General features: G+C 72.3%; 46 protein-coding genes and 2 tRNA genes (1 of these 48 running past the window's edge). 30 read left to right on the forward strand and 18 right to left on the reverse strand.

What is annotated here, in order from left to right; all coding sequences use genetic code 11:
* Window positions 1-2539 (forward strand): ABC transporter permease (locus ACYVHU_RS06655; RefSeq protein WP_498947853.1); only part of this gene is annotated, 2539 nt, incomplete at its 5' end.
* A 111-nt stretch (window positions 2540-2650) separates the two neighbouring features.
* Here ACYVHU_RS06655 and ACYVHU_RS06660 read toward each other — a convergent pair.
* Window positions 2651-3811, reverse strand: coding sequence for an anhydro-N-acetylmuramic acid kinase (locus ACYVHU_RS06660; RefSeq protein ID WP_498947855.1), 1161 nt, complete (start codon window positions 3809-3811; stop codon window positions 2651-2653).
* 720 nt (window positions 3812-4531) lie between these two features.
* On the opposite strand from ACYVHU_RS06660, the gene ACYVHU_RS06665 reads away from it, so the two are divergent.
* Complete coding sequence (locus tag ACYVHU_RS06665; RefSeq protein ID WP_078763477.1) at window positions 4532-6610, forward strand: SpoIIE family protein phosphatase; 2079 nt, start codon at window positions 4532-4534, stop codon at window positions 6608-6610.
* A gap of 72 nt (window positions 6611-6682) precedes the next feature.
* On the opposite strand, the gene ACYVHU_RS06670 is transcribed toward ACYVHU_RS06665, so the two are convergent.
* Window positions 6683-8401, reverse strand: a complete 1719-nt coding sequence (locus tag ACYVHU_RS06670) for a hypothetical protein (RefSeq protein ID WP_498947856.1) — start codon at window positions 8399-8401, stop codon at window positions 6683-6685.
* 206 nt (window positions 8402-8607) lie between these two features.
* Between ACYVHU_RS06670 and ACYVHU_RS06675 the strand changes: the two genes are divergently transcribed.
* A complete protein-coding gene (locus tag ACYVHU_RS06675; RefSeq protein ID WP_327309113.1) occupies window positions 8608-9675 on the forward strand; it encodes a DUF2293 domain-containing protein in 1068 nt (355 codons plus the stop codon).
* Between the two features lie 37 nt (window positions 9676-9712).
* Here the strand turns inward: ACYVHU_RS06675 and ACYVHU_RS06680 are convergent, their stop codons facing one another.
* On the reverse strand, window positions 9713-11116 hold the full coding sequence (locus tag ACYVHU_RS06680) for an APC family permease (RefSeq protein ID WP_235001133.1): 1404 nt from the start codon (window positions 11114-11116) through the stop codon (window positions 9713-9715).
* Window positions 11117-11304: 188 nt separating this feature from the next.
* A complete protein-coding gene (bla, locus tag ACYVHU_RS06685) occupies window positions 11305-12237 on the reverse strand; it encodes a class A beta-lactamase (protein ID WP_078763475.1) in 933 nt (310 codons plus the stop codon).
* 206 nt (window positions 12238-12443) lie between these two features.
* On the opposite strand from bla, the gene ACYVHU_RS06690 reads away from it, so the two are divergent.
* Window positions 12444-13352 carry a LysR family transcriptional regulator gene (locus tag ACYVHU_RS06690; protein WP_078763474.1) on the forward strand — a complete coding sequence of 303 codons (909 nt, stop codon included), beginning with the start codon at window positions 12444-12446 and terminating at the stop codon, window positions 13350-13352.
* Window positions 13349-14251: a serine hydrolase gene (locus tag ACYVHU_RS06695; protein ID WP_078763473.1), complete on the forward strand. Its 903-nt coding sequence runs from the start codon at window positions 13349-13351 to the stop codon at window positions 14249-14251. The genes ACYVHU_RS06690 and ACYVHU_RS06695 overlap by 4 nt, the downstream gene beginning before the upstream one ends.
* 642 nt (window positions 14252-14893) lie before the next feature.
* Here the strand turns inward: ACYVHU_RS06695 and ACYVHU_RS06700 are convergent.
* Window positions 14894-14966: transfer RNA gene (locus ACYVHU_RS06700), tRNA-Arg, on the reverse strand.
* A gap of 502 nt (window positions 14967-15468) precedes the next feature.
* On the opposite strand from ACYVHU_RS06700, the gene ACYVHU_RS06705 reads away from it, so the two are divergent.
* A complete protein-coding gene (locus tag ACYVHU_RS06705; RefSeq protein ID WP_394330076.1) occupies window positions 15469-16488 on the forward strand; it encodes a D-alanyl-D-alanine carboxypeptidase family protein in 1020 nt (339 codons plus the stop codon).
* A gap of 63 nt (window positions 16489-16551) precedes the next feature.
* On the opposite strand, the gene mscL is transcribed toward ACYVHU_RS06705, so the two are convergent.
* From mscL to ACYVHU_RS06725, 4 genes are all read right to left on the reverse strand, one after another.
* Window positions 16552-16956 (reverse strand): large conductance mechanosensitive channel protein MscL, encoded by a 405-nt coding sequence (gene mscL / locus ACYVHU_RS06710; RefSeq protein ID WP_078763509.1) that lies wholly within the window; start codon window positions 16954-16956, stop codon window positions 16552-16554.
* Between the two features lie 130 nt (window positions 16957-17086).
* Complete coding sequence (gene cpaB / locus ACYVHU_RS06715) at window positions 17087-17749, reverse strand: Flp pilus assembly protein CpaB (RefSeq protein ID WP_078763471.1); 663 nt, start codon at window positions 17747-17749, stop codon at window positions 17087-17089.
* 251 nt (window positions 17750-18000) lie between these two features.
* Entirely contained in the window at window positions 18001-18318 is a 318-nt protein-coding gene (locus ACYVHU_RS06720; protein ID WP_078763470.1) for an FmdB family zinc ribbon protein, read from the reverse strand.
* Between the two features lie 160 nt (window positions 18319-18478).
* Window positions 18479-19084 (reverse strand): 5-formyltetrahydrofolate cyclo-ligase, encoded by a 606-nt coding sequence (locus ACYVHU_RS06725; RefSeq protein ID WP_078763469.1) that lies wholly within the window; start codon window positions 19082-19084, stop codon window positions 18479-18481.
* A gap of 182 nt (window positions 19085-19266) precedes the next feature.
* Here ACYVHU_RS06725 and galU point away from each other — a divergent pair, with 182 nt between their 5' ends.
* The 9 genes from galU (at window position 19267) to ACYVHU_RS06770 (ending at window position 27308) form a co-directional block, all read left to right on the forward strand.
* A complete protein-coding gene (gene galU, locus ACYVHU_RS06730) occupies window positions 19267-20196 on the forward strand; it encodes a UTP--glucose-1-phosphate uridylyltransferase GalU (RefSeq protein WP_078763468.1) in 930 nt (309 codons plus the stop codon).
* 38 nt (window positions 20197-20234) lie between these two features.
* Complete coding sequence (glp, locus tag ACYVHU_RS06735) at window positions 20235-21452, forward strand: molybdopterin molybdotransferase MoeA (RefSeq protein WP_498947857.1); 1218 nt, start codon at window positions 20235-20237, stop codon at window positions 21450-21452.
* A gap of 106 nt (window positions 21453-21558) precedes the next feature.
* Complete coding sequence (gene moaC / locus ACYVHU_RS06740) at window positions 21559-22068, forward strand: cyclic pyranopterin monophosphate synthase MoaC (protein ID WP_498947859.1); 510 nt, start codon at window positions 21559-21561, stop codon at window positions 22066-22068.
* Window positions 22065-22577: a MogA/MoaB family molybdenum cofactor biosynthesis protein gene (locus ACYVHU_RS06745; RefSeq protein WP_498947860.1), complete on the forward strand. Its 513-nt coding sequence runs from the start codon at window positions 22065-22067 to the stop codon at window positions 22575-22577. The genes moaC and ACYVHU_RS06745 overlap by 4 nt, the downstream gene beginning before the upstream one ends.
* A 220-nt stretch (window positions 22578-22797) precedes the next feature.
* Window positions 22798-23457: a GNAT family N-acetyltransferase gene (locus tag ACYVHU_RS06750; RefSeq protein WP_498947862.1), complete on the forward strand. Its 660-nt coding sequence runs from the start codon at window positions 22798-22800 to the stop codon at window positions 23455-23457.
* A gap of 473 nt (window positions 23458-23930) precedes the next feature.
* On the forward strand, window positions 23931-24587 hold the full coding sequence (gene sepX / locus ACYVHU_RS06755) for a divisome protein SepX/GlpR (protein WP_498947864.1): 657 nt from the start codon (window positions 23931-23933) through the stop codon (window positions 24585-24587).
* A 60-nt stretch (window positions 24588-24647) separates the two neighbouring features.
* Window positions 24648-24721: transfer RNA gene (locus ACYVHU_RS06760), tRNA-Ala, on the forward strand.
* Between the two features lie 857 nt (window positions 24722-25578).
* On the forward strand, window positions 25579-25767 hold the full coding sequence (locus ACYVHU_RS06765; RefSeq protein ID WP_078763462.1) for a hypothetical protein: 189 nt from the start codon (window positions 25579-25581) through the stop codon (window positions 25765-25767).
* Window positions 25768-26000: 233 nt separating this feature from the next.
* Entirely contained in the window at window positions 26001-27308 is a 1308-nt protein-coding gene (locus tag ACYVHU_RS06770; protein ID WP_235001131.1) for an MFS transporter, read from the forward strand.
* 57 nt (window positions 27309-27365) lie between these two features.
* Here ACYVHU_RS06770 and ACYVHU_RS06775 read toward each other — a convergent pair whose 3' ends face one another.
* Window positions 27366-28622 carry an ROK family transcriptional regulator gene (locus ACYVHU_RS06775; protein ID WP_078763460.1) on the reverse strand — a complete coding sequence of 419 codons (1257 nt, stop codon included), beginning with the start codon at window positions 28620-28622 and terminating at the stop codon, window positions 27366-27368.
* Window positions 28623-28785: 163 nt separating this feature from the next.
* Between ACYVHU_RS06775 and xylB the strand changes: the two genes are divergently transcribed.
* The 5 genes from xylB to ACYVHU_RS06800 all read left to right on the forward strand — a co-directional run bounded on the left by xylB (window position 28786) and on the right by ACYVHU_RS06800 (window position 35815).
* Window positions 28786-30246, forward strand: a complete 1461-nt coding sequence (gene xylB / locus ACYVHU_RS06780; RefSeq protein WP_432938435.1) for a xylulokinase — start codon at window positions 28786-28788, stop codon at window positions 30244-30246.
* Window positions 30243-31400, forward strand: a complete 1158-nt coding sequence (xylA, locus tag ACYVHU_RS06785) for a xylose isomerase (RefSeq protein WP_078763458.1) — start codon at window positions 30243-30245, stop codon at window positions 31398-31400. The genes xylB and xylA overlap by 4 nt, the downstream gene beginning before the upstream one ends.
* Window positions 31401-31668: 268 nt before the next feature.
* Entirely contained in the window at window positions 31669-33204 is a 1536-nt protein-coding gene (locus tag ACYVHU_RS06790; protein WP_078763508.1) for an alkaline phosphatase D family protein, read from the forward strand.
* A gap of 115 nt (window positions 33205-33319) precedes the next feature.
* Complete coding sequence (locus ACYVHU_RS06795) at window positions 33320-35209, forward strand: DUF8508 domain-containing protein (RefSeq protein ID WP_144390231.1); 1890 nt, start codon at window positions 33320-33322, stop codon at window positions 35207-35209.
* A 159-nt stretch (window positions 35210-35368) separates the two neighbouring features.
* Window positions 35369-35815 carry a hypothetical protein gene (locus ACYVHU_RS06800; RefSeq protein ID WP_078763456.1) on the forward strand — a complete coding sequence of 149 codons (447 nt, stop codon included), beginning with the start codon at window positions 35369-35371 and terminating at the stop codon, window positions 35813-35815.
* A 47-nt stretch (window positions 35816-35862) separates the two neighbouring features.
* Here ACYVHU_RS06800 and ACYVHU_RS06805 read toward each other — a convergent pair whose 3' ends face one another.
* Window positions 35863-36180 carry a sec-independent translocase gene (locus ACYVHU_RS06805; RefSeq protein ID WP_078763455.1) on the reverse strand — a complete coding sequence of 106 codons (318 nt, stop codon included), beginning with the start codon at window positions 36178-36180 and terminating at the stop codon, window positions 35863-35865.
* A gap of 211 nt (window positions 36181-36391) precedes the next feature.
* On the opposite strand from ACYVHU_RS06805, the gene ACYVHU_RS06810 reads away from it, so the two are divergent.
* Window positions 36392-37261 carry an ion transporter gene (locus ACYVHU_RS06810; RefSeq protein ID WP_498947867.1) on the forward strand — a complete coding sequence of 290 codons (870 nt, stop codon included), beginning with the start codon at window positions 36392-36394 and terminating at the stop codon, window positions 37259-37261.
* Between the two features lie 179 nt (window positions 37262-37440).
* Here ACYVHU_RS06810 and ACYVHU_RS06815 read toward each other — a convergent pair whose 3' ends face one another.
* Window positions 37441-37644 (reverse strand): cold-shock protein, encoded by a 204-nt coding sequence (locus ACYVHU_RS06815; protein WP_067975405.1) that lies wholly within the window; start codon window positions 37642-37644, stop codon window positions 37441-37443.
* A gap of 292 nt (window positions 37645-37936) precedes the next feature.
* On the reverse strand, window positions 37937-39556 hold the full coding sequence (locus tag ACYVHU_RS06820; protein WP_078763454.1) for a dolichyl-phosphate-mannose--protein mannosyltransferase: 1620 nt from the start codon (window positions 39554-39556) through the stop codon (window positions 37937-37939).
* A 406-nt stretch (window positions 39557-39962) separates the two neighbouring features.
* Between ACYVHU_RS06820 and rsmI the strand changes: the two genes are divergently transcribed.
* A complete protein-coding gene (gene rsmI / locus ACYVHU_RS06825) occupies window positions 39963-40832 on the forward strand; it encodes a 16S rRNA (cytidine(1402)-2'-O)-methyltransferase (protein WP_078763453.1) in 870 nt (289 codons plus the stop codon).
* A 103-nt stretch (window positions 40833-40935) separates the two neighbouring features.
* Here the strand turns inward: rsmI and secD are convergent, their stop codons facing one another.
* Window positions 40936-43521: a protein translocase subunit SecD gene (secD, locus tag ACYVHU_RS06830; protein ID WP_078763452.1), complete on the reverse strand. Its 2586-nt coding sequence runs from the start codon at window positions 43519-43521 to the stop codon at window positions 40936-40938.
* Between the two features lie 12 nt (window positions 43522-43533).
* Complete coding sequence (locus tag ACYVHU_RS06835) at window positions 43534-43986, reverse strand: hypothetical protein (RefSeq protein WP_144390229.1); 453 nt, start codon at window positions 43984-43986, stop codon at window positions 43534-43536.
* Between the two features lie 169 nt (window positions 43987-44155).
* On the opposite strand from ACYVHU_RS06835, the gene metG reads away from it, so the two are divergent.
* Both metG and ACYVHU_RS06845 read left to right on the forward strand, forming a co-directional pair.
* A complete protein-coding gene (gene metG / locus ACYVHU_RS06840; protein ID WP_498947869.1) occupies window positions 44156-45973 on the forward strand; it encodes a methionine--tRNA ligase in 1818 nt (605 codons plus the stop codon).
* Between the two features lie 138 nt (window positions 45974-46111).
* Window positions 46112-47041 carry a TatD family hydrolase gene (locus tag ACYVHU_RS06845; RefSeq protein WP_235001129.1) on the forward strand — a complete coding sequence of 310 codons (930 nt, stop codon included), beginning with the start codon at window positions 46112-46114 and terminating at the stop codon, window positions 47039-47041.
* A gap of 39 nt (window positions 47042-47080) precedes the next feature.
* Here the strand turns inward: ACYVHU_RS06845 and ACYVHU_RS06850 are convergent, their stop codons facing one another.
* Window positions 47081-48181: a CaiB/BaiF CoA transferase family protein gene (locus ACYVHU_RS06850; RefSeq protein ID WP_078763448.1), complete on the reverse strand. Its 1101-nt coding sequence runs from the start codon at window positions 48179-48181 to the stop codon at window positions 47081-47083.
* Between the two features lie 460 nt (window positions 48182-48641).
* Here ACYVHU_RS06850 and ACYVHU_RS06855 point away from each other — a divergent pair, with 460 nt between their 5' ends.
* The gene (locus ACYVHU_RS06855; protein WP_498947871.1) at window positions 48642-49673 is read left to right on the forward strand and encodes a resuscitation-promoting factor; all 1032 of its coding nucleotides are present in this window, start codon (window positions 48642-48644) and stop codon (window positions 49671-49673) included.
* 83 nt (window positions 49674-49756) lie between these two features.
* Window positions 49757-50626: a ribosomal RNA small subunit methyltransferase A gene (gene rsmA, locus ACYVHU_RS06860; RefSeq protein WP_498947873.1), complete on the forward strand. Its 870-nt coding sequence runs from the start codon at window positions 49757-49759 to the stop codon at window positions 50624-50626.
* 14 nt (window positions 50627-50640) lie between these two features.
* On the opposite strand, the gene ACYVHU_RS06865 is transcribed toward rsmA, so the two are convergent.
* The gene (locus tag ACYVHU_RS06865; protein ID WP_078763505.1) at window positions 50641-52536 is read right to left on the reverse strand and encodes a protein kinase domain-containing protein; all 1896 of its coding nucleotides are present in this window, start codon (window positions 52534-52536) and stop codon (window positions 50641-50643) included.
* A 250-nt stretch (window positions 52537-52786) separates the two neighbouring features.
* On the opposite strand from ACYVHU_RS06865, the gene ACYVHU_RS06870 reads away from it, so the two are divergent.
* Window positions 52787-53707, forward strand: coding sequence for a 4-(cytidine 5'-diphospho)-2-C-methyl-D-erythritol kinase (locus ACYVHU_RS06870; protein ID WP_200813731.1), 921 nt, complete (start codon window positions 52787-52789; stop codon window positions 53705-53707).
* 36 nt (window positions 53708-53743) lie between these two features.
* Here ACYVHU_RS06870 and soxR read toward each other — a convergent pair whose 3' ends face one another.
* Entirely contained in the window at window positions 53744-54205 is a 462-nt protein-coding gene (soxR, locus tag ACYVHU_RS06875) for a redox-sensitive transcriptional activator SoxR (protein WP_078763445.1), read from the reverse strand.
* 65 nt (window positions 54206-54270) lie between these two features.
* On the opposite strand from soxR, the gene ACYVHU_RS06880 reads away from it, so the two are divergent.
* The 3 genes from ACYVHU_RS06880 to ACYVHU_RS06890 all read left to right on the forward strand — a co-directional run.
* On the forward strand, window positions 54271-54963 hold the full coding sequence (locus ACYVHU_RS06880; RefSeq protein ID WP_078763444.1) for a thiamine pyrophosphate-binding protein: 693 nt from the start codon (window positions 54271-54273) through the stop codon (window positions 54961-54963).
* Between the two features lie 45 nt (window positions 54964-55008).
* Window positions 55009-55908 carry a transketolase family protein gene (locus ACYVHU_RS06885; RefSeq protein WP_078763504.1) on the forward strand — a complete coding sequence of 300 codons (900 nt, stop codon included), beginning with the start codon at window positions 55009-55011 and terminating at the stop codon, window positions 55906-55908.
* 118 nt (window positions 55909-56026) lie between these two features.
* Window positions 56027-57671 carry the 5' portion of an ABC-F family ATP-binding cassette domain-containing protein gene (locus ACYVHU_RS06890; RefSeq protein WP_498947876.1) on the forward strand. Its footprint extends 140 nt past the window's final position, so the window shows 1645 of its 1785 coding nt (coding positions 1-1645); its start codon is at window positions 56027-56029; the stop codon falls past the right edge of the window.

Genomic DNA, 57671 nt, shown 5'->3' on the forward strand with positions numbered 1-57671 from the left:
CGTGCTACGCACCACCCTGGCCGGCCTGCGCCTGCACAAGGGCCGCCTGTTCACCACCGCCCTGGCCATCGTGCTGGGCGTCATGTTCGTCACCGGCACCCTCGTCTTCACCGACACCCTCCGCCACGGCTACCGCACCCAGGCGCTCGGCGGGGTGGACCGCCTCGACGCCCTGGCCTACGTCGAAGAGCCCGGAGGAGAGAAACCCAGCGGACTGGGACCGGACACCCTCCGGGCGGTCCGCGACCTGCCCGAGGTGGCCGACGCGGCCGGCCTCGTCCACGGCACGGCCGCGCTGCTCGACGAGCGGGGCCGGGCCGCCGGCCAGGTCCCGACGCTGGGGCTGTCCCTGCCCGAGGACGAGGCGCTGCACCGCTACCCCATCGTCACCGGCCGCGCTCCCGGGGCCGCCGACGAGGCGGCCCTCCTCACCTCCACCGCGCGCCAGACCGGCCAGGGGATCGGCGACGAGGTCGAGGTGGCCGGAGCCGATGGGGAAACCCACGTGTTCACCGTCGTCGGCCTCGTCGACGGCGGCGTCGACCCCGAGCTCAACCACCGGGGGGCGCTGTTCTACACCCCCGCGACCGCGGCGGAGCTGACCGGCCGCGCGGACTACGCCGAGATCGACGTCATCGGGGCCGAGGGCGTGCCGCAGGAGCGGGTCGCCGAGGCCGTGCGCGCCGCCGTCGTCGCGGAGGACGCCGGCGCCGTCACCGTCGCGACCGGACAGGACTACGCCGAGGAGCTCTCCGCCGCGGCCGGCCTCCAGGCGCGCACGATCGGCAGCGCCCTGCTGCTGTTCGCGGCGGTCGCGGTGTTCGTCGGCGCCCTCGTCATCTACAACACCTTCGCCATCCTCATCGCCCAACGGCGCCGCGAGACGGCCCTGCTCCGCTGCGCCGGCGCCACCCGCGCCCAGGTCTTCCGCGGCGTCCTCACCGAAGCCCTCGTCACCGGCCTGCTCTCCTCCGCGCTCGGCGTCGCCGCCGGCGTCGGACTGGGCGTCGCCGGGTTCGCGGTGCTCACCGCATCCCAGGCCGAAACGGTGCCGGTCTCCCCGGTCGTGGGACCGGTGAGCATCGTGGCCGGACTGGCCGTCGGCACGGTCGTGACGCTGGCGTCGGCGCTGGTGCCGGCCGCGCGCGCGACCCGGGTCCCACCGTTGGCCGCGCTGCGCGAGGGCATGGTCGCCGACGTGCCCGAGGGACGCCGGGCCGGCGTGGTGCGCGTGGTGGGCGCCCTGCCGTTCCTCACGGGCTCCGCCCTCCTGTGCGCCGTCGCGCTGCGCGGGGAACCCGGGGAGACCGCGATGGGGCTCGCCGCGGCGGCCGGCCTGCTCGCCTTCATTGGCGTGGTGGCGTTGGGACCGTTGCTGGTCCGGCTGCTGGCCCCCGTGTTCGGCGTGGTGCTGCGCCGCGCCGGTGTGGCCGGCACGCTGGCCGCGGACAACGTCCGGCGCAGCCCCCGCCGCGCCGCCACCGCCATGATCGCCCTGACCGTCGGGGTCACCCTTGTCAGCGGCTACTCGGTCATCGCGGCGTCGATCGAGCAGAGCGTGGAGGACAAGCTCGACCGGCAGTTCCCCATCGACTACGCGCTCTCCCGCTACTACGACGACGAGAACGCCGGAATCCCGGGGGAGATCGCCGAAGGGCTGCGCGACGACGGCATCTTCACCGAGGTCTACACGACCCGGGTCGTCGACGCCGAGGTCGACGGTGTCACGGTCCCGGTGGGCACGGTCACCGGGATCTCCATCGCCGAGGGCGGCCGTGGCGGCGACGTCGAGGGCGACCTCGACGCCGCGGTCGAGGGGACCGCCGTGCTGAAGGAGCGGGTGGCGCGGGAGCTGGACGTGACGGTCGGCGACACGCTGTCCCTGGCGACCCACGACGGCGAACGCGCCACACAGATCGTGGCGGTCGTCGGCGACGACACGATCCTGCCGGGGGTGACGCTGCCCGAGCGGGACTTCGCCACCGGATTCGACCGGGACGCCGACGAGATGGTCTACGTCGTGCTGGCCGACGGTGTTTCCGGCGAGCGGGCGCGCGCCGTCCTGGAGGAGGCGATCGCCGACGAGCCGACGGTCGCGCTGAACAGCGTCGGCGTGATCAAGGAGCAGTACACCGCCATCTTGGACCAGGTCTTCCTGGTGGTCGCCGCCCTGCTGGGACTGGCGATTCTCATCGCGGTGTTCGGGATCGCCAACACCATGGCCCTGTCGGTGCTGGAACGCGCCCGCGAGTCCGCGCTGCTGCGCGCCCTGGGGCTGTCGACGGCGCGGCTGCGCGTCATGGTCGGTGCCGAGGCCGTGGTGGTCTCCGTCATCGGAGGGGTGGTCGGGGTGGCCCTCGGCGTGCTCTTCGGCTCTGTCACCGGCCGGGTGGTGATGGAGGGCGCGGCGGTCGCCGTCCCCGTGGGGGAGATCGCGCTGTTCGTCGGAACCGCGGCGGTGGCCGGCCTGCTCTCGGCGCTGCTGCCCTCCCGCGTGGCCGCGCGGGCCTCGATCACGGCGTCCCTGGCCGCCGAGTGACGGGACCGGCCGGAACCGGCCGCGCCCGCCCCGGGCCGTCCGGGGCGGGCGCGGCCCCGGCGCGGATCACGGGGCCAGGACCCGGCGCGGTACCGCCCGAACGGGGACGGCCTAGCGCCCCGCCCCACCGGTGGAGGACACGACGCGCAGGCTCCGGGGAAACGGGAGCGTGGCCGAGGCGGGGGAGACGCGCCCGACCGGCGTGGGCACGCGCGCGCCGGTGCAGGAAGGGACCGTCGCCGCGGCGCCCCGCCAGGTAAGGAAGCCGAGCAGGGCGAACAGGTAGGCCTCCTTGGCGTCGGAGGGGATCCCGTGGTCCTCCGCCGCGCGCAACGGTACCGGTGCCAGCGTCCTCCGCAGCGCGGCCACCAGCGCCGGGTTGCGCACCCCCCCACCCGAGGCGACGACCTCGGTGACCCCGTGGCCGCGGCAGGCGTCGGCCACGGTCGAGGCGGTCAGCTCGGCCAACGTCGCGAACACGTCGTCCTCGGCCACCTCCAGCCCGCGCAGCGCCGCCGCGAGATGGCCGGCGTGAAACAGCTCCCGGCTGGTGGTCTTGGGAAAGGGGCGGGCGTAGTAGGGCTCGGCGCGCAGCCGCGCCAACAGTTCCGCGTGCACCCGCCCGCGCAGGGCCCGCCGCCCGTCCCGGTCCATCGCCTCGCCCAGGCGCGCCGCGGCGGCGTCCAGCAGCGCGTTGCCCGGGCCGGTGTCGAAGGCAACGGCTGTGCCATCGGGCGCGACGACGGTGAGGTTCGCGATCCCGCCCAGGTTGAGCGCCGCCACCGGGGCGTCGCGGCCCGCCAGCCACAGCGTGTCCAGGGTGCTGGCCAGCGGAGCGCCCTGACCGCCGGCCGCGATGTCGCGGGACCGCGGGTCGGAGACGACCGGCAGGCCGGTCTCCTCGACGATCCACGCCGGTTGCCCGAGTTGCAGGGTGCCCTGGACGGCGCCCTCCTCGACCCAGTGGAAGACGGTCTGCCCGTGCGAGGCGACGAGGTCGGCCCGGCCGGCCGGGCACAGGTGGTCCAGGGCGTGCCGGGCCGCGGCGGCGAAGGCGCGTCCGACACGGGTGTCCAACCGGCAGACGGCACCGATCGTGGTGGTGGCGGGCGGCAGTACGGCCAGGATGTCCGCGCGCAGGTCCGCGGGGTAGGCGAACGTGTCGTGGGCGATCGGGGCGAGCGTGACCTCCCCGCCCTCCAGGGCGAGGTCGGCCACCGCCACGTCGATGCCGTCCACCGAGGTCCCCGATGACAGGCCGATCACGATCACGCGCGTCTCCCCTCCCGGCCTGTTCCGGCCACGGGACCCGCGTGGTGGGCCGCCGTCCACGGGCCGGCGCGGAGGCGGGTGGCGTCGTGCCCTACCTGCCCGTCCCGCCCCGCGCGGCAAACCCGGAACCGGGCCGTCGGGCCACGTGGTGGTGCGGGCTGGGCGAGGGGCCGCCCGACGGCGGTGGCGCGGGGTCCCGCGAGAGCGCGCTGTGGTGCCGGCGCGGTGCCCACCGTCCCCTCGGGCTCCCCGATGGGGGGCCCGGCCGGGAGCCCGACCTGGCCGGGCGGGGACGGTCCGCTTCCTCGACGCGGCGGTGCGGCTTCTCAGCCCGGCGGGCACGGGCGGCAGCCGATCCGGCCCGGACCGGCGTTCGCGGGTTGACCAGGGATTTCCCCAAGTCGGGAATTCCCTTTGCGGGGAGGGCGGGCGATCTCCGTCCCCGCCCCGGAGGTCCCCTCATACCGTGGGACGAAGGCGGGGTGTCCTCTCCGGCGGGTGCGCGTATCGTCGGGATTATGGGTGGTGAGGGACGACCGTCTCCCCGAGGCCGAGAGGGGCCGGCCGACACACGCGGGAACGGTCACACCAAAGGCGGTGCGGGGCGTCAAGAGCGCGACCCCCGCGCGCCGGAAGGCGGGGACCGTGGTGGGTGACCAGCCGAGACTTCGCGTGGAACCCGTTGGCGCAATTCCCGGCAGGCAGGAACTGGCGGGTCGGATGGCCGACATGCTCGGTGACGTCGGAGCGCATGTGGGAGCGCTCTATCTCCTGGTCCCCGACGAGCACTCCCTCGGCATCACGGTGATGGTGGGGCTGCCGACGGAGTTCGCCCACCCCTGGCTGCGCATCGGCCTGGACGTCCCCCTGCCGCTGGCCGACGTCGTGCGGCGGCGCAGCCCGGTATGGGTCAGCGGGGCCCAGGAGATGGTCCGCAGGTATCCGCGCGCGGCCATCGCCCTGCCCTACGACTTCCCCCTGGCCGCGCTGCCCATCATCGCCGACGGCACGGTCCACGGCGCGGTGTTCGTGCTGTGGCCGGGAGGGCGGGCCGAGGCGCCACCGGACGAGACGGTCTGGGAGCGGATGCGCGCGGGCGTCGCCGACATCGCCGGCCTCCTGGACGAGGCGGAACGGGCCGGCGCCCCGATCCGCCCGACATCCGACACGCTGGAATTCCTTCCCCACGACCAGGGGACGTCAACCCCCGACGTGCTCGCATCGATGGCCGACCGGTTACCGGAGGGGATGTGCTCCCTGGACCTGCGGGGCCGCCTCACCGCCGTCACCCCCACCGCGGCCCGGCTCCTCGGCGAACCCGCCGAGCGGCTGGTGGGCGTCCGCCTGTGGGGAGGTCTGTCCTGGCTGCGCGACCCGGTGTATGAGGACCGCTACCGGGCCGCGCTGATCACCCAGCGCTCCACCTCCTTCGTCGCGGTGCGCCCACCGGACCGGTGGCTCTCCTTCGAGCTGTACCCCGACCGTTCGGGGGTGACGGCGCGCGTCCGCCCGGTCAACGCGGACGGCCGGGCCGAACCGCCCTCTCCGAGCGCGTCCCCGCCGGGGCCGGCCACCCCCACCCGGGTGGGGGCGTTCTACCACCTGCTCGAACTCGCCAGCGCGCTGACCGAGGCGCGGGGAGTGCGCGACGTCGTGGACACGGTGGCCGACCAGATCATGCCGGCGTTCGGCGGGCAGGCGCTGGCCCTGCTGACGGTCGAGGCCGGGCGGCTGCGCGTCATCGGCTACCGCGGTTACGAGCCCAGCACCGCCGAACTGTTCGACCACACCCCGATCACCTCGTTCACGCCCGGGGCCCACGCGCTGGTCACCGGCGCGCCCACGTTCTTCGAGACGCGCGAGGATCTGGAACGCGTCTACCCGGCGCGTTCGGGCACCCAGCAGGGGATGGGGGCGTGGGCGTTCCTGCCGTTGATCGCCTCGGGCCGACCCATCGGCACCTGCGTGCTCGCCTTCACCCGCTCCCACCAGTTCAGCGTCGAGGAGCGGGCGGTGCTGAACTCGTTGGGGGGCCTCATCGCCCAGGCCCTCGAACGGGCCCGCCTCTACGACGTCGAGCACGAGCTCGCCCGCGGCCTCCAGTCGGGGCTGCTGCCCCATGAGCTGCCCGCGCTGCCGGGACTGGAGAGCGCGGCCCGCTACCTCCCCGGCACCGAGGGCATGGACATCGGCGGCGACTTCTACGACCTGATCCGGCTCGGCGAGGACGAGATCGCGGCGGTGGTCGGCGACGTCCAGGGACACAACGTCACGGCCGCCGCGCTCATGGGGCAGGTCCGCACCGCGGTGCGCGCCTACGCGGCCACCTCCAACGGCGATCCGGAACGGGTCCTGGCCCGGACCAACCGGCTGCTCACCGACCTCGATCCGGGGCTGTTCGTCAGCTGCGTCTACCTGCACCTGAACCTGCGCCGCAACGAGGCGTGCCTGGCCCGGGCCGGCCATCCCCAGCCGCTTCTGCGCCACCCCTCGGGGCGGACCGAGGTCGTGGACGTGCCGGGCGGCCTGCTCCTCGGGATCGACCCGACGGCGGAGTACCCGGAGGTCCGGCTGCCGATGCCGCCGGGGGCAATCCTCGCCCTCTACACCGACGGCCTGGTCGAGGAGCCCGGTGTGGACCTCGACGACGCGGTGTCGGACCTGGCCGACCGGCTGGGCCGTGAGGGCGACCGACCGCTCGGGCACCTCGCCAACCGGCTCACCAGCCATGCGCATCTGGCCGAGCACCGCACCGACGACGTCGTGCTGCTCTTGTTGCGCACCGTCGGCGAGGGCTGAACCGCGCCGTCCTGGCGCGCCTGGGCCGTCCAACGGTACGGCCCGGGGGCACGCCGACCGGCGGCTCCCAGGTCAGGCCCCCTCCTCCTGGCGGCGATCCCATTCCGCCAGGCCGGCCAGCGCCGCTCGGGCCCGGTCGCGCACCGCGACGATCGCGTCGATGTCGTGGGCGTCGCGGTTGTCCCGCTTCAGCTCCTCGTAGCCGCGCAGGTGCTCCTCGAACACCGAGGCCGGGTCCACGACCGGGGAGGCGGCCCCGGCCAGCCCCTCGCCGAGGTCGGTGATGAGCCGGTCGTTCTCCGCCCTGATCGCCTCCACCCGTTCGGCCTCCTCCGCGCGAAGCCGCGCCATGATCTCGGCGTCGTCGGCCTCCTCCCGACGCCGGCGCGCCGCCGCGCGGGAGTTGACGAGAACGAGCACCGTGCTCAGGACCAGGAGCGGGGACAGCAGTCCGCCGGCGATCACGGCCAGGACCGGCCAGCCGGGACCCTCCCCGCCACCGGCCGGCGGCGCCGGCTCCTGCTCGCCGAGCAGACCGACCAGCTCGGTGAGGGAGGCGTCGAGGCTGTCGGGGGTGTAACCGACCTCGACCGCCGTGGACAGGGAGAAGATCCCGTCCTCGCCGACGCCCCCGGGCGGCTCACCGTGGGTGAGCCGGTCCCAGACCCGCCCCCGGCCGTCCACGGTGAGCAGCACCACCGGGTCGTCTCCCTCCCCGGCCACCCGCCGGGCGAGACCGTCGTCGACGCTCCCCTCCTCCCGCCGCACCTCGAACTCCACCGCCCGGGCGGGGAGAACGGCGATCCGCACCGGTGAGGCCAGGCCGGCGAGCTCGGAGTCCAGGCGCCGGCGCTCCTCCTCGGCGAGGTCGTCGACGAGCAGCGGGTGGACGTAGAGGTGCCCCTCCCGCAGCCCGGCCCGCGCCGCCGCCACGACGTCGCCCTCGACCATCGGGGCGAACTCGGTCAACGTCGCCGCCAGCTCATCGGGGCCGGTCCCGGCGGAGAAGAGGGCCGACGCGAGGTCGGCGGGGTCGGTCGCCTCGGGGCCCGCGGCCGGTACCAGGGTGAACCGACCGTGCTCCCAGAAGGCCAGCAGGGCGACGCCGTCGTCCCCCAAGGGGGCCAGCAGGGCCTCGGCCAGCTCCTCCTCCTCGCGGACGGAGGTGGGCAGCACGGCGATCCGGACGCCGGGGACGTCCGCGTACAACCCGGTGACCGCGTCCGCGTCGAAGCCGGGCAGCCCGGCGCGGACGGCAGGATGGACGTAGACGGTCTGCGTCCGAGCGGCGTCGCCCACCTCGCCGAGCAGGTCGTCGCCCAGCAGCTCGGGCAGGGACATGAGCTGCCCCTCGATGCCGCCGGGACCGTAGGAGAGGTGCTCCTCCAGCGTGCCGTCGTCCACGCCGGTGTCCACGTTCTCCCAGGAGACGTGCAGGGTCGTGTCGCCGGTGATCCCGCGCTCCTCGGTCAGGGCGACATAGACCCCGGGCTCCCCGATCTCCTCGGCGAGCGCCCGGACCGTCTCGGAGGGGTCCCCCGAGGCAGTCAGCGCCACCCGTACCGGGCCGTGCGCCCCGGCCAGCCGGGCGTCGATCATCTCCCGGCTCTGGGGGTCCAGCCCCTCGGCGCCGTCCTCGACCCACAGGCCGCCGCCATCACGCAGGGCGCGCGCCGCCCGGTCCAGCGTGTCGTCGGCGTGGGCCGCCGACGCCCCGAACGCGACCACCGCCGCGGTCAAGACGGCGGACAGGCGGCGCACGGATCGGGCGGGGCCGCGGGAACGGGACATGGGGGCTCCTCACCCGCACCGGCGCGGCGGTGCCCGGGGACGGGCCGAGGGGGTCCTCGGGCCGGCGCGCACCAGGCCGGGGCGACGGACGACGACACCAGGATCCTAAGCACCGCCAGGTCACGCGACGGTGACGGAAGGGGGAAGTCCGCCGCAACGGATAACCTGCACGCCGTCGGACAGGCCCATGCCCCACGGTTGGATCGGTGAACAGCGTGCAACACGACGACCTCGACACGAGACTCGGCCGCAGGATCGTGGCCGCCGCGGACAGGAGACTGACCAAGAGCGGCGTGGTCGCACCGGTGGACGTGCTGACCGATCTCGGCTGGTTGACCGCGAAACCGGCCGACGCCTGGCGGCAGGGACGCCTCGGCCACCTCGGGGAGGCGGTCGCGGTGCCCGAGGACAGGCTCGTGGCGGCCGTCCGGCTGGTGCGGCGCTGGGCCGAACGCAACGGCCTGACGCCCGAGGAGGCCGTCTACGTGACCGCCACGCGCGACCGGCGTCCGCTGCGCTTCACCGCCACGGGAGACGAGAGCGTGGAACAGGCCTACCGCCGCCACTGGGTCTCGCCCGACCTGTCACCGGCCCGGCGTCGGCGCCTGGCCGAACGGCACGAGAAGGCCCCCGACCTCGTCGTCGTCGAGACCGGCCCCGGGTGGGCCTGCGCCGAGTGCGCGGACAACGCCCCGTTCTCGATCGCCGACGAGGACCAGCAGATCTGTCTGACCTGCGCGGACATGGACCACCTGGTCTTCCTCCCCGCGGGCAGCGCGGTACTGACCCGCCGGGCCAAGAAGGAGAGCGCGCTCTCAGCGGTGGTGACACGGTGGAACCGGCGCCGCAAACGCTATGACCGGACGGGCCTGCTGGTGGAGGAGGGGGCGCTGGAACGCGCGGAGGAGCAGGTCCTCGCCGACGAGGACGCGCGGGCACGGCGCAGGGAGCGCGACCGCGTCCGCAGGCAGGAGTGGGACGTCGACTTCCAGGCGCGCATGGCCGAGGAGATCGTCCGCATGTTCCCCGGATGCCCGCCGGAACGGGCCGAGCGGATCGCCCGGCACGCCGGGGCGCGGGGCAGCGGCCGGGTCGGCCGTTCGGCGGCGGGCCGGGAACTCGAACCCCGGGCCGTGCGGGCCGCCGTCATCGCCTCGGTGCGCCACGAGGACACCGACTACGACGCGCTGCTGATGGCCGGGGTGCCCCGGCAGGCGGCCCGGGAGCGCATCGCGGCCGGTATCGACCGGGTCCTCGCGCGCTGGTCCGGCTGACCCCGGCGGCCTCCCGCCGGGCTCCCCGCCCGCGCGGTCACTTCCTGAGGGCGGCCGGGTCGAAGTCGGTCCCGCGGTGGAGGAGATGGTTGAGCAGCCAGAAGAGCACGCCGACGGCCAGCAGCGCGCCCGCGATCACGTACTCCTGCAACGGCCGGCCGGTGATGGGCAGGGCGAAGAACACGCAGGTGAGGACGCCGAGCACGGGGACCCACGTGGGCGCGGTGAAGTGGGGATGGGCGACCTTGTCCTTACGGAGCACCAGGACCGCGACGTTGACCACCGCGAACACCATCAACAGCAGCAGCGAGGTGGTGCCGCCGAGCTCGGCGATGGACACCGAACTGACCAGGATGACGGCGATGGCGCTGGTGAACAGGATGGACACCCACGGGGTCCGCCGCAGCGCCAGCACCCTGCCGAAGGCGCGCGGGATGATGCGCTCGTTGGCCATGCCGTAGAGCAGCCGGCTCGCCATCAGCATGTTGATCAGCGCGGTGTTGGTCAGCGCGAACATCGCGATGAGCGAGAACAGGACCGGCGGGAACCACGGCGCGGCGGCCTGCACGACCAGGAGCAGCGGGCCGTCGGAGTCCGCCAGCAGGCCCGTCGGCACCAGGGACGAGGTGATCACGGCGATGAGCAGGTAGATCGCCGCGGTGATGCACAACCCCAGCAGCACCACCCGCGGGAAGGTCCGCACGGGGTCCTTGGTCTCCTCGGCCATGTTCACCGAATCCTCGAAACCGACCATGGCGAAGAAGGCGAGCGCGGTGGCCGAGGTGACCGCCAGGAAGGGACCGTTGTCGGGGTTGAACTCCAGCAGCCGTCCGGGATCCGGGTCGACATCGCCGGACATCGGCCCACCGAACAGCGCGATGGCGCCGAAGAGGATGACGATGAGCAGGCCGGCGACCTCGATCGTGGTGAGGACCGCGTTGACACGGACCGACTCGCTGACGCCGCGCAGGTTGATGCCGGCGAGCAGGAGGAGGAAACCGATGGCCACGATCCACGACGGGACGTCCGGTCCGACGATCGCCTTCAGGTAGTCGCCGCTGAACCCCTGCGCCGCCGACGACGCCGAGGTGATGCCCGAGCACATGACGGCGAAGGCCACCATGAACGTCAGGAAGTGCACCCCGAACGCCTTGTGCACGTACAACGCCGCGCCCGCCGCGCGCGGATACTTGCCGACCAGCTCCAGGTAGCTGAACGCGGTCAGGAACGCCACCGCGAAGGCGACCAGGAACGGTACCCACAGCGCGCCGCCGACCCGTCCCGCGACCTGGCCGGTCAGCGAGTAGACCGTGGTGCCGAGGATGTCGCCGACGACGAAGAACAACAGGAGTCGCGGACCGATGACCCGCTTCAAGGGGGTGTTTCCGCCACGGGGCTCTTCCACCGGTGCTCCGGGGACCGGCTTCGTCTCGTTGTCCACGTCGATCCCGCCCCTTCTCTCGCCTGGTGTTCTTTTCGCGTTGTGGAAGGCATCTACCCGTTCACGGCTTATGGAACTGAGAACTGCTAATTCGGCCACATCGGGACCAACCGCGGGGCCAACACCCCTGGAGAACGCCGAAGGCGCGGCGCGGGGACCGATCCCCGCGCCGCGCCTGTCGAACGGGCCTACCCCAGCGCCTCGACGACCACCTGCGCGGCCTCGGCGATGAGCGCGTCGTCGTACTCGGCGTCGGGGGTGTCCTTGTCGGACATGACCGCGACGACGATCGGGTCCTCGTCCGGGGGCCACAGGATCGCGATGTCGTTGCGGGTGCCGTAGTCGGCCGCGCCGGTCTTGTCGCCGACCTCCCAGTCGTCGGGGACGCCGGCGCGGATCAGCGCGTCCCCGGTCGTGTTGCCCTTGAGCATGTCGGTGAGGACCGCGCGCTCGTCGGCGGGCAGGACGTCGCCCAGCGCGTAGGCGCGCAGGCTGTCCGCCATGGCCCGCGGGGTGCTGGTGTCGCGGGTGTCGCCGGGAGCGGTCGCGTTGAGCTCGGGTTCGATCCGCACCACCTCGGCGACGTCGTCGCCGATCCCCTCCAGCGCGGCGTCGAGGGCGGCGGGACCGCCCAGCTCCTCGAACAACAGGTTGGCCGCGGTGTTGTCGCTGTAGCGGACGGCGGCGTCGCTCACCTCGCGCAGCGTCATCCCGGTGTCGACGTGCTGTTCGGTGATGGGGGAGTAGGTGACCAGGTCCTCCTCGTCGTAGGTGACGACCTCCTCCATCTCCTCGAGCGTGTTCTGCTGGAGGACGGCACCCACCTGGAGCGCCTTGATGGTGGAGGCGTAGGCGAACCGCTCGTCGGCGCGATGGGTGACGGTCTCGCCGCTGCCGGTGTCGATCGCGTAGACGCCGAGGCGGGCGTCGAACTCGCCTTCGAGCCGTTCGAAGTCCCCCGCGTGGGCGTCCGACCGGTCCGAGGCCGACCCGGCCGCGATGGGCGACTCCGCGGCGGCGGGGGACACGGGCTCGTCGGCCGTCGAACAGCCGGCGAGCGGAGCGAGCGCGAGCGCGGCCAGGGCCGCGACCCCGCCGCGCGGCATGCGGATGTTGTTCATCGTCCTTCTTCCGTCCTGGTGTCCCCGCGGGGCCTCCGCGGGGGTCCCGTCCCGGCGCGCAACGAGGCCACCGCGGACGTCTCCGACCGGGCCGTCGCCCCGGGGCGACGCCGTGGAACGGGACTCAGGGAAGTCTCACCCCGTCCTTCGATACCGTCTAAGACGAAAACAAGGGTTTCGATGTTGAATTGGCATACTCTCTGGGAGTGGATCTCGTCGGCGCCTGCAAGGCATTCGTCAGCGTGAGCGAGCGGGGCAGCTTCACCCTCGGCGCCGCAGCCGCGCGCATCCCCCAACCCGTCGCCAGCCGCCGCATCGCGGCCCTGGAACGGCACCTGGGAGGCCGGCTCTTCGACCGCTCGACGCGGCGCGCCACGCTCACCCCGTTCGGACGCGAGATGCTGGCCTCGGCCAAGCGCCTGGTCGAGCTGGCCGAGGCCATGGAACACGACGCGGAGCGCGCCCGGCTCACCCCCATCCGGTTCGCGGTGCCCGACACCTGTCCCACCCGCGACCTCGCGTTCCTCGACGCCGAGGCCCGACGGCAGGGGCTCCACCTCGACTTCGTTCCCGCGGCGCCGGCGCGCCGCGCCGAACTGCTCGCCTTCGGGCAGGTGCGCGCGGCCCTCGTCGCGGTGCCCGCCGACGACGGGTACTGGCGGGTCCCCCTCGGGCTGGCGTCCGCGGCCCCGCCCCGGGTGGAGACCGTCCACCTGGAGACCCTGCGCGCCGGCCGGGCCGACCCCGTCGTGCGGCGGCGCGTCTGGCTGCAACCCGAGGACGACGTTCCCCACATCCGCGACCGGCTCTTTCGGATCCGCGACGCCGTGGGACTCCAGCCGGCGCAGGTCGCGGTCGCTCCCGCCCTCACCTCCGCGGTCGCCGACGTCCTCGGTTCGGCCGACCTGCTGTTGTGCTCGCCGGCCCAGGCGGAAGAACTGGGACTGCACTGGCGCCCCATCGGCGGGGTCCGCCTCGTTCGGGGGTTCGACGTGTCGGCGGGGACCGGGGAGGACGCCGAGCGCGTCCGCCTGCCGTTGACCGAGGAGATCGCCCGATGCCTCGGCGTCCCCGCCGACAGCGCGACGCCGGCCGACCAGGGGGAGGCGCAGTGAGCGCCGCGGCCCTGCTCAGGGAACTACGGCGGGTCCTCGACGACGCGGGACTGCGCGGTTCCTTCCTCGTCCGCGACCTGCGCTCCGGAGAGGAGATCGGCATCGAGCCGGACCTGGAGTACCCCACCGCCTCCCTCGTCAAGGTCCCGCTCGCCGTCGCCACGCTGGAACGCGCCCGGAAGGGGGAGATCGACCTGGCCGAGCCCGTCCTGGTGCACCTCTCGGACACGCTGGCGCCCGGACCCAGCGGGTTGAGCAAGTTCCGCCACCCGGCCCGGATCGCGATCGAGGACCTGATCTACCTCAGCCTGTGCGTCAGCGACAACACGGCCTCCGACGTGCTCTTCGCCTTCACCCCGCCCGCCCGGGTCGCCGCGCTGATGCGGGAGTACGGCCTTCGGGGGATCACCATCCGGCACACCATCCGGCTGCTCAACGAGACCCCGGCCGACCGCCTCGGTCCGGACGACGCGCACCTCGCCCACTTCCTGGCGATCGAGGCCGGCACGGAGGGGCGGGGCCACCGGGTCCCCCAGCTCGACGTCACCCGCGCCAGCTCGGGGTCGGCCCGGGCGTTCGTCGACCTGCTCCAGGCCCTGTGGAGGCCGTCGGCGATCGATCCCGGGGTGGCCGCGCGGGTGCGTGAGCTCATGGCCGACAATCTCCTGCGCCAGCGCCTCACCCCCGACTTCGTCTCCGACGCCTCGACCTGGTCCTCCAAGACCGGGACCCTGCTCAACCTCCGCCATGAGGTCGGCGTCGTCGAACACGACGACGGTCAGCTCTTCGCCGTCGCCGCGCTCACCGAGTCGCGTGTGCCGGCCATCCACCAGCCGGGGGCCGAGGCGGTCATGGGCCGGGTCGCGCGCGCCCTGCGCGACCACCTGAGGGGGATGTAGGGCGTGCCCGTCCGGCCCCGTGTCCCCTGATTCCGGGAGCGGCCGGCCTCTTTCCCGGACTATCGCGGTGGTCGCGGTCATGGGGCTCTTCGGCCTTGGCGGCCACGGTCATGCGGGAGGGGGATCGAAACGGCCGGAGCGACCGTGGAGAGGCTGCGAACCGTGCGGGGCGGTCCTGGAGACGGGTGTCTCCTCCGTCAGGTCGCGCGAGGCCGGACTGGTGGTCAAGGGCGGGCGGGAGCCCGCGGCCCTCCCCCGGCGGTCGCAGAGGCCGTCCCATCGGCGCCTCGTCTTCGGTTCCGGGTGGAAGTCGCTGAGGCGACACGGGGGCGTCTCTCCCCCGATGCGGCCGGGAAGTCGGACGACCTCGGCGGTTCCACGAGAAGCGCGTGGGCCCGGGTGACGGAGCCGACGCCGGCGGACAGGCATCCCGGATGTGACGTACTTCCCTCTCCGGGCCGAAGGCGCGGCCGTCCCCGCAGGACGCGCGCCGTTCCGGGCCCCGGGAAACGAGGGGTTCGTGGAGCGAGCCGACAGCGCGCGGATCGACGGAGCGGATGCGGCCCGCGGGCGACCCTCAGGAGGGACGCGAGAGGAGGTGAGGGCCGGGGCTCCTCGGCGGGAGGTCCCGGCCCGAATCTGTGGCCCCAGCAGGATTCGAACCTGCGACACCCGCTTTAGGAGAGCGGTGCTCTGTCCCCTGAGCTATGAGGCCGATGCGGATCCAAGCCTAACGGACGAACGCGATCCGTGGTGCGAGAGGAGCCGCATGGGACGCGCCGAAGCCGAAGGGGGGCGGGTTCAGTACGCTTCGGAGAGTAGGGTTGTCATCGACCCCGGGTGATACTCGCCACACGGTGGCGGCGTCCGGCGGGGGACCGGTATGGCCGGAGCCTCCCGCGCGACGTGATCTCCGGGGGGATTAACGGCCCTTGAACAGGCGTTTCATTATGCGTCCGCGCGTTCGACGGCCGGATTCCGGTATCGGACGCACTATTACGCGACGTTCGGTCGATTTCGTTAGCGCGTCCGATTGCGGACGTGTAGTACGTTGCGATTCGGCTACGCGAATTACCGAAAAGGCAGCCCGGAGGATCCACGTGCCGTTCGTTCTCGATTCGAAGCGGCGAAGAGACCGCGGACCGAGAAGCGGGGCCTCGCCCGATGCACCCCTCCGGCCGCGGTCGAGGTCCCTACTCGGCGTCGCCTGCACCCTCGTGCTGACGCTCTTCCTGGCCCCCACCGGCCAGGTGATCACGGCGTCCGCGCTGTCGCAGGCCGCCGCCGACGAGGACCTCGACTCCCTGAAGGAACAGGCCGATCAGGCCAGGGAGGAACTGGAACAGGCCACCGAGGACTACACCCAGCGGGAAGAGGCCCTGGAGGCCGCCCAGGAGGAACTGGTCCAGACGCTGCACGAGCTCCAGCAGACGGAGGTGCGTCTGTCGGAGATGCGCGAACCCCTCGCCCAGCTCGCCAGCACCCTGTACCAGCAGCCCGACGTCGGCGTCCTCGGGTTGATGACCTCGGGGTCGATCGACAGCGACCTCCAGGCCGAGGCGCACGTCCTCAAGCTCTCGGAGAACCAGGAGGCGGTCCTCTCCGAGGCCAACGACCTGCGGGACAGGCAGATCGAGTTGACCAGCGCCGCCCAGGAACTCCAGTCCGAGACACAGCTGGAGCGGGTCGAACTGGCCGACGACCTGGACGCGCTGCGCGCCCAGTCCGAGGAGAGCACCGACCGGCTCATGCAGGAGCTGGAGAACCGCGGCCTGTCCGTGGACGCCTACATGGCGGGGATCGAGTGCGACGCCTCGGCGGGCACCGCGGCCGCCGGCTACCCCAACGGGCTGCTGCCCCAGGGCTCGCTGTGCGAGCTGCACCAGTCGGGTCACTTCCTGCGGGCCGACGCCGCGGTCGACCTGCTCAGGCTGAACGAGGCGTTCACCGAGCACTTCGGCAAGGAACTGTGCATCACCAGCTCCTACCGGGACCTGGCCAACCAGCAACGGGTCTACGCCGAGCAGCCCCCCGGCTACGCGGCGGTGCCCGGCACCAGCAACCACGGTCTGGGACTCGCCGTGGACCTGTGCGGCGGGGTGCAGACCCAGGGGTCGCCCGAGTTCAACTGGTTGGAGGCCAACTCGCGCGAGTACAACTGGTTCCATCCGCAGTGGGCCTACTCCAGTCCCTTCGAACCGTGGCACTGGGAGCACACCGCCTCCGGCGGCAGCTGAGCCCGGTCCGCCGACGGACGGTTTGGGACGGGGAGACCCGTCCCAAGCCGCCCGTCGCCGTTCTCAGACCTTCTCGGGGACGACCTCGGAGGTGCAGTGGGCGCAGCGCGTGGCCCGCATGTCGATCTCGCTCAGGCACTGGGGGCAGGGGCGGGTGGTGGCCTCCTCGGCCTTGACGAACCGCTCCAGCAGGCGCGTCATGGGCAGCACGATGAGGAAGTACAGGACCGTCGCGGTGATCAGGAAGGCGATGAGGGCGTCGATGAACGCACCGTAGAGGAACCTGCTCCCGTTGATGGTGAAGTAGAGGTCGCCGAACTTCGGCACGCCCCCGAAAATGCCGAGCAGCGGGGTGATGAACCCTTCGGTGAAGGCCGTGATCAGATTCGAGAACACGGCGCCGATGACGACCGCCACCGCGAGCTGGACCAGGTTGCCCTGGAGCAGGAACTTCTTGAAACCGTTCATCATGTGCCGTTCCCCAAGAAACGTCAGGTGTCTCCACACGGGCACCGGGAGATCAGGGAGGTGGGTCGGCGGGTGCCGCCGCCGGTGGCGCGGCGAGAGGAGGCTCGCGCCCACCACGCCAGGTTAACGTTCAGCCCCGGATGGTGACGGACAGTCGATCCGTAGCGGATCGGGCGGCGAGGAGCGCGGCCTCGCCGGGGGTGACGGCGACGAGGAGGAGCGCGCCGGGCTCGTCGACGGACCCCTCCGAGGGGATGGCGAGGACCGGACGGTCGGTCACGACGGATTCGGCCGGGGGCCCGGGCCCGCCCGGACCGGTGCCGAGCGGATCGCCCCGCGCGGCCAGCACGTCGACACGGCTGCCGGGGCGCAGCAGCGAGACGTAGCCGGAATCGGCGATCCGGACGGGGGCGGCGACCAGCCCGTCGCCGTACCCGCGCGCCGGCGGGTCGGCGACGCGGGCCGACGTGATGATCTCGCCGCGGTTCAACGGTCCGCGAAGCGCGGTGCCGTCAAGGCGGGTGTCGGCGTCCAACGCGCCGTCGGGGAGGGCGGAGCGGGGGATGGCGCGGACCTCGGTGTCGCCGGGCCCCAGGGGGGACCGGGCGGTGAGGTCGCGTGCCGCCACCACGACGTCGACGGAGGGCGGGGCGGAGGGGCGCAGGAGGAAGACGGCGGAGGTCAGGGCCAGCGCGGCGCAGCCGGCGCCGAGGGCGCGGCGCCAGCGGACGGGGAGCAGGGCGGTGCGGGCGGGGCCGCGGCGCAACCCGCGGCGGGGGGCGAGGATGTCCATGCCCGCACGTTAGGCGCGGCGGGCCGGGCGGTGTCGGCGTCGTCCACAGGGTGGTGACACCACGACCGGGGCCGCCCCGCGTGGGACGGCCCCGGTCCGATGTGGATCGAGCAGAGCGTGGTGGCCCCGGCCGGCCGGGGCCCGCGCCAGGTCGCCGGGAATCGGCGCGGCCTCCGGCGCCGCGGGAGGTCTCCGGGAGGAGAGGGCGCGCGGCCACGGCCGCGACGCCCGCGCGCCACACGGGGAGGGGCTCAGGCGACCTTCGTCGACGACGCCGCGGAGTCCGCGCTCGCCCCCTTGGCGGACGAGGAGGAGTCGGAGCCGCCGGAAGAGGCGCCGGAGGACTCCGGGCTCTTCGAGGAGGAACCGGTCAGGGCGGAGCTGTTGGAGCTGGAACCGCTGTCGGTGCGGTAGAAGCCGGACCCCTTGAACACGATCCCCACGGCGGAGTAGACCTTGCGGAGCTTGCCCTGGCATTCGGGGCACACGGTCAGGGCGTCATCGCTGAAGCTCTGCACGACCTCCATCTCGGCGCCGCACTCGGTGCATGCGTACTGGTACGTAGGCACGGATCCTCCTTGCTGGCACTCTCGCCCGACGACTGCTAAATAGTACGCGCTCGGACAGCGGGAACGCGACATCGGGGGCGGGGCGCCGTCGTGAACTGCTGCCCGCCGGTGTAACGCGGACGGCGGGGGAGGTGTTCCACGGGACGCCCGGTGGGGCGGGTCATCCCCGGGCGTCCCCGCCGTCGGCGGGAAGGCGGATCACCCCGCTCCCGGGCGTCACCACCCCTTTGACGGCGCGGTCGTGCTCTTCGGCGGGGAGCTCGCCGAGCAGTTCGGTGTCGTATGTCACGGCCAGCGTGGTCGTGTTGGGCCCTACCAGCGACAGCGCGCGGTCGTAGCAGCCCGCGCCCCGCCCCAGGCGGACGCCGCGCCGGTCGACGGCGAGGGCCGGGCAGATGACGGTCGAGACGCGCCGTAGCGCGTCGGCCCCGTAGCGCGGCCCGGTGGGCTCCAGCAACCCGTATGCGGCGGGGGAGAGACTGTCAGGGCCCTCGTAGACGGCCCAGTCCAGCCCGCCGTCGGGCAGGAAGATCGGCAGCAGGACGTAGACCCCGTGCCGCCACAGGGCCGCGACCAGTTTGCGGGTGCCGGGTTCCGAGCCCACCGAGTAGTAGGCGGCGACCGTTCCGCCCATGGTGATCCCGGGAAGCCCGAGAACCGCGTCGCGGATGGCCGAGGCCGCGCGGTCGCGTTCGGCCTCGGACATGGCCGCGCGGGCGGCGAGGATCCGCCTGCGCAGCTCCGGTTTCGTGCCAGTGCCGTCCATGCGGGGCAGTCTCCCAGGTCCCCGCTGGAGACCATAGGGGGCGTCGGGGGTGAGGAATCGCGGAAAAGAGGGTGAACAGTCGGCGCGCCCCCGCCCGCCGATCGGCGGTTTTCCCCAAGCGGTGGGCCTTCTCCGCGCGCGTTGCCGGGGATCGGGTCCATCCGTTGGCCTAAAGTTCCGGCATGGCTGATTCCCAACGCGCCGTCGCCTCCGTCAGCAAAGCCGTGGTGCCCGCCGCGGGCCTGGGCACTCGCTTCCTGCCCGCGACCAAGGCGACGCCCAAAGAGATGTTGCCGATCGTCGACAAACCGGCCATCCAGTACGTGGTGGAAGAGGCGGTCGCGGCGGGACTGGACGATGTCCTGATGATCACCGGTCGTAGCAAGCGGTCGATCGAGGACCACTTCGACCGCGCCTACGAACTCGAGGAGGCGCTGCGGGCCAAGAGCGACACACAGCGGCTCCACTCGATCCGGGAGTCCAGCGAACTGGCGCAGGTCCACTACGTGCGTCAGGGAGAGCCACGCGGTCTCGGGCACGCGGTGCTGTGTGCCTCGGCCCACGTCGGCGACGAGCCGTTCGCCGTCCTGCTCGGTGACGACCTCATCGGTGACAGCGACCATCTGCTCCAGCGCATGATCGAGGTGCGCGAGACCTACGGCGGCAGCGTCGTCGCGCTCATGGAGGTCGAGCCCGAACAGGTGTCGCTGTACGGCTGCGCCGCGATCGAGGCCACCGACGAGGACGACGTCGTCACCGTGACCGACCTCGTGGAGAAGCCCCCGGCGGACCAGGCCCCGAGCCGCTGGGCCATCATCGGTCGCTACATCTGTGACCCCGCGGTGTTCGACGTGCTGCGCGAGACCCCGCCCGGCCGCGGTGGGGAGATCCAGCTCACCGACGCGCTGCGCGAGCTGGCCCACCGCAAGCCCGCCGACGGCGGCCCGGTGCACGGGGTGCTGTTCCGCGGCCAGCGCTACGACACCGGGAACAAGGTCGACTACCTTCGCACTGTGGTGGAGTTCGCCTGCGACCGTCCCGACCTCGCCGAGGAGTTCCTTCCCTGGCTGCGCAAGTTCGTGGCGGAGCGCGGGACGGGCACGCAGGAGTGACGTCCGGCGTGCCCATGACAACGGGTGTGAGGAGCGGGATGAAATCCGTCGAACAGCACGTCGCCGACATTCTCGACGTGGTGGGCCCGATCGACCCGATCGAGCTCGACCTGCTCCGGGCGCACGGAGGTGTGCTCGCCGAGACCGTCGCCTCGCCGGTGGCGCTGCCCCAGTTCGACAACTCCTCGATGGACGGTTACGCCGTGCGCGCGGCGGACGTGGCCGCCGCCGTGCCCGGGGCGCCCGTGACGCTTCCGGTCGTCGCCGACATCCCCGCGGGGGACGCCTCCTCGGGGGCGATCCCGCCGGGGACGTGCGCCCGGATCATGACCGGGGCGCCGATGCCGACGGGGGCCGACGCGGTGGTGCCGGTCGAGTGGACCGACGGGGGTGTCGCCCGCGCGGTGATCCACCACTCCGTCCGTCCGGGAAACGCCGTGCGCAGGGCCGGGGAGGACGTGGAGAAGGGCACCACGGTGCTGCGCGAGGGGGCCAGGGTGGGGGCGGCGGAGCTGGCCGTGCTCGCGGCGGTCGGACGCAGGTCGGTCCGGGTCCGTCCCCGCCCGCGCGTCGTCGTGCTGTCCACGGGCGAGGAGCTGGTGGAGCCGGGCGAGCCGATCGGTCCGGGCCAGATCTGGGAGTCCAACAGTTTCATGCTCACCGCGGCGGCGCGGGACGCCGGCTGTGACGCCTACCGCCACGGGTTCATCGGGGACCGGCCCGAGACGGTGCTCGCCACGCTCGACGACGTGGTGCCCCGGGCCGACGTCATCGTCACCACGGGCGGGGTCAGCATGGGCGCCTACGACGTCGTCAAGGAGGTGCTGTCGCGGCTGGGCACGGTGCGTTTCGAACAGGTCGCCGTCCAGCCGGGCAAGCCCCAGGGGTTCGGTACCGTCGGCTCCCCGGCCACCCCGATCCTGACACTGCCGGGCAACCCGGTCAGCTCCTTCGTCTCCTTCCACCTCTTCGTGCGCCCGGCCCTGTTCCGGCTGCGCGGCCTGCCGCCCGAGCCGTTGCCGTCGGTGCGGGCCAGGCTGGCCGAGCCGGTCACCTCGCCCCGGGGGCGCCGCTCCTATCTCAGGGCCGTGGTGGAGTACGACGCCGACGGCTACACCGCGGCTCCGGCGCTGCGCCAGGGGTCGCACCAACTGTCCGCGCTGGCCGAGGCGAACGCGCTCGTGGTGATCCCCGAGGACGTCACCGAGCTTCCCGCTGGCGAAGAGGTGGAGGCGCTGCGGCTGCCCGCCGTGTGACGAGGCGCGGTGCCGCGCGGCCGACCGCCGCTTGTCACGTCGGCGCCGTGGGTGCGTAACGTCGGGCGTGAAACGGCGTCGTCACGAGGAAGGTTCGCAGATACCCATGTCCGACTCCCATCCGTCCGGGCTCACCCATCTCGACTCCGCGGGGGCCGCCCGCATGGTCGACGTCTCGGCCAAGGAGGTCACCGCCCGCACCGCCACCGCGACCGGCCGGGTCCTGCTGTCCCCCGAGGTCGTCGCCGCGCTGCGTGGGGCGGGGGTCCCCAAGGGCGACGCGCTCGCCGTGGCCCGCATCGCGGGCATCCAGGGCGCCAAGCGCACCCCCGACCTGGTGCCGCTGTGCCATCCGATCGCGGTGCACGGCGCCGATGTGGACCTCGAGGTCGGTGATCACGGTGTCGACATCCGTGCCACGGTCCGCACGGCCGACCGCACCGGTGTCGAGATGGAGGCGCTCACCTGTGTGATGACGGCGGCGCTCGGCCTGGTCGACATGGTCAAGGCGCTCGATCCCGCGGCGGTCGTCACCGATGTCCGGGTCGAGGAGAAGACCGGTGGCAAGACGGGCCACTGGCGCAGGCCGGCGGGGGCGGAGGGGGAGAGGGCGTGAACGCCTATCGGGCCGTCGCCATCACCGTTTCCAATCGGGCCGCCGCGGGCGTGTACGCCGACCGGTCGGGCCCCGTGCTCGCCGCGGCCTTGGCGGAGGCCGGGTGCGCGGTGGTGGGGCCGTGGGTGGTCCCGGACGGGCCGCCGGTCGCCGAGGCGTTGCGGCGGGCGCTGGCTGAGGGGTATGACGTGGCCGTCACCACGGGGGGCACGGGGCTGAACCCCCATGACGCCACGCCCGAGATGACCCGTCCCCTGCTCGCCTACGAGATCCCGGGGATCCCCGAGGCGCTGCGCGCGGCGGGCCGGGACAAGGGCGTGCCCACGGCGACGTTGTCGCGCGGTCTGGCCGGGGTGGCCGAGTCGGACGGGCACCGCATGCTCGTGGTCAACCTGCCGGGGTCCAGCGGCGGGGTCCGCGATGGCATGGCGGTCCTCGGGCCGATCCTGCGCCATGCCGTCGACCAGATGCGCGGCGGTGACCACCCGCGTTCCGAGGGCGGGAGCTGAGCGACGGGGGCGCGGGGCCGAGAGGGTGGGTCCCGTGCTTCCGGACGACGAAATTCGCCAGTCCGCTTTGCCTTTTATGTCCGGTAAGTGCCGTGAGGTTCGGGGCTGGAGTGGAATACTGAGCCCTACCACCTCGGGAGGCGGCACGCCCCCCGCGCCCCACGAGGCGGTCGCCCCCATCCCGCGGGCGGCAGAGGACCGAGGCGGCGGAGGGAAGACTGTGAACCGGATTCGAGGCTGGCCGGTGTCCCTTGAGGAAGGGCCGGTCGGACTGCGTCCGTTGCGTCTGCGTGACGCCTCCGCGCTGCGCGAGGTGCGCGTGCGCAACGCCGATTGGCTCAAGCCCTGGGAGCCCACCCACCCCGAGATGCCCCTGCAGACCACGAGCCTGGCCCCCTACCTCAGCATGGTCCAGGCCATCCGCAGGGAGGCCCGCCTGGGTATCGCCATGCCGTGGGCCGTCACCTACGAAGGGCGCTTCGCCGGGCAGCTCACCGTCGGGGCGATCACCTGGGGGTCGGCCCGTTCCGCCCAGGTCGGGTACTGGATCGATCGGGCCTGCGCCGGGCGGGGGGTCACGCCGACCGCGGTCGCGCTCGCGGTCGACCACGCCTTCTTCACGGTGGGACTGCACCGGATCGAGGCGAACATCCGTCCGGAGAACAGGGCCAGCCGCAGGGTCGCGGAGAAACTCGGCTTCCGCGAGGAGGGGGTGCGCAGAAGGCAGCTCCACATCGACGGGGAGTGGCGCGACCACATCTGCTACGCCCTGACGGTCGAGGACGTCCCCCAGGGGCTGCTCGCCCGGTGGCGGCGCCGCCGCGCAGGGGAGGACCTGGGGGATCGGAAGTCGGATACCACGGGCCCCGAAACGGTGTAGCTTCGCACAGCGTGCGAGAGGAGCGCCGCCGAACCGCCGACAGCGCTCCCGTGTTCGCGGGATAATTCCCCAAGCCCGTGCGGCCGTTAGGGGAGTGAACGCGGATCGTCACTCTTTGCTTTTTTGCTTTAACTGTATGTGGTTGATGGTTTGACCTGCATGTTCAGGGGTGGCGAATTCGTCTGTGGATGAGGAAAGACAGCGATCTCACGACACTCCGGCCCGAATACTGCGCATTTCCAGACACCGGGTCGTACGGTGCGGAACGTAGGCGCATCGGCGATGTGGGCAACATGTGCGTATGGCGCGCGGGGGCGGCAGGAGACCGGACGGTGCACCCGGACCGGATCCCGACGGAGGTCGGGTCCGCGACGGGATAGCGTCGGACCCCTCCCCTCCGGGGGTCGGGGCGTCGCCGCCGCCTCGTGGGTGTGTCCAGGAATGTTCGACGGCCGGCGGTGCGAGGAGGGGCGATGAGCAGCTCTCCTCTGTATGTGGCCATCGTCGTGGTGTGGATCATCGTGCTGATCCCCATGATGCTGCGCCGCGACGCCACCGATCCCGCGCCCGAATCGCTGCGCCGGAACACCGCCAAGGACGGGGATGGGGACGCCACCGAGGAGGGGGCGGCCGACGAGGTGTCCCCCGACGCGGTGGAGACCCAGGTGATCGACTACGACTCGGCCGCCGTGGTCGCCGCCCGCGCCGCTGCCGCCCGCGCCGGGGAGGACCCCGAGGAGGAGGCCGAGGCCCGCTCCGAGGCGCCGCCGCAACCGCAGATCTCCCACGGGCGCGCCCGGGTGATCGCGCGCAGGCGCCGCCGTACCGCGGGGCTGGCGACCCTGTTCACCGTGACGGCCCTCGCCGTGATCGCCGAGCTGGGACCGTGGTGGGTGGTGCTTCCCCCCGCGGGCCTGCTGCTGGGCCACCTGGCGCTGCTGCGCGAGGCGGCCAAGGCCGACGCCGAGCAGAGGATGGCCGAGGCCGAGTACCTGCGCCGCCGTGAGATGGCACGCGCGCGCAGGCAGGCCGCGGCCGCCCGCGAGGCCGAGGTCATCGAGCTGGCCGGGCGGCGCGACGAGGTGTACGACCAGTACACCGACGCCCAGCTCCGGGCGGCCGGCGACTGACCGGCGAGGCGGTCGGTTTCGAGCATCCGTCGAAAGCTGCTAGTGTTTATCACGTCCTGAGGGGCTGTAGCGCAGTCCGGTAGCGCACCTCGTTCGCATCGAGGGGGTCAGGGGTTCAAATCCCCTCAGCTCCACCCATGGATGGAAGGCCCGTTCCGCCAAAGCGGAACGGGCCTTCCGCGTATCCGGGGTGGCGCTGCCGCCACGCCGCCGTGGCGGGAGGCCGTCACCGCCTGGGGCGTACTGGACGTCGACTCTGTGAATGGGTGAATCTCCAAATTCGCCCGCGAATGGGCCGATGCTGTGGTTAGAGTGCGACGTGTGAGAAGTCACCCGGAGTCTTCCTCCGGCTCCTCGGTCCTTGGCGCGGGGAGGGTGGGGTCCGATCCGCTCCTGTGGAGCCGTGGAGACCGAAGGCCTGCTCTCCTCGGTCGGCGCTGGGACGCGGGTGCGCGTTCGCGCGCGGCGAGGCGGGGCGCGGGTTCCGGGGGATGGTGCTCCTCGGCGAGCGGGAAACGTGCCGGAGCCCTCCTGGTGGCCGGGTTGTGGCCGGGAGCGGCCAATCGGAATTCCGGCAGTTCGTTCCGTGTGTGGACGACTGTGTGTTCCACCCTCTCAGAGGGGTTTCCGCCTCGCCTGTGATGGTATGCCCGTCATCTTTCGGCGGCGAGGGCGGCCGGCCTGCGGCGGATGACCCGTGGGGGAGACGGTCGAGGGGCTCTCGTGTCCCGTGAGAGGCAAGGGATGCGAGCTCGGGGCGGGAGCGTTCACGTCAGCGATCGGAAATAGGGCGCTGAAGTGGCGATATGTTCCGTTTCCCGAGAGGTGTCGATGGGCGGTTTGGGGGAGATGTGCTTTTTCTAACGTAAGTCAGATATCCCAATATGATTTCAATCGCGGTCACTGCGCGGCTGCGGGGGTTGTGCACTCTGTGGTCGATACGTCATTTTGTGGCCGGGGATGGACTCGCGCTACGAGCGAAAGGTGCATTGTGCTCAAGAAGATCAGTGCTGTCATCGCGATCTCGGCCGCGGCACTCCTGGGAACGGCCCTGCCGGCTGTTGCCGAGGACGCTGCCACTACGGCCACGCAGCTGGCCTCCTACCTGACCGGGGCCGACCAGGCCCAGGGCGGCGAGGACCAGCGCGTCCTCGCCAGCGGTAGCTGGAACTGGTACTGATAGGTCCAGGCGACGCGTCGTTAATCGGCCGGCCCCCGTTCCACCTCGGTGGGACGGGGGCCGGCTCGTCCAGGGAGGGGTCCGGCCGAGAACGCCCCCGCGCAGCCGGATCTCCCCTAGGGTTCTGCTGTGACCGGGGCCACCCGACCCCGGCGCGTCTCTGGCGCGGATCGGGGAAAGGCCGGCGGACCCGAAGGCCGTCTCCCCGATCATGCGCCTGGAAGGAGACCGAGGTGGCGGCGTCCCCCGCGCACACATCGTCACGCTCCGGACCCGTCCCCATGCGGCGGGTGGCGGTCGCGGCCTTCGTCGGCACGGCCATCGAGTTCTACGACTTCTACATCTACGCCACGGCGGCGGCCCTCGTCCTCGACGAGGCGTTCTTCCCCGCCCTGGATCCGGTCGCCGGCAGCCTCGCCTCGTTCTCGACCTTCGCCGTCGCCTTCCTCTCCCGGCCGTTGGGGTCCCTCCTCTTCGGGCACTGGGGCGACCGCATCGGCCGTAAATCCGTACTCGTGGCCTCGCTCCTGGTCATGGGCCTGTCCACGGTCGCCATCGGCCTTCTGCCCGGCTACGCCGAATGGGGCGTCCTCGCGCCCGCGCTCCTGGTGCTGCTGCGGTTACTCCAGGGGATCGGCCTCGGGGGCGAGTGGGGTGGCGCGGCACTCCTCGCCACGGAACACGCGCCCGAGCGGAGCCGGGGCCGGTACGCGATGTTCCCCCAGCTGGGACCGCCCGCCGGGTTCATCGCGGCCAACGGGCTCTTCCTGGCCCTCGGCTATCTGCTCGACGACGCGCAGTTCGCGGCGTGGGGGTGGCGGGTGCCCTTCCTCTTCAGTCTCGTCCTGGTCGTGATCGGCCTGTACGTACGGCTGCGGATCGCCGAGACACCGGTCTTCCGGGCGGTCATGGACGAGCGGAGGGTCGCCCGCGCCCCGTTCCTGGAGCTGCTGCGTCACCAGTGGCGCGAGGTCGTCCTCGGGGCACTGGCCATGGCCGTCACCTACTGCCTCTTCTACATGGCGACGGCCTACGGCCTGTCCTACGCGACGTCCGAGCTGGGCCTGGACCGCAACTCCGTCATCCTGGCGACGATGGTCGGCGCCGTGTGCATGGCGGGGAGCATCGCCTGGTCCTCCGCCGCGTCGGACCGTTACGGGCGGCGGCCCACCATGCTCGTGTGCACGGGACTGGCGGTGGGCTACGGCACGGTCATGTTCCCACTGGTCGACGCCGGCGGTGTGGTCGGGACGACGATCGCGTTCACGATCGCCCTGGTCGTGATGGGGCTGATCTTCGGGCCGATGGGGGCCTTCCTGCCCGAACTGTTCCGCGCGCGCTACCGCTACAGCGGCTCCTCCCTGGCCTACAGCCTGGGGGGTGTCCTGGGGGGAGCCGTGCCGCCGCTGGTCGCCACCGGCCTGCAGGCCACGCCGCTCGGTTCGACGGCGGTCGGACTGTTCGTCTCGGTGGTCGGGCTCGTCTCGATGGCGGCCTTGTGGGCCCTGCGGGAGACGCGGGGCGTCACGATGCTCGACTGACCCGCCCCCTGCCCCGGCAGGGGGCGGACGCGATCGGCCGGAGATCCGCCGACGGGCTCAACGCGAGGCGGGGGAGGGAGGCGGGGTGCGTCCGGTGTCCAGCGCCTCGATGAGCGCGGCCGCGCCCCCGCGGGCGGCGGCGGTCAGCCCCAGCTCCGAGACCTCGACCCGCAACCCGCCGCGGCGGGGCGCGATGGCGTGGGCCTGGACCGCCGCGCGGCACGCGGGCAGCAGCCAGGGGGCCAACGGCGCGAAGTAGCCGCCGAGGATGACCACGTCGGGATCGACCAGGTTGGCCAGCGTGGCGACCCCGCGTCCCAGCCAGGTGCCCGAGCGGCGCAGCGCGCGCTGGACGGCCCCGCGCCCCTCCTGGGCGCGTTCGACGGTCGCCGCCACGGCGGCGGCCAGGTCCGTCCCGGGAAGCGGACCGGCCGGCACGAGGTCGGGGACGGTCTGGCGCAGGATCGCGTCGATCCCGGCCAGTGACTCCAGACAGCCCCGGCGGCCACAGCCGCACCGCGGGCCGCCCCGGCGCAGCGGGATGTGCCCGATCTCGCCGGCCTGGCCGGTGGAGCCGCGCAACAGCGCGCCACCGACCAGGACGCCCGCGCCGATGCCCACCTCGCCGGTGATGTAGACGAGGTCGGGCGTGTGGCTCAGGTGCCCGCCGCGGTATTCGGCGACCGCTCCCAGGTTGGCGTCGTTGTCGACCAGCACCGGGACGTCGGGCGTTCCGCCTTTGCGGAGCAGCTCCCGCAGCCAGGCGCGCAGGGGGACGTTGCGCCAGCCCAGGTTGGGCGCGTCGTACACCCTCCCCTCGGCGGCGTCGATCATCCCGGGGACCGCGACCCCGACCCCGAGGAGCGCGCGTCCGGCCAGTGACGGCTCCTCCAGCGCGCGTAGCGCCAGGTCGGCCAGCCGCGCGGCGCACTCCTCGGGGCCGGCGTCACGGGCCGCGAACGGTTCGTGCAGGGCCACCACCTCGCGTTCCAGCAGGTCGACGGCGACCAGGGTGAGGTAGTCGACGTTGACCTCCAGCCCCAACGCGACGAAACCCCGATCGTCCAGGGAGAGCATGACCCCTGGGCGGCCGACCCGGCGTTCGGCCGTCGCGCCGGACTCGCGGACCAGCCCGCGGTCGATCAGCTCCGTGACGATGCTGGAGACGGTCGCCTTGGTCAGCCCGGTGGCGGCGGCGACCTCGGCCCGCGAGCACGGTGCGCCTTCGCGGATGGCCCGCAGCACGCTGCCGAGATTCGTCTCGCGGATGTCGTGCAGACCGGCCGGGCCGGTGGGAGGGGGAGGAGTGGGCATCGGCGGGCTCGTCTCGTCATGGGCCGGTGCGCGGCCACGGCACACCCGTGGGCGCGGCTCCGGGGGTGTTGACACCTCGTTAGTTCAGTAACCAAACTAATTGGCGGACCGGGAACGTACAAGTGCCCGGCAGACCGGCACGATTCGACTCCACGGAGGTCCGATGCCGCTCGTCGCGGGCGTTGACTCATCCACCCAGGGCACGAAGATCGTGGTGCGGGACGCGGTCACCGGCGCCCAGGTCCGTTCCGCGCGCGCCGAACATCCCGAGGGGACCGAGATCGACCCGGGGGTGTGGTGGGAGGCGCTGCGCCGCGCGGCGGGGGACGGCCTGCTCGACGGCGTCACGGCGATCGGCGTCGCCGCGCAACAGCACGGGATGGTCGCGCTCGACGAGTCCGGCGTCCCGGTGCGCCCCGCGCTGCTGTGGAACGACACCCGCTCCGCCGGCGCGGCCCGCGACCTCATCGCCGAACTCGGAGGCCCACGGGCGTGGGCCGACGCGGTCGGCACCGTCCCCGTCGCCAGCCTGACGGTGACGAAACTGCGTTGGCTGGCCGAACACGAGCCCGCCAACGCGGCCCGTGTCGCCCAGGTGATGCTTCCGCACGACTGGCTCACCGCCCGCCTCACCGGCGCGGCGGAGCCGGTCACCGACCGCGGCGACGCCTCGGGGACCGGCTATTTCTCCCCGGCCACCGGCGCCTACCGGCCCGACCTGCTGCGTCTGGCCTTCGGCCGCGACCTCGCCGTCCCCCGCGTGGCCGCGCCCGCCGACGCCCTCGGCCCGGTCACCGCCGAGGGCATGCCCCCGATCGAGGTCGTCTCCGTCGGCACCGGCGACAACATGGGGGCGGCCCTCGGCCTCGACGCCCGGCCGGGCGATGTCGTCGTCTCCATCGGGACCTCTGGAACCGCCTTCGCGGTCGCCGAGCGGCCGACCGCCGACCCGAGCGGACAGGTCACCGGATTCGCCGACGCCACCGGCAGGTTCCTGCCTCTGGTGTGCACCCTCAACGCCGCCCGGGTCCTCAGCGCGGGCGCGGCAGCCCTCGGCCTGGACCGCGATGAGTTCGACGCCGCGGCGCTGGCCGCCCCGCCGGGGGCGGGCGGCCTGACCCTGCTGCCCTACCTCGACGGCGAGCGCACCCCCGACCTTCCCGACGCCACCGGGCACCTGACCGGGATGACCCGCGCCAACCTGCGTCCCGGACATCTGGCCCGCGCGTTCGTCGAGGGGCTGCTGTGCGGCCTGGCCGACGGGGTCGACGCCCTCGCCGCCCAGGGGGTCCCGGTACGCCGGATCCTGCTCATCGGAGGAGGCGCCCGAAGCGCCGCCGTACGCGCGGTCGCCCCGCAGGTCTTCGGCCGTCCGGTGCTCGTGCCCTCCGACGGGGAGTACGTCGCCGACGGGGCGGCCCGCCAGGCGGCCTGGGCCCTCGCGGCCACCCCCGAGCCGCCCGAATGGACGGCCACGGCGGCCCCCAGCACCTATGAGGCCGACCCCGAACCGGTCATCCGGGAACAGTACGCCGCGGCCCGCGACATGATCGCGCCCCCGCCCACCGAGCCCGCAACGTCCGGGGCCACGCCTTCGGCCCACGACACGAGAGGTCAGCGATGAGCAGTTACCGGCCCGAACCCGAGGACAAGTTCAGTTTCGGCCTGTGGACGGTCGGCTGGCGCGGGGTGAACACCTTCGGCGACGCCGTCCGCCCGCCGTTGGACCCCGCCGAGGCGGTGCACCGGCTCGCCGGTCTCGGCGCCTACGGCATCACCTTCCACGACGACGACCTGATCCCGCCCGGCAGCAGCGCCGCCGAACGCGACGCGATCCTGGGCCGTTTCCGCAAGGCGCTGGACGAGACCGGCCTGACCGTCCCGATGGCCACCGTCAACCTGTTCAGCCACCCGGTGTTCCGAGACGGCGGTTTCACCTCCAACAGCCGGGCCACCCGGCGTTACGCCATCCGCAAGGCGGTGCGCGCCATCGACCTCGCGGCGGAGCTCGGCGCGCGCACCTTCGTCTGCTGGGGTGGCCAGGACGGCGCCGAGACCGAGGCGGGCAAGGACGACCGCGCCGCGCTGGAGCGGCTGCGCGAGGCGTTCAACCTGATGTGCGGCTACGTCCGCGAGCAGGGGTATGACCTGCGCTTCGCGGTGGAGCCCAAGCCGAACGAGCCGCGCGGTGACGTGCTGCTGCCGACGGTCGGCCACGCCCTCGCCTTCATCGGCGAACTGGAGCACCCCGAAATGGTCGGGGTGAACCCGGAGGTGGGCCACGAGCAGATGGCCGGCCTCAACTTCGCGCACGGCGTCGCCCAGGCGCTGTGGCACGGCAAGCTGTTCCACATCGACCTCAACGGCCAGCGCGGCGTCAAGTACGACCAGGACCTGCGGTTCGGCGCCGGCGACGTCAAGGAGGCCTTCTTCCTGGTCGACCTGCTGGAGCGTTCGGGCTACGACGGTCCGCGCCACTTCGACTTCAAGCCGCCGCGGACCGAGGACGTCGACGGCGTGTGGGAGTCGGCTGCCGCCTGCATGCGCAACTACCTGATCCTCAAGGAGAAGGCGGCGGCGTTCCGGGCCGACCCCGAGGTCGCCGACGCGCTCGCGGCGTCCCGAGTGGCCGAACTGTCCGAGCCGACCCTGGGGACCGGCGAGAGCCTGGCCGACCTGCTCGCTGAGGACTTCGACGTCGACGCGGCGGGCGAACGCGGCTACCACTTCGAGCGGCTGGACCAGCTGGCGATGGACCACCTGTTCGGCGTGCGCTGACCCCGTGCCGCCGTCGCGGCCCCGGCCCCCACGGGCCGGGGCCGTCGTCGTGGGAGGGGCGTCGCCCTCACCGGTGGGCGGGACCGCGAATCTTTCGTATGGATGTCACCAATCCGTGCGCGTCTCATTACCCAAAGTGATGATGTCTCGGAGAATGATGCCCGGTTTCGACGCAGAACAGTCGGGAGGCATCGTGTCCGATCTCGCCGCTTCACTCGCGCGAGGAACCAGCCGACGTACGTTCCTCCAGCTCACGGGGGTGAGCGGCATGGCGTTCATGCTGGGCTTGGGGACCTCGCCCACACCGGTGTTCGCCGATGGCAGCCTCCCGAAAGACCCGTTCACCCTCGGTGTCGCCTCCGGAGACCCTCTCCCCGACGGCGTGGTCCTGTGGACCCGACTCGCGATGGACCCCCTCGACCCCGACGGGCGCGGTGGGATGCCCGACCGCGACATCGAGGTGTCCTACGAGGTGGCCGAGGACAAGGGGTTCGCGCGAGTGGTCAGACGCGGTTCGGCCGTCGCCACCCCGGAACTCGCCCACTCCGTCCACCCGGAGGTCAGCGGGCTGCGCCCGGCCCGCGACTACTACTACCGGTTCCGCGTCGGCGAGCACATCAGCCCGGTCGGGCGTACCCGGACCGCGCCAGAGGCCGGCGCCATGGTCCCGCTGCTGTCCATCGCGACGGCCTCGTGCCAGGCCTGGTACCACGGCTACTACACGGCCTACCGGCACATGGCCGACGAGGTCTTGGACGCCGTCCTGTTCCTCGGCGACTACGTCTACGAGTACGGCATCGTCGCCGGAGGCAACCTCCAACGCGACGTCGACCTCGGCGACGAGCACTCCGCCGAGGTCGTCTCGCTCGCGCAGTACCGGCTGCGCTACTCCCTGACCAAGACCGACCCCGACCTCCAGGCCGCGCACGCCGCCGCGCCGTGGGTGCTGTCCTGGGACGACCACGAGGTCGAGAACAACTACGCCGCCGACGTGTCGGTGCGGGGCACGGCCAAGGAGACCTTCCGCAACCGGCGGGCAGCCGCCTACCAGGCCTTCTACGAGAACCTGCCGCTGCGTTCGGTGCAGACGCCCTCGGGGCCGTCGGTCCGGCTCTACCGCCGCCTGTCCTACGGCTCCCTCGCCGACATCCACGTGCTCGACACCCGCCAGTATCGCGACGCCTATCCGGCCGGCCGGGTCATCGACGACTCGGAGGAGCGCCACGCCCCCGAACGCTCGATCCTCGGCGAGGACCAGGAGCGCTGGCTCATCGACGGGTTGAGGAACTCCCGGGCCCGCTGGAACCTGCTCGCCAACCAGGTCGTGATGTCCCAGATCAACCGGGACACCGGATCGGGCCGCGCCTTCAGCAACGACCAGTGGGACGGGTTCCCCGCCTGCCGGGACCGGGTGCTGGCCGCGGCCGCGCAACGGGAGCAGGCCGACCTCGTCGTGCTCACCGGTGACACCCACCGCAACGTCGCCGCCGAGCTCAAGAAGGACTTCGACGACCCCGACTCCGCCACGCTCGGTGTCGAGCTCGTCGGAAGTTCCATCTCCTCCGACATGGACGGGCGGGCCAGCGACGACCTCGCCGACATCTGGCTCCAGAACCCGCACGTGCAGATGTACAACGCCCAGCGAGGCTACGTGCGCTGCGACATCACCCCCGAGGCGATCCAGGCCGACTTCCGGGTGCTGTCCTACGTGACCCGTCCGGGATCACCGGTGAAGTCCCTGACCCGCTACACCGTCGCCCGCGACCGCCGGCTCCCCTACCTCGACCCCCGGGGACTGCGCTGACGGTGGCGTCCGCGCCCCGCGCCGCCGGGGCGCGGACGCGCTCCGAGACGCTTTCTTCACTCAGCGTCCTCCCGTCCGCTACGCGCGACGGGCACGATGGGCCTCCCGATCCCACTTGGAGGAGAGCGTGGCCCTCTCATATCCCCGAACGGCCGCCGCGGTGGTCGCGGTCCTCACCACATGTCCCCTGCTCGCGGCCGGGCCGGCCTGGGCCGGGCCGGGCGACGGCCTGCGTGTCCACGACATCCAGGGCGTGACACGGACCTCGCCCTACGCCGGCACCGACGTCAGCGGACTGACCGGGGTGGTCACCGCGGTGAACGCCTTCGGCCAGGCCCGCGGGTTCTGGTTCCAGGACCCCCAGGGGGACGGGGACCCGCGTACCAGCGAGGCGCTGTTCGTGTTCACCGGGACGACCACCCCCGCCGTCCGGCCGGGTGACGCGGTCCAGGTCGCGGGCACGGTCGAGGAGTACCGGCCCGGGGGAGCTGACAGCGTCAACCAGACGATCACCCAACTCGGTGACGCGACGTGGACGGTCACCTCCTCCGGGGAGGAGCTGCCCGCCGCGGTCGATGTGGACCGCGGCGCGGTGCCCGACACCCACGCGCCCTCCCGCCGCGGCGACCTCTCCGAACGGGAACTGCGTCCCGGCAGCTACGCGCTGGACTACTGGGCCGCCCACGAGCACATGCGCGTGCGCGTCACCGACGCCCGGGTCGTCGGTCCCACCGACGGATACGACGCCCTGTGGGTGACCACGAAACCCCGCGAGAACCCCACCCGACGGGGAGGCACCGCCTACACCTCCTACGACGGTCCCAACACCGGACGTCTCAAGGTGGAGTCGCTGATCCCCTTCTCCCAGCGCCCCTTCCCCCGGGCCGACGTGGGAGACGAGCTCGCCGGGGTCACCGAAGGGCCGCTGTACTACAGCGCCTACGGCGGTTACCTGGTCAAGGCGACCACGCTCGGCGAACACGTCGACAACGGGCTACGCCGCGAGACCACCAGGCGGGCGCGCGACTGGGAGCTCTCGGTGGCGACCTACAACGTCGAGAACCTCTCCGCGCGTGACGGGCAGCAGAAGTTCGACCGGCTCGCCACCGAGATCACCGAGAACCTCGCCTCCCCCGACATCCTCGCCCTGGAGGAGATCCAAGACGACAGCGGCCCCACCGACGACGGCACCGTCGACCCGACCCGGACCCTGAACCGGCTCACCGCCGCGATCGAGGCGGCCGGCGGTCCCGCCTACGAATGGCGTCAGGTCAGCCCCGTGAACAACGCCGACGGCGGCCAACCCGGAGGCAACATCCGCAACGCCTTCCTGGTCAACCCCGCGCGGGTCTCCTTCACCGACATCCCCGGCGGGGACGCCACCACCCCCGTGGAGGTCCGTGACACGGGCCGGGGCGGGCCCGGGCTCAGTGTCTCCCCCGGCCGGATCCAGCCCGGCGACCAGGCGTGGACGGACAGCCGCAAACCGCTCGTCGGCCAGTTCGAGTTCCAGGGGCGCAGGGTCTTCGTCGTCACCGTCCACTTCGCCTCCAAGGGAGGCGACCAGCCCCTCCACGGCGTCCGGCAGCCTCCGCAGCGCGTCACCGAGGCGCAGCGCGAGGCCCAGTCCGAACTCGTCCGGGACTTCACCGACGAACTCCTCGCGGCCGACCGCGACGCCAACGTGCTGGTCGTCGGCGACCTCAACGACTTCTGGTTCGCCCCGACGCTGCGCATCCTCACCGGCCGCGGGGGTCTGCACAACCCGATGACCCGGCTGCCGGAGTCCGAGCGCTACAGCTACGTCTACGACGGCAACTCCCAGGCCCTCGACCACATGCTCGCCGCCCCCCGCCTCGCCGATCGCGTCGACTACGACATCGTGCACGTCAACGCGGAGTTCCACGACCAGGTCAGCGACCACGACCCGCAGGTCCTGCGGTTCCGGCCGCTCAGCGGCGACCGGCGCACCGACCACGCGGAGCACGACCGTTACTACGACTGATCCCGGCCACGGGGGTTGACCGCGCGGCGACCGGACCTGACCGTTCGGGTACATCCCGGTTCGGTCGCCGCGGTCCACGGTTGGGCCGTTCCACGGGCGGTGATGCTTTCCAGGAGGGCGCGGGGCGGTGCCGGATGCCCGCGCGGGACGGGAGGCCACGTGACACAGGCGTCGGAGCGCTGGGACGGGTACGACGAGGAGGCCACGCAGGCCGAGACGCCCCCGGTGCGCGACTTCCGGCGCACCACCCCGGCCCGGCTCAAACCCATCCCGGTCCTGCGCCGCAGGGGCCACTGGGGGCTGCTGGCCGGCACCGCGCTGTTCGTGATGGTCACCGCGAGCCTGGCCGACTACGTTCCGGTGACCGCCAGGGTCGTCGCCCACCTGCTGATGTGGGCCGCGGTGGGCGTGGCGTTGCTCGTCGTCATCCAGCGGGAACAGCGCCACGGGTGGCAGCCGGCCGCGCGGTGGCCGTGGGGCGCGGCGATCATAGGGGGCACCGCCGTCACGGAGCTCCTCGTCCTCGTCGCGAGCTCACCGGTGGTGATGCTCGGCTCGGCGGTCGTGCTGGTGGTGGGCCTGGTCGTGGTGCTGACCTTCGGGTGACCGTGGGAGCGGACGCCCACGGCGCGGATTTCCCCCGAAGTTACGGTTCAGGTCGCCTCGGGGTCGAACGGCGGACGCCGACCGTTCAGGCGCGCGGCCGGACTGCGGGGCGCGGGCTCGTCGTCGTCCTCGGCCCAGAAGTGCTTCTGCACGAACCTCTTCGGGTTGAGGTCCTCGACCTCGAAGTCCTTGAACTCCGGTCCCAGCCCCTGCTGGATGTCGTTCTTGGCGCTGTCGGCGAGCTTGCGGAGCTGCCGCAACGCCCGCCCCGCCTGCGCCGCGGCCTTCGGGAGCTGGTCCGGGCCGAAGACGAGGAGGGCCAGGACAGCGAGGACGATGAACTCGCCCGCCCCAATGTTGAACATCCGTTCTCCTCCAGCGACCCCTCGTGGCCGGTCACGCCACCTAGCAGACTAACCGCTGTCCTGGTGATCGGGGACAGCGGTCCGGCCGCGTCCCGTACGCCGGCGGAGCCGGAGCGGACGGATGGGACCAGGCTCACGCGCGAACCGGATCCACCCGCGGGCGGCGAAGGGGGCGCCCGCTAGGGTGGCCGGGGCGTGTGAGGAGGAGACGGTGCGCAACGGCGGAGCGCGGGAACGGACACGGCGGATGGTCGAGGCCCGGTGGTTCCAGAACACCGTCGTCGCCGTCATCGTCCTCAACGGGATCACCCTGGGGATCGAGACCTACCAGGACCGCTTCTCCCATCTCTTCCACCACCTGGAAACGGTCGAGCACGTCTTCGTGGCGTTCTTCGTCGCCGAGCTGGCGCTGCGCGTCTTCGCCCACGGAAGGGGCTTCTTCCGCGATCCGTGGAACTGGTTCGACCTCGCCATCGTCGGGCTGTCCGTCATCCCGGCCGCGGTCGGTCTGTCGGTGCTACGGCTGTTGCGGGTGCTGCGCCTACTGCGTCTCATCAGCGTCATCCCGCACATGCGCGAGGTGGTCTCGGCGCTGCTGCGCTCGCTGCCCGGCCTGGGGACGGTCATCGGGCTGCTGTTCGTGATCATGTACACGGCGGCGGTGCTCGGCGAGAAACTGTTCGAGGGCATCGCGCCGGAGTACTTCGGCGACCTCGGTACCACGATGTACACCTTGTTCATGCTGTTGACCACGGAGAACTGGCCCGACATCTCCAGCTCCGTGATCGACGACGCGCCCTACGCCTGGGTCTTCTTCGTCGTCTTCATCGTGCTCAGCGCGTTCATCGTGCTCAACCTCATCATCGCGGTCATGGTCACCACCATGGAGCAGGAGATGAACGCGCCCCGCTGGGAGGAGGACCAGGAACTCGAACTGGTCCAGCACGAGGTGGTCATGGCCGAACTGCGGGCGCTGAGCGAGCAGGTGGCGGCGCTCGGGGAGCAGGTGCGCAGGTTGGGGGCCGTGGCCCCGGCGCAGATCGAGGGGTCGGGCGGGGAACCCGACGGGATGCGGACCTGAGGGAACGGAAAAGCCCTTCGCCCGGGAGACGAGCGAAGGGCCGAGTAAGACGACAGACGTGGCCCGCCGTTCCCGCCCCGGCCAGCCGGGGCGGACGTACCCGCTACGGGTACGCCGGACCATCGGAACGGATTCCGGGGGGAGGACCCCCGGAGTCCGTCACGAGAAGTCCTTGAACACTAGAGCGCGCGGACGTTCGACGCCTGCGGGCCCTTGGGGCCCTGCGTGATCTCGAACTCGACCGACTGGTCCTCTTCCAGGTTCCGGAAGCCGGTACCCGCGATCGCCGAGTAGTGAACGAACACGTCCGGGCCGCCGCCTTCGACGGCGATGAACCCGAAACCCTTCTCAGAGTTGAACCACTTCACGGTGCCCTGAGCCATCTGCTCTCCCTTTGGGGACTACAACGAGACCGCACCCTGCTGGTCTCGGGTTGCCGGGCGCCCGCCCCCGGGAGTGATCAAACGCCCTTCGAACAAGCGCCCACGTGAAGTTCCGCGAGGCGCCTAGGGCATCCATGGAAACTACAACCGCAACCGGTCAATGACACTACCAGCCCTATCCCGGGATTGCCGAGACTTTCACGCGAGGAAATTCATAGCTGAAAAGCGAATAATCCGGCGTGGCGAGCCCACGAGAATTCCCGATGAACGGTAGGGGAAGACCGGTGACGGATCACTCCGGAGAGGCGTTGCCGTAGATCCAGGTGGGGAACCACATGCGGTCGGCCCAGGCGTCGTAGGGGATGACCTCGGCGCTGAGGACCGGGTACAGGTAGGCGAAGTTGGCCACGATCAACAGCATCACCACGCCGAAGACCACCCCGGTCGCCGCCCGGGCCACGGTCGACCGCGACGCCTCGCCGGACGGGCCGCCCATCAGCAGTCCCAGGGACAGCGTGATCGCCAGCGCGAGGAAGGGCAGCATCGGCAGCGCGTAGAACACGAACATGGTGCGCTCGGGGTAGGCGAACCATGGCAGCCAGCTCGCCGCCGCACCCAACAGCACCGCCCCCGCCCGCCAGTCGCGGTAGGTGACCCACCAGCCCAGCAGCACGACACACGCGATGATGGACAGCCACCACACCGCCGGCGACCCGATGCCCAGGATCGCGCTGGAGCAGTTCACCGCGCCGCACTCGGTCTCGTCGCCGTTGTAGTAGAAGGCGACCGGCGTGCGCATGACGATCCACTCCCAGGGGCGGGAGGCGTAGTCGTGCGGGCTGGACAGGCCGCTGTGGAACGACATGATCTCGGCGTGGTAGTACGCCAGGCTGCGCAACGGGTTGACGACCGCCAGCACCGGTTCGGGGAGCTTCGCCCACAGCCCGGTCACGTTCTGCGCGGCCCAACCGCGGCCCCACCCCAGCGAACTCGTCAACCAGCCCGCCCACGACGCCAGGTAGGTCACCGCGGCGACGCCCACGATCGAGAAGAAGGCGGGGACCGCGTCGGCCAGGAACCAGACTCGGCCGGCCCGCTGCTGTCCGGCGGTGCGCCGCGCCCCGTAGTCCCAGGCGACGGTGAGCAGGCCGAAGGCCGCCACGTAGAACAGGGCCGACCACTTCGTGGCGCAGGCCAGTCCCAGGAACAGGCCGGCCGCGATCCGCCACCAGCGCACGCCCAGCCACGAGGCCGGCTCCCGGCCCGCGTCGACCAGGCCGGCCAGACGGGCCCGGGTCCGGTCCCGGTCGACCACCAGGCAGGCGAAGCCGGCCAGGACCCAGGTCATCAGGAAGATGTCCACCATCGCGATCCGGCTCATGGTGAAGTGCAGCCCGTCCAGGGCCATGATGAGCCCGGCCGTGGCCCCCAGCAGCACCGAGCGCGTCATCCGCAACGCGACGCGCACCAACAGCAGGACCGACAGCGCGCCGAAGAAGGCCGCGGCGACCCGCCACCCGGTCGGTGACATCGACACGCCGAACGGGAGCAGCCCCCACACCGAGTCGCCCAGGGCGATCAGCCACTTGCCGAGCGGCGGGTGCACGACGAAGTCGCCCCCGCCGGTCCAGATGTCGTGCACCCCCTGGGCGAGCAGTTCGTCGGCGTTCTCCAGGGACTCGTGCTCGACCCCGAACTCGCGCAGCGCGAAGGCGTCCTTGGCGTAGTAGGTCTCGTCGAAGTAGATCTGGGCGGGTTCTCCCAGACGGATGAACCGCAGTGCGCCGGCGAACAGGGCCACGAGCACCGCCGCCAGCCAACCGACCCAGGCGGGCCGGGGCATCGGGGGCACCAGCCGCGAGCGGAGGGAGGGGCCGGGGGCCGGGGCCGGGGTCAGGGCTGTGGTGGTCATGCGTCTCTTCGGCGAGGAGCCCCCGGCCCGCGTCCCGCGGCACGCGGGGGGCGGGGGAGCGCCGTCTCCTTTCCGCTACCTTCGGCTGACGGCAGCAAGGGGGTCAGCTGCCGGGATGGGCACCGCGACGCCGCCGTGGCGACGGCGGGGCCTCGCGACACCCGCGGAACCGGTGGGCCACCGCACGGCCGTCCGGTTCCCCGGCCCGGCACTGGGCCCGGACCGGCGGAGAAGGACTTCGGTGCCCGCCCCGGGGACGGGGCGATGGCGTCGACGCCGCCATACTAGATGCACACGGCCGGACGCGGATCGGCGTCATGCCGGTTTCGTCCGGAAGCGGGGGGTCAGACGCTTCCAACGGCTCTCATGGCCGTACCTTCCACGCGGTTCGGGGGATTTTCCAGTGATGCAGCGCGAAAACGGCGGAACCGTCGAGGCGGGGACCGGGACGCTGGTCCTGGCCGGCCTGCCCATCGGACAGGACGACGACGCGCCGCCCCGGCTGCGCGAGGCGCTGGAGGACGCCGCGATCATCGCGGCCGAGGACACCCGCAGGCTGCGCCAGTTCGCCGCCCGCATCGGCGTCCGGCTCGGCGGGACCGCCGGCGCCCGCGTGGTCTCCTACTACGACGCCAACGAACGCCGCCGCGCCGAGGAACTGCTGGACGACCTGCGGGCCGGTCGCGACGTCCTCGTCGTGACCGACGCGGGGATGCCGGGCGTGTCCGACCCCGGGTACCGGCTGGTCACCGCCTGCGTCGAGGCCGGCGTGCGGGTCACCGCGATCCCCGGACCCTCGGCGGTGACCACCGCCCTGGTGCTGTCGGGCCTGCCCACCGACCGTTTCTGCTTCGAGGGGTTCCCGCCCCGCAAGGGGCTGGACACCAGGCTGACCGAGCTGGCGGCCGAGCGCCGCACGATGGTCTTCTTCGAGTCGCCGCACCGCCTGGCCGCCACGCTCGCCGCGATGGCGCGCGTGTTCGGCGAGGACCGGCGCGCGGCGGTGTGCCGGGAGCTCACCAAGACCTACGAGGAGGTGCGCCGCGCCCCCCTGGGGGAGCTCGCCGCGTGGGCCGCGGGCGAGGTGCGCGGCGAGATCACCATTGTCGTCGCGGGGGCCGTGGAAGGCGAGCGGCACCGCACCCCCGAGGAGCTCGCCGCGGCCGTCGCCGCCCGCGAGGCCGAGGGGGTCGCCCGCAAGCAGGCGATCCAGGAGGTGGCCCGGCGCCTGGGGGTCCCCAAACGCGAGGTCTACGACGCCGTCCACCGCGCCTGAGCGGGGCCGGCCCCGCTCAGGCGCGCTCCCGACCCCGCCCGAAAGGGACGACGCCCCTGGCGCGGGAGGCGCCAGGGGCGTCGTCAGGCCGGGACGGCGGCGGTCACACGACCGCGCCGTCGCTCTTCTCGCGGGCCTTGCGCATCTCGGAGCGCTGCCGCGTCTTCTTCTCCCGTACCACGTGCGGGGGCGGGGTCTTGTCGAACTTCTGCAACCAGATCGCCAGCGGTGTCCCCACGAAGATCGTGGAGAACATGCCCGAGATCAGGCCCACCAGCATCGCGATCGAGAAGTCCGTCAACGACGAACCACCGAAGATCGCCAGTGTCGCCAGGATGAACAGGCCACCGATACCGGAGTTCACCGTTCGCGGCAGGGTGTGCAGGATCGCGCTGTTGGCGATCCGCGAGAACGGCGACTTGGTGTCGTGGGCCCACTCGTCGCGAACACGGTCGAACACGACCACGGAGTCGTTCACCGAGAAGCCGATGACGCTCAGGATCGCGGCGAGGAAGACGCCGTCGATCGGCTTGCCCAGCCAGCAGAACAGGCCGATGACCAGCACGATGTCGAAGACCAGCGCGGCCATCGTCGACACGCCGAAGGACCACCGGAACCGCCAGGCCAGGTAGCCCATCTGGAGCACCAGCGCGGCGAGCAGCGCGAGCAGCGCCTTGTTGCGCAGCTCGTCGCCCATGCTCGGGCCGATCTTCTCGTCGCTGATCCGCTCGGCCCCACCGGCCTGCTCGCCCAGCGCGTCCTGGATGCTCGCGGCCTCCTGGTCGCTGATCTCGCCCGTGCGCACCGAGATGTCGCCGTCGCCGGACTCCTGGACCACCGCCTCGGGGAACCCCGCGTCGGAGACGATCCCGCGGGCCTCGGAGACGCTGATGGTCTCGTTCGTCGTGAAGTCCATGACCCGGCCGCCGGTGAACTCCACACCGAAGTTCGGCGGGCGCACCACCATGCCGACGACGGCCACGACCGTGATCAGCCCGCTGATGGCCAGCCACAGCGTGCTGCGCTTCATCAGGTCGGGGTTGCGGCGGGTCAGCCACGCGCGGACCCGGCTGATCCGCGAGATGCCGCTGATGCCGGGGTGCTTGCGCACCACCTTGCGGCGCACCGCCCACTCCACGAACACCCGGGCGATGACCAGCGCCGAGATCATCGACGCGAGCGTGCCCAGGCCCAGCGTCACACCGAAGCCCTGCACGGTGCCCGAGGCGAGGAAGAACAGCAGCGCCGCGGCGATCAACGTGGTGACGTTGGTGTCGAGGACCGCGCTCCACGCCTTCTGGGTACCCGTGAGGAACGCCTTCTGCAGGTTCGGCGGGATCGCCCGGCGGCGGCGGCGCGACAGCACGCCGGCCTCGGCCTGCTCGGCCTCGGACTCGGTCGCGTCGGCCATGCCGGCGGACTTGTTCGCCTCGTAGACCCGCTCCTGGCGCTGGTACTCCTCACGGGCCCGCTCGAAGATCAGCACGTTGGCGTCGATCGCCATGCCGATCGCGAGCACGAACCCGGCCAGGCCCGGCAGCGTCAGCGTCGCGCCGAGCACCACGAGCGCCGCGTAGGCGATCAGGGTGTAGCAGGCGAGCGCGACCGAGGCGAGGAAGCCGGCGAAACGGTAGGCGAAGCAGATGTAGACCGCGGTCAGCAGGATGCCGACCCCGCCGGCGATGAAGCTGGCGCGGATGGCCTCCTCGCCCAGCGTCGGTCCGACGGTCTGGCGCTGCACCTCCTGGACCGGCAGCGGCAGCGAACCGCCCTCGATCAGGACCGCCAGGTCGTTGGCGCTCTCCTGGTCGAAGTCACCGGTGATGGAGGTGGTGCCGCCGCTGATGCCGGCGTCACAGGCCACGTCGGTGTTGACCTCGGGGGAGGAGATGATCTCGTTGTCCAGGACGATCGCGACGCGACGCCGGACGTCGCCGGTGTCGTAGCAGGCGGCGTCGGCGGTCAGCTTCCGCCACGCCTCGCGGCCCTCGCCGCGGAACGTCACGTTGACCATCCAGTTGCTCTGGAACTGGTCGAGTCCGGCCTCGGCGTTGCCCACCTGGTCGCCCTTGATGGACGCCTCGCCGAGCTGGAGCTGCTGGCCCTGGTCGTCGGGGAGGGTCAGCGCGACGTCCTCGGGGTCGGCGGCGGGGGCGCCACCGGCCGGGGCGCCGCCGGTCTGGCCCTGGAGGAGCTCCTGAAGGTCCTGCTCCGACAGCTCCGAACCGCCCGACCCCTCCTCGGGGGTCTCCTCGCTGCCCGAGGCCGGGGCGTTGGCCTCGTCGGCCGGCGCCTGCACCCCGGTCCCCTGGGCCGGGGCCACGCCGAGGACCGGGTGGAAGGTCAGCTGCGCCGTCTGGCCGATGATCTCGGCGGCCTCGGTCGGGTCCTGCACGCCGGGCAGTTCGACGATGATCCGGTTCTCACCGGACCGCGACATCGTCGCCTCGCTGACACCGAGCCGGTCGATGCGCTGGCGCAGCACCTCGACGACCTTGTCGGTGTTCTCGGCGTTGGCCTCGGTGCCGTCGTCACCGTCCTGGGTCTCCAGGATGATCTGGGTGCCGCCACTGAGGTCGAGCCCCAGCTTCGGCGGGATGAACCATGCCGCGGTGAACGCACCGAGCACGATGAGAAGGGAGACGATACCGCGTAGCCAGCGGCTTCCGGCTCCCGATGAACTGGACAATGGAAAGGCCTCTCACGACTGGTCGGGACTCCCCGGCAGGGCCGGGGACGGGGATGGGGGAGCGGCGTCGTGAGGGGGCGCGCGGCTGGGCGGCAGAACCGAGGGCACGCCCGCGTCGGGCCGGCCCTGTTCCCCCGGCGGCGGCGGGAGGCGGTGGTCGCCGTCGGACCGGCGCGGCGCCGGAACACCGGGCAGGTAGCCGTCGGGGAGGTCGCGCGGGGCCGACCGGTGCTCACCGCCCCACTTGGCGAGGGCCAGCGCGATGGAGGCGGAGTCGGCGGGGCCGATGACCGCGTGCGGCCCGAAGCCGACGGTGAAGGAGGACGACCGTTCGGGCCGGGGCGAGGGCTCGGGCAGCCCGAGGGCCGCGGCCGGCGGAGCCGGCGCGCACAGCGCGACCACCAAGGCGGCCAGCAGGGTGGCCAGGGCACGCAGCACCGGGGTGACCACCTTCCCTCGGGTCATGGGAGGCCGCGGGACACCCGCCGTGACGTCCCACGGGGGCGGGCGCGGCCACCTGGGCCTCAGGTTTCACACCCTACCGAGGGGACCTCACGAAAAGGTCGCGCCGCAGCGGCCGCGCGCGGTCGGGAAGACGTGCGAATCCGGGCGCGTGCGGCTTTAGGCTTGTGTCATGTCGTCGAAACGCCACATCCTGACCGCAGTGGCCTGGCCTTACGCCAACGGCCCTCGCCACATCGGGCACGTCTCCGGATTCGGGGTCCCCTCCGACGTCTTCGCCCGGTTCCAGCGAATGTCGGGCAACCACGTGCTCATGGTCAGCGGCACCGACGAACACGGAACCCCCATCCAGGTCCTCGCCGACCAGGAAGGGGTGACGGCGCGCCAGCTCGCCGACCGGTACAACCGCATCATCGCCGAGGACCTCGTCGCGCTCGGCCTCTCCTACGACCTGTTCACCCGCACCACGACCGCCAACCACTACGCGGTGGTGCAGGAGCTCTTCACCGGGCTCTACAACAACGGCTACATCTTCACCAAGACCACCAAGGGCGCCATCTCGCCCTCCACCGGGCGCACCCTGCCCGACCGTTACGTCGAGGGCACCTGTCCCATCTGCGGCTACGACGGCGCCCGCGGCGACCAGTGCGACAACTGCGGCAACCAGCTCGACCCGGTCGACCTCATCGACCCCCGCTCCAAGATCAACGGCGAGACCCCGGAGTTCGTCGACACCGAGCACTTCATGCTCGACCTCCCGGCGTTCACCGAGATCCTCGGAACGTGGCTGAAGTCCAAGGCCGGGCAGTGGCGGCCGAACGTCTTGAAGTTCTCGCTCAACCTCCTCGACGACCTCCAGCCGCGCGCCATCAGCCGCGACCTCGACTGGGGCGTTCCCATCCCGATCGAGGGGTGGAGCGAACAGGCCAACAAGCGGCTCTACGTGTGGTTCGACGCGGTCGTCGGCTACCTCTCGGCCGCGATCGAGTGGGCCCAGCGCAGCGACGACCCCGAGGCGTGGCGGCGCTGGTGGCAGGCGGAGGACGCCGAGTCCTACTACTTCATGGGCAAGGACAACATCGTCTTCCACGCCGAGATCTGGCCCGCGATGCTGCTCGGCTACAACGGCAAGGGCGACCGCGGCGGCCGGCCCGGGACGCTCGGTGAGCTGAACCTGCCCACCGAGGTGGTCTCCAGCGAGTTCCTGACCATGGAGGGGCGCAAGTTCTCCTCCTCCCGCCGGGTCGTCATCTACGTGCGCGACTTCCTCCAGCGCTACTCCGCCGACGCGCTGCGCTACTACATCATCGCGGCCGGACCCGAGACCCAGGACACCGACTTCACCTGGGCCGAGTTCGTCCGTCGCAACAACGACGAGCTCGTCGCCGCGTGGGGCAACCTCGTCAACCGCTCCATCTCGATGGCGGCCAAGAACATCGGCGCGATCCCCGAGGCGGGCGAGCTCACCGACGAGGACCGCCGTGTCCTGGACGCCTCCAAGGCGGCCTTCGACGTCGTCGGCGGCCACATCGACCGCTCCCGGTTCAAGGCCGGCCTCCAAGAGGCCATGCGCACCGTGGCCGAGGCCAACAAGTACATCTCCGACCAGGCCCCGTGGGCGTTGAAGAAGACCGACCCGGAGCGGATGAGGACGGTGCTGCACGTCGCGCTCCAGCTCGTCGACGACGCCAAGACGTTGCTGACGCCCTTCCTCCCCGCGTCCTCCAACAAGGTCTACGCCATGCTCGGCGGGACCGGGGTCTGGTCGGCGATGCCGCGCCTGGAAGAGGTCACCGACTCCATCGGCGGCGAGGAGGGCACCTCCACCTACCCGGTCATCACCGGCGACTACGCCGACAGCGAGGCGCGCTGGGAGTCCATCCCGATCCGGCCGGGGACCCCGCTGGAGCCCCCGACCCCGCTGTTCGCCAAGCTCGACCCCAGCGTGGTCGACGAGGAGCTGGCGCGTCTCGAAGAGGCCGCGGGCTGATCCCGTCGCGTCTCCGGTCCCCGCGCGGGGACCGGAGACGCGAGACGGGTGCATCCCGGCGGGCGCCGCCCGATGACGCGGGTGCCCGCCGAAGCCGTCCGCAACGCTCTCGCCCGCCCGTCCATAGACTGGACTTCCGTGAGTACCAGCAAGCGCAGCGGTGAGGCCGTGCGCAACCGCAACGCCCAGACGCCGCCACCCGCGCCCGAGCCGCTGCGGATCCCGGTGGCCGACAGCCACACCCACATGGACATGCAGACGCCGGACGTCCCCGACATCATCGCGGCGGCGGCCGCGGTCGGCGTCACCCCGTTGATCCAGGTGGGGGTGGACCTTCCGTCCTCACAATGGGCGGCCGACGTCGCCGCCCGCCACGAGACGGTGTGGGCTGCCGTCGCGCTGCACCCCAACGAGGCGCCCAGGATCGTCCACGGCGACGGCGCGCCGGGCGTGGAACCCGATGACACCGACTGGGCCGGCAAGCGTCGTCCGGCGGGCGGCATGGCCGCTCTTGAGGACGCGCTCGCCGAGATCGACCGGCTCGCCGCGCTGCCCCAGGTGCGCGCGGTGGGCGAGACCGGTCTCGACTACTTCCGCACCGGACCCGAGGGGGTGCGGGCCCAGCAGGAGTCCTTCCGCCGGCACATCGACATCGCCCGGCGCCACGACCTGGCGGTGATGATCCACGACCGGGACGCCCACGACGACGTGCTGCGGGTCCTGGAGGAGGAGGGCGCGCCGCGCACGGTGATCTTCCACTGCTTCTCCGGGGACGCGCGGATGGCCAAGGTGTGCGCCGACCGTGGTTATTTCATGAGCTTCGCCGGAAACGTCACCTTCGCCAGCGCCGAGCCGCTGCGCGAGGCCGCGCGGGTCGCCCCGTCCGAACTGATCCTGGTCGAGACCGACGCCCCGTTCCTGACCCCCAAGCCCTACCGGGGGCGTCCCAACGCCCCCTACCTGATCCCGCACACGCTGCGCTCGCTGGCCCAGACCAAGGACATGGCCGAGGACGAGCTCGCCTCCGCCGTGGCGGCCAACGCGGTGCGGGCGTTCGGCCTGGCCTGACGGCGGGGACGGGCCCGGCCCCGCCCGGGCCGTCCCCGGTCAGGGGGAGGAGACCCCCCATTCCTTCAGCGTGTCCTCCAACGAAGGCGCGGCGAAGTCGGGGTCGCGGGTGGTCCGGCCGGGGGTCCGGCTGAAACGCGGGGCGGGGCCGGGGAAGACGCGATCGCCCTTGCGGACGACCGAGCCGCGCGCCCGCACGTGCGGGTGGTCGGGGGCCTCGGCCATCGACAGGATCGGCTGGACGCAGGCGTCGGTGTCGCCGAAGACCTCCGCCCACTCGGCGCGAGTGCGGGTGCGCAGCACCGCGGCGAAGCGGGCACGCAGCTCGGGCCAGCGGTCCCGGTCCCACTGGTCGGGCAGGTCCGCGTCGGCCAGCCCCAACCCGTCGAGGAACGCGGCGTAGAACCGGGGTTCGATGCAGCCGACGCTGACGTGCCGGCCGTCGGCGCACTCGTAGACGTCGTACCAGGGGGCGCCGGTGTCGAGGTAGTTGGTGCCGCGTTCGTCGCTCCAGGCGCCACGGTCGCGGTCCTCATAGACCATGGACATCAACAGCGCGCTGCCGTCGACCATCGCCGCGTCGACCACCTGCCCCCGCCCGGAACGCTGGCGCTCCACGAGCGCGCTGAGAATGCCGGTGACGACGAACATCGTGCCGCCGCCGAAGTCACCGACGAGGTTGGCCGGTGGCAGCGGTGCCTGTCCGGCGCGTCCGAAACTGTGCAGTGCGCCGTTGAGCGCGATGTAGTTCATGTCGTGTCCGGCGCGGTGGGCGAGCGGTCCGTCCTGGCCCCAGCCGGTCATCCGCGCGTAGACCAGCCCCGGATTGGCCTGGAGGCACTCGTCCGGCCCCAGGCCCAACCGTTCCATGACACCGGGCCGGAAGCCCTCCAGAAGGACGTCGGCCGCCGCGACGAGTTCGCGCGCGGTGCGCAGCCCCGCCTCGCTTTTGAGGTCGGCGCCGATCACGGGACGGCCCGCGCTCATGTGCGGCACCTGTCCCCGGCCGGCCGCCTCGGCCGCGGCGGGCCGGTCGATCCGGATGACGCTGGCGCCCAGGTCGGCGAGGAGCATGGCGGCCATCGGGCCGGGGCCGATCCCGGTGAACTCCACGACCCGTATTCCATTGAGGGGACCCATGCGCGACCTCCACGGTGGTGCGGCGTTTCCGGTTGGGCTCCTCATTGTGCCGACTCGTCCGTCTCCAGATGGCGTTCGGGTCGTGACAGCCGCCAATGGCTTCTGATTCGGCCATCCCCAAAGCAGAAATGTGGCCCCTGTGGTAACTTCCGGATGCCGGCGATCGTCGGTACAGCGGGCATTCCGCGCGCCGCGCGCCCCTCGCCGGAGACCGCCGGGCCCGAGCCGGCGGACCGCTCCGCCCCCGCTTCCTCCTCCCTGTGATCGCGAAGGTCTGAGAATCGTGCGCATCCGGTCTGCACCTTCCCGCCGTTCCCGCCGCCGAGCCAAGGCCCCCGCCGCCGCCTCGGCCGCTCCCTCCGCTTCCGCTCCCCGCCGCGGTAGACGTCCCCGAGGGCTGGTCATCGGCGTCGCCGCCGCGGTCGCCCTCCTGGCCGCCGGCGGGGGTACCGCCTTCGCCATGGACAAGCGCATCACGGTCGACGTCGACGGCCAGACCCGTACGGTCCACACCTTCGGCGGAACCGTCGCCGAGGTGCTCGACTCGGCCGGGGTCACCCTGGACGAGCAGGACGCGGTGGCCCCCTCCCCCGACACCGAGCTCGGCCAGGGCGGGATGATCCTCGTCCGCAGCGCCCGTGACCTCACCCTCGACATCGAGGGCGAGGAGCAGACCCACCGGGTCACCGCCCTCACCGTCGGCGAGGCCCTCGGCCAGATCGGGCTGGCCGACGAGGCCCTCACCCTGTCGGTCGAGCGCAGCGAGGAGATCCCCCTGGAGGGCCTGCGCGTCGAAGCGCGCCAAGGCCGCCACCTCGTCATCCTGCGCGACCAGGTCCGGATCGAGGTCGACACCGTCGCCGCGACCGTCGGAGAGGTGCTGGAGGAGAACGGCATCACGCTCGGCGAACACGACGAGGTCGAGCCCGCGGCCGACACCAAGGTCACCGACGGCATGGTCATCGACGTCACGCAACTGCTCGGCGAGCCCAAGACCAAGGAGGTCCCGATCGAGGCCGAGGTCGAGGAGCGCGAGAACCCCGACCTCGACAAGGGCGAGAAGAAGGTCGTCACCGAGCCCGAGGACGGCGTGAAGAAGGTCACCTACGCCATGGTCATGGAGGAGGGCGAGGAGACCGAGGTCGTCTTGAAGGAGGAGGTCGTCAAGGAACCGGTGGCCGGCGTCACCGAGATCGGCACCAAGGAAGAGGAGCCCGAGGTCGACCCCAACGTGGGCGGCTCCGCCGACAGCCTCAACTGGGCCGGGCTGGCCCAGTGCGAGTCCGGAGGCGACCCCACCGCGGTCAACCCCGCCGGCTACTACGGTCTGTACCAGTTCTCCATCCCCACCTGGCAGTCGGCCGGCGGCAGCGGCCTGCCGAGCGAGGCCAGCCCCGAGGAGCAGACGATGCGCGCCAAGACCCTCTACAACATGGTCGGCGGCAACTGGCAGAGCCAGTGGCCCGTGTGCGGCGTCCACCTGCACCAGTGACCGCTTCCCCGGCCCCGGACCGTCCTCCTCGCGTGAGGACGGTCCGGGGCCGGGGCGCGTCGCGGTCCTGCGAAAATGGGAGGGTGACCTCTCCCGACACCTCCGGCACCGCCCGGCTCCTCAGCCCCGCCGACGTTCGGCGGCTGGCCGACCGGTTGGGCGTGCGCCCCACCAAGACCCTGGGCCAGAACTTCGTCATCGACGCCGGCACCGTGCGCCGGATCGTGCGCGCCTCCGGTGTCGAGGCCGACGACGTCGTCGTCGAGGTCGGCCCGGGGCTGGGATCGTTGACGCTCGCGCTGCTCCCCCACGTCAGCCGGGTCACCGCGGTCGAGATCGACCCCAAGCTCGCCGCCGCGCTGCCCGGGACGGTCGCCGAACACGCCCCCGGCCTCGCCGACCGCCTGGAGGTGGTCACCGCCGACGCGATGAGGATCACCGAGCTCCCGGGACCGGCGCCCACGGCGCTCGTGGCCAACCTGCCCTACAACGTGGCCGTGCCCGTGGTGCTGCACCTCCTGGAACTGCTGCCCTCGCTGCGGCGGGGCCTGGTCATGGTCCAGGCCGAGGTCGCCGACCGCCTCGCGGCGGAGCCGGGAAGCCGCACCTATGGCACCCCCTCGGTCAAGGCCGCCTGGTACGCCGAGGTGCGCCGGGCCGGGGCGATCGGGCGCAACGTGTTCTGGCCGGCGCCCAACGTCGACTCCGGCCTGGTCGAGCTGCGCCGCCGGGCCGCTCCCGCGACGACGGCCTCCCGGGAAGAGGTGTTCGCCGTCATCGACGCCGCCTTCGCGCAACGCCGCAAGACGCTGCGGGCGGCCCTGGCCTCGTGGGCGGGCTCGGCGCCCGCGGCCGAGGCGGCGCTACGCGCGGCCGGGGTGGAGCCCGCCACCCGGGGCGAGGCGCTGGGAGTCGAGGCGTTCGCCCGCATCGCCGAGAACCGCCCGGCCTGATCGGGCCGCGGCCGTCAGGCGGGCTCTCCCGCGGGCGTCGTCGCCAGCCTGATCCGGGCGCCCTCGCTCGTCTCGCGGCCGTGCAGGATGAGGACCGAGGGCTGCGTGTCGGCCGCCATGGCGAACACGATCTCCCCCTCGGCCGTCTCGCCGGGGCCGATCCGCCCCCACAGGGACTGGTCGGCCTCCTCCGGGGTCGGATCGGTCGCCAGGTACTCCATGGACTCGCTGTCGAACAGCCGGTTCCACTCGGGCTGGATCTCGACCGTCTGGGTGGTGAGGTTACGCACCTGGACCGGGAAGACGCAGTAGGTGCGCTCGGGGAACTGTGGCCGGCCGCCGATCCCGGTGCCGCAGCGGTAGTCCAGCACCGTGAAGTTCAGCGTCCCGTCGCTGCCCGAGAACCGGGGGGCGGGGTCGGCGCCGTCGCCGTCCTCGGCGGGGCCGTCGGCCGAGGGGGCCTCCTGCCCGGAGGAGGAGGCGTTGTCCTGCCAGGGCCAGGACAGGCCGTTGGCGCCGAGCGCGGTCAGCAGCGCGAACAGGGCGATGAGCAGGACCACCGCCGTGACCGCGACCACGATGAGCCAGCGGTTGCGCCGGCCGGCGGGTTGCGCGGGTGCGCGCGGGGGCGGCGGAACCGGCGGGACGTAGGGCTGGGCCTGGGGGCGGGCGCCGGAGGGACCTCGGGCGGGGGCCGGATGCTGGGTCCCCGAGGACGCTCCCGCACCGCCGTGCTGGGGGCCGGCCGTGGGGAACTGCCCCGTGTGGTGGGCGGGCCGCTGTGGAGCGGGGCCGGGCGCGCCGAGGTGCCCCATCTGCCGGCCCTGGTGGGCGCCCTGCGGGGCCGCGCCGGGCGGGCCGGGGTGGCCGGGATAGGACGGGGCGTGCTGCGGGGCCTGGCCGGGCAGGGGAGCGGGCTGCTGAGGGTGGCGCGGGCCGCCGCCCTGGTGCGGTCCCGGCGCGCCCTGGTGCTGTTGCGGGGGCATGGGCGGGATCGGGGGCAGGTTCGGCCGCCACGACTGGTGCAGCGCGTGGCTGACCATGTCGTTGGCGTCGCCGCTGTCCTCGGTGTTCCCGCCGCCTCCGGCCAGGGCCAGCAGGAGGTCCTGGGCCTTGGGACGCCGTTCGGGCTCCTTGGCCAGGGCCTGGGCGACGAGCCGGTCCAAAGGGCTGTCGAGACCGTTGATCTGCGGTTCGGCGAAGAGCACCCGCTTGCCGAGCGTCATCGCGTCACCGTTGCCGAAGGGGTGCGTCGCGGTCCCGGCGAACGCCACAAGGCATCCCCAGGCGAAGATGTCGGCCGCGGTGGTGACCTTCTCCTCAAGGAGCTGCTCGGGGGCCATCCAACCGGGGCTGCCCATGACGATCCCGGTCTGGGTGTGGTTGGTGGCGGTGTTGAGCGCCCTGGCGATGCCGAAGTCGATCACCCGGGGACCCGACAACGACAGCAGGACGTTGGCGGGCTTGAGGTCGCGGTGGACCAGGCCGGCGCCGTGGATCGCGGCGAGCGCGGCGGCCACGCCCAGGGCGAAACCGTGCAGGGTGCTGGAGTCGAGCGGCCCATGCGTGGCGATGTGCTCGGCCAACGCGGTCCCGGCGATGTACTCGGTGACCATGTAGGGCCGGTTCTCGAACGTGCCGTGGTCGAGCACCTTGGCGGTACAGAAGGAGGCCACCCTGCGGGCGTTCTCCATCTCGTCGCGGAAGCGGGCCCGGGTGGCCTCGTCGAAGGCCAGCTCCGGCCGGATCACCTTGATCGCAACCTGGGCACCCTTCTCGGGGGCGCGGCCGAGGTAGACCGTCCCCATTCCTCCGCTGCCCAGGCGTCCGGCCAGCACGTATGGACCGATGGTCGCCGGATCTCCGGCGGCCAACGGTTCCAGGTTCTTCGGGAGCCCATCCGACGGCAAGCGACCCTCCCCGACGGTGTCCAAACTCCGTCTGGCCCAAAGGTAGCGGGGATCGTGTCCTGATACCCACCCGCACCGGTCGCCGCGCTCTTTTCGGCCAGCCGTGTTGCAAGGGCGACGGGGGCCGGGGAGGAAAGGGCGGAGCCGTCCGCTGTCGCGGACACGGGAAGTGAACCGCGTGAACAGCCCATGTGGACGGGTGGGTTCACGGGGGTGGGGTTTCCTTTACGATCTAGGACTCGTGACCGCTATGACCGCCGTAACCGTCCGGGTACCCGCGAAGGTGAACCTTCAGCTAGCGGTGGGGCCAGCGCGTGAAGATGGATACCACGATCTGGTCAATGTCTTTCACGCTGTTTCGCTCTTCGACGAGGTTACCGTCACGCCGGGGGAACCCGGTTCGGGCCGGGGGCCGGTGTCGCTGAGCATCGACGGCGAGATCGGCTCCCGCGCCGCGGACGTCCCGCTGGACGCCAGCAACCTGGCCGCCAAGGCCGCTCGACTTCTGGCACGTGAGACGGGTGCCGGCGGTCCTGTCCGAATCCACCTGCGCAAGGCCATTCCGGTGGCCGGCGGCATGGCCGGGGGCAGCGCGGACGCCGCGGCCACCCTTGTGGCGTGCGACACATTGTGGGGGACGGGGGTCCCGAGGGAGGAGCTGTTGCGGCTCGCCGCCGAGCTCGGCAGCGATGTGCCCTTCCCCCTGGTCGGTGGGACGGCCGTGGGCACCGGGCGGGGCGAGCGCCTGGCCCCGGTGCCCTGCCGTGGCCGCTTCCACTGGGTGTTCGCCCTGGCCGAGGCGGGCCTGTCCACCGCTTCGGTGTTCGCCGAGTACGACCGGTTGCGCCCGGACGCGCCGCGGCCCAGGCTCGATGACGACCTCGTGGCGGCACTGGCCGCCGGCGACGCCCGGGCGCTGGGCGCCGCCCTCTCCAACGACCTGGAGCGGGCCGCGTTCTCGCTGCGCCCGCGGTTGCGCGACGTCTTGACGACGGGCAGGCGGGCCGGCGCGCTCGGCGCGATCGTGTCGGGGTCGGGGCCGACGTGCGCCTTCCTCGCGGCCGACGAGACCGCGGCGGCCGAGGTGGCCGCCGCGCTCGACGGGTCGGGGCGGTGTGCGCGCACGGTCCGGGCGCACGGGGACGTGCCCGGTACCACCGTGGTCGGCTGAGCGCCGGCAAGCCCGTGGAGACGGCCGGGCGGCGGGTCACATGCCGCCCTCCCGCGCCGGTTTGAGCAGGGGAGCCCCGGGGCCGTTGGCGGCGAGAACGTCGTCGCGGTTGTGCAGGCCGCACGAGCGCAGCGACAGACACCCGCACCCGATGCACGAGGTGAGCCGGTCGCGCAGCCGTTGCAGCGCGTCGATGCGGGTGTCCAGCTCGGTCCGCCACTGCTCGGACAGGCGCGCCCAGTCGGCGGCGGTCGGGGTGCGCTGGTCGGGCAGGGTCGCCAGCGCGTCGTGGATCTGGCTCAGGGACAGGCCGACGCGCTGGGCGGCCGAGATGAACGCGAGCCGGCGCAGCGTGCTGCGGTGGTAGCGGCGCTGGTTGCCGCTGGTGCGCTCGCTGGTGATGAGGCCGCGCTCCTCGTAGAAGCGCAGGGTGGTGTGCGGTACGCCGCTGCGTTCGGCCAGCTGGCCGATGGTCAGTCGTACGGGAAGGTGTGCCACGTCACTCTCCGTTCCAGGGTCCGGACGCTTGACCTCTAGTTAACTCGAGGTTCGAGACTGGCGGCATGGCGACGACGACTCTTTCCAGGTACGCCGATCTGCCCGCGCTCATCGGACTGATGTCAGGCGACGAGAAACACCAGGCGGCCGCGACGTCCACCCTGGATGTGCTCTGGGTCCTCTACGACCGCGTCCTCAACGTGGCCCCCGACCGGATCGACGACCCCGACCGTGACCGGTTCCTCCTCTCCAAGGGGCACGGGCCGATCTGCTACTACGCGGTGCTCGCGGCGAAGGGGTTCCTCAACGCGCGCACGCTGCGCCATTGGAACCGCGTCGACTCCCCGCTCGGACAGCATCCCGACCGGACCCTCATCCCAGGGGTGGAGATCGGCAGCGGTTCGCTCGGACACGGCCTGGGGCTCGCCCTGGGCACGGTGCTGGGGCTGCGCGCCCAGGGCCGCACCACCCCGCGCGTCGTCGTCCTCCTCGGCGACGCCGAACTGGACGAGGGCAGCAACCACGAGGCGATCGCGGTCGCCGGAAGGCTCGGGATGACCGAACTCACCGCCGTCGTCATCGACAACCGCTCGGCGTCACTCGGCTGGCCGGGCGGCATCGCCGACCGGTTCGCCCGTGAGGGGTGGGCCACCCGCACCGTCAACGGACGCGACCACGCGGCCCTCTACGAGGCGTTCACCGCCCCCCACACCGGACACCCGCTGGCCGTCGTGGCCCGGGTCGCACCCAAGGAGTGACAACAGATGACCCTGACCGTCCCACCGACCGTCACCTCCCAGGAGATGCGGGAGGTGTTCATCACCACCGTGACCGAGGCGCTGGACGCCGACCCCCGGGTGGCCCTGGTCCTCGCCGACATCTCCGCCGATCGGTTCACCGCGGTGGCCGCCCGGCACCCGGACCGGGTCATCAACGTCGGCATACGCGAGCAGTTGATGATCGGTGTCGCCGGCGGCCTGGCGTTGACCGGTCTGCGCCCGGTCGTGCACACCTACACCCCCTTCCTGCTGGAGCGTCCGTTCGAGCAGGTCAAACTCGACCTGGGACACCAGGACGTCGGCGCGGTGCTGGTCAGCATCGGCGGCTCCTACGACGCGCCCGAGGCCGGGCGCACCCACATGGCGCCGGGCGACGTCGCCCTGCTGGACACCCTGCCGGGCTGGACCGTGCACGTCCCCGGCCACCAGGACGAGGTGCCGGACCTGCTGCGCTCCGCGCTGGCCTCGGACGAGCGCGTCTACCTGCGCCTGTCCTCCCGGGGCAACGCGGCGGCCCGTCCGGTGGGACAGGGCATGGTGGTCGTCCGGGCGGGGTCGGCGCGGTCACTGGGAGTGGTCGTGGCGGTGGGGCCGATGCTGGACCGGGTGCTCGCCGCGACGGAGGGGGTCGACGTGACGGTGGCCTACCTGGCCACGGTGCGACCGTTCGACCGCGCGGGGCTGAACAGGATCGTCGCGGCGGCCGGCCGGGCCGACGTGATGGTGGTCGAGCCCTACCTGGCGGGAACCTCCGCCCCCGAGGTCGCGGTCGCGTTGGAGGACCGGCGGCACCGGCAAAGGTCGCTGGGGGTCTCCCGCGAGACGGAGGTGCGGGCCTATGGGACGACGGCCGACCATGATCGCCTCCACGGCCTCGACGTGCCGGGCATCGCCGCCGCCGTACGTTCCTTCTTCGCCGCCTGACCCCGCGGCCGGCGAGCCCTCGCACGATGATCGGCGGGGGGCGCCGGCGTTTCGGGGAGTGCGCGCAGGAAGAGGAATGGTCCGCGCGGTCGGGTGGAGCCAGCACAATGGAACCACGATGAATCTGGTCAACCTTCAGGACGTCTCCCTCGCCTACGGGCCGCTGGTGCTCCTCGATTCGGTCTCGCTCGGGGTCGACGAGGGGGACCGGATCGGCGTCGTCGGCCGTAACGGGGGTGGCAAGTCCACGCTGATGTCCGTGGTCGCCGGACGTGTCGAGCCCGACTCCGGCAGGGTGGTGCACAACCGCGGCCTGCGCGTCGGGTTCCTGCACCAGCGCGACTCCTTTCCCGACACCACCGTCGGCGCGTTCGTGCTCGGGGAGCGCTCCGAGCACGAGTGGGCGGGCGACGCCCGCATCCGCGACGTGCTGCGCGGCCTCCTGGGCGGCTGGGACCTCGACCTCCCGATGGCGAATCTGTCGGGCGGGGAGCGGCGCCGGGCGACACTCGCGCGGCTTCTCGTCGAGACCCACGACCTGATCCTGCTGGACGAGCCGACCAACCACCTCGACATCGAGGGCATCGCCTGGCTCGCCGAGCACATGCGGGCACGCCGTGAGGCCCTGGTGGTCGTCACCCACGACCGCTGGTTCCTCGACGCGGTCACCAACCGCACGTGGGAGGTCGTGGACGGCCGGGTCGAACGCTACGAGGGCGGCTATGCCGCCTACGTGCTCGCCAAGGCCGAGCGCCGTCGCCTGGAGCAGGCGGCCGAGGAACGCCGGCAGAACCTCATGCGCAAGGAACTCGCCTGGCTGCGCCGCGGCCCGCCCGCCCGCACCTCCAAGCCCAAGTTCCGGATCGAGGCCGCCAACGAGCTCATCGCCGACGTGCCGCCCGTCCGCGACACGGTGGAGCTGGTCAGGTTCGCGACCTCGCGGCTCGGCAAGACCGTCATCGACCTCGACGACGTGACGCTGCGCGTGGGCGACCGCACCCTGCTGGAACGTCTCACCTGGCAGCTCGGGCCCGGCGAGCGGGTCGGGCTGGTCGGTGTGAACGGCGCCGGCAAGACCACGCTGCTGCGCGTGCTCGCCGGTGACCGCGAGCCCGACGAGGGCGGGGTGCGCAGGGGCAAGACGGTGCGGCTCGCGCACCTGTCGCAGAACCTCACCGAGCTGGACCCCGGCCGGCGCCCGCTGGAGACCGTGATGGACGTGCGCGAGCACGTCACGATCGGCAAGCGCGAGTACTCGGCCAGCCAGATGCTGGAACGCTTCGGATTCCGGGGCGAACGCCAGTGGACCCCGATCGGCGACCTGTCGGGCGGGGAGCGGCGGCGTCTCCAGCTGCTCCGGTTGCTCATGGACGAGCCGAACGTGCTGCTCCTGGACGAGCCGACCAACGACCTCGACATCGAGACGCTCAACGAGCTTGAGGACCTGCTCGACGGGTGGCCCGGGTCGCTCGTCCTGGTCAGCCACGACCGCTACTTCCTGGAGCGGGTGTGCGACAAGGTGCTCGCGCTGCTGGGCGACCGCCGCATGGTGTTCCTGCCGGGCGGTGTCGACGAGTACCTGGCCCGGCGCGTCGACCCGGAGTCCGGGCGGGTCCCCGTCTCGGGCGGCTCGGGGGACCGGTCCGGTCCTTTGGCCGCCGAGCGCGCGGAGCCGGGGCTGTCGGCCGGCGAGCGCAGGGCGGTGCAGAAGGAGATGCAGCGCATCGAGCGCCGCATCGACCGCATCGGCGCCCGGGAGGCCG

The organism is Marinactinospora endophytica (assembly GCF_054780875.1).

Excerpts from the sequence above, each read along its gene's own strand:
- ACYVHU_RS06665 (WP_078763477.1), top strand. The coding sequence starts at position 4,532 with ATGGCCGACATGCTCGGTGACGTCGGAGCGCATGTGGGAGCGCTCTAT.
- ACYVHU_RS06670 (WP_498947856.1), bottom strand. The coding sequence starts at position 8,401 with ATGTCCCGTTCCCGCGGCCCCGCCCGATCCGTGCGCCGCCTGTCCGCC.
- bla (WP_078763475.1), bottom strand. The coding sequence starts at position 12,237 with ATGAACAACATCCGCATGCCGCGCGGCGGGGTCGCGGCCCTGGCCGCG.
- mscL (WP_078763509.1), bottom strand. The coding sequence starts at position 16,956 with ATGAACGGTTTCAAGAAGTTCCTGCTCCAGGGCAACCTGGTCCAGCTC.
- cpaB (WP_078763471.1), bottom strand. The coding sequence starts at position 17,749 with ATGGACATCCTCGCCCCCCGCCGCGGGTTGCGCCGCGGCCCCGCCCGC.
- ACYVHU_RS06725 (WP_078763469.1), bottom strand. The coding sequence starts at position 19,084 with ATGGACGGCACTGGCACGAAACCGGAGCTGCGCAGGCGGATCCTCGCC.
- galU (WP_078763468.1), top strand. The coding sequence starts at position 19,267 with ATGGCTGATTCCCAACGCGCCGTCGCCTCCGTCAGCAAAGCCGTGGTG.
- glp (WP_498947857.1), top strand. The coding sequence starts at position 20,235 with ATGAAATCCGTCGAACAGCACGTCGCCGACATTCTCGACGTGGTGGGC.
- moaC (WP_498947859.1), top strand. The coding sequence starts at position 21,559 with ATGTCCGACTCCCATCCGTCCGGGCTCACCCATCTCGACTCCGCGGGG.
- sepX (WP_498947864.1), top strand. The coding sequence starts at position 23,931 with ATGAGCAGCTCTCCTCTGTATGTGGCCATCGTCGTGGTGTGGATCATC.
- ACYVHU_RS06775 (WP_078763460.1), bottom strand. The coding sequence starts at position 28,622 with ATGCCCACTCCTCCCCCTCCCACCGGCCCGGCCGGTCTGCACGACATC.
- xylB (WP_432938435.1), top strand. The coding sequence starts at position 28,786 with ATGCCGCTCGTCGCGGGCGTTGACTCATCCACCCAGGGCACGAAGATC.
- xylA (WP_078763458.1), top strand. The coding sequence starts at position 30,243 with ATGAGCAGTTACCGGCCCGAACCCGAGGACAAGTTCAGTTTCGGCCTG.
- ACYVHU_RS06790 (WP_078763508.1), top strand. The coding sequence starts at position 31,669 with ATGGCGTTCATGCTGGGCTTGGGGACCTCGCCCACACCGGTGTTCGCC.
- ACYVHU_RS06805 (WP_078763455.1), bottom strand. The coding sequence starts at position 36,180 with ATGTTCAACATTGGGGCGGGCGAGTTCATCGTCCTCGCTGTCCTGGCC.
- ACYVHU_RS06815 (WP_067975405.1), bottom strand. The coding sequence starts at position 37,644 with ATGGCTCAGGGCACCGTGAAGTGGTTCAACTCTGAGAAGGGTTTCGGG.
- ACYVHU_RS06820 (WP_078763454.1), bottom strand. The coding sequence starts at position 39,556 with ATGACCACCACAGCCCTGACCCCGGCCCCGGCCCCCGGCCCCTCCCTC.
- rsmI (WP_078763453.1), top strand. The coding sequence starts at position 39,963 with ATGCAGCGCGAAAACGGCGGAACCGTCGAGGCGGGGACCGGGACGCTG.
- ACYVHU_RS06835 (WP_144390229.1), bottom strand. The coding sequence starts at position 43,986 with ATGACCCGAGGGAAGGTGGTCACCCCGGTGCTGCGTGCCCTGGCCACC.
- metG (WP_498947869.1), top strand. The coding sequence starts at position 44,156 with ATGTCGTCGAAACGCCACATCCTGACCGCAGTGGCCTGGCCTTACGCC.
- ACYVHU_RS06850 (WP_078763448.1), bottom strand. The coding sequence starts at position 48,181 with ATGGGTCCCCTCAATGGAATACGGGTCGTGGAGTTCACCGGGATCGGC.
- ACYVHU_RS06855 (WP_498947871.1), top strand. The coding sequence starts at position 48,642 with ATGGACAAGCGCATCACGGTCGACGTCGACGGCCAGACCCGTACGGTC.
- ACYVHU_RS06870 (WP_200813731.1), top strand. The coding sequence starts at position 52,787 with ATGACCGCCGTAACCGTCCGGGTACCCGCGAAGGTGAACCTTCAGCTA.
- ACYVHU_RS06880 (WP_078763444.1), top strand. The coding sequence starts at position 54,271 with ATGGCGACGACGACTCTTTCCAGGTACGCCGATCTGCCCGCGCTCATC.
- ACYVHU_RS06885 (WP_078763504.1), top strand. The coding sequence starts at position 55,009 with ATGCGGGAGGTGTTCATCACCACCGTGACCGAGGCGCTGGACGCCGAC.